Source organism: Aliidiomarina sanyensis, from assembly GCF_003987175.1.
GTDB classification, from domain to species: Bacteria; Pseudomonadota; Gammaproteobacteria; order Enterobacterales; family Alteromonadaceae; genus Aliidiomarina; species Aliidiomarina sanyensis.
In genome coordinates, this window is sequence record NZ_PIPM01000004.1 from 1 (window position 1) to 57,671 (window position 57,671).

52 protein-coding genes and 1 tRNA gene (1 of these 53 running past the window's edge) are annotated in these 57,671 nt (G+C 51.5%); 20 read left to right on the top strand and 33 right to left on the bottom strand.

Annotation, left to right across the window (positions count from 1 at the left end; translation table 11 throughout):
* Positions 1 to 161 precede the first annotated feature (161 nt).
* From CWE11_RS05250 to purD, 7 genes are all read left to right on the top strand, one after another.
* A complete protein-coding gene (locus tag CWE11_RS05250; RefSeq protein WP_198675601.1) occupies positions 162 to 1,199 on the top strand; it encodes a type II toxin-antitoxin system HipA family toxin in 1,038 nt (345 codons plus the stop codon).
* 402 nt (positions 1,200 to 1,601) lie between these two features.
* Entirely contained in the window at positions 1,602 to 2,585 is a 984-nt protein-coding gene (gene dusB, locus CWE11_RS05255; RefSeq protein WP_126776560.1) for a tRNA dihydrouridine synthase DusB, read from the top strand.
* Between the two features lie 10 nt (positions 2,586 to 2,595).
* Complete coding sequence (gene fis / locus CWE11_RS05260; RefSeq protein WP_126776561.1) at positions 2,596 to 2,892, top strand: DNA-binding transcriptional regulator Fis; 297 nt, start codon at positions 2,596 to 2,598, stop codon at positions 2,890 to 2,892.
* A gap of 237 nt (positions 2,893 to 3,129) precedes the next feature.
* Complete coding sequence (locus CWE11_RS05265; protein ID WP_126776562.1) at positions 3,130 to 3,930, top strand: DsbC family protein; 801 nt, start codon at positions 3,130 to 3,132, stop codon at positions 3,928 to 3,930.
* Between the two features lie 166 nt (positions 3,931 to 4,096).
* Positions 4,097 to 5,668 carry a bifunctional phosphoribosylaminoimidazolecarboxamide formyltransferase/IMP cyclohydrolase gene (purH, locus tag CWE11_RS05270; RefSeq protein WP_126776563.1) on the top strand — a complete coding sequence of 524 codons (1,572 nt, stop codon included), beginning with the start codon at positions 4,097 to 4,099 and terminating at the stop codon, positions 5,666 to 5,668.
* Positions 5,669 to 5,817: 149 nt separating this feature from the next.
* Complete coding sequence (locus CWE11_RS05275; protein WP_126776564.1) at positions 5,818 to 6,651, top strand: class I SAM-dependent methyltransferase; 834 nt, start codon at positions 5,818 to 5,820, stop codon at positions 6,649 to 6,651.
* A gap of 9 nt (positions 6,652 to 6,660) precedes the next feature.
* A complete protein-coding gene (gene purD, locus CWE11_RS05280; protein WP_126776565.1) occupies positions 6,661 to 7,944 on the top strand; it encodes a phosphoribosylamine--glycine ligase in 1,284 nt (427 codons plus the stop codon).
* A 54-nt stretch (positions 7,945 to 7,998) separates the two neighbouring features.
* On the opposite strand, the gene CWE11_RS05285 is transcribed toward purD, so the two are convergent.
* From CWE11_RS05285 to orn, 3 genes are all read right to left on the bottom strand, one after another.
* Positions 7,999 to 8,364, bottom strand: a complete 366-nt coding sequence (locus CWE11_RS05285) for a MaoP family protein (RefSeq protein WP_126776566.1) — start codon at positions 8,362 to 8,364, stop codon at positions 7,999 to 8,001.
* Between the two features lie 203 nt (positions 8,365 to 8,567).
* Positions 8,568 to 8,643 (bottom strand) — tRNA-Gly (locus tag CWE11_RS05290).
* Between the two features lie 75 nt (positions 8,644 to 8,718).
* Positions 8,719 to 9,291 carry an oligoribonuclease gene (gene orn, locus CWE11_RS05295; protein ID WP_126776567.1) on the bottom strand — a complete coding sequence of 191 codons (573 nt, stop codon included), beginning with the start codon at positions 9,289 to 9,291 and terminating at the stop codon, positions 8,719 to 8,721.
* 160 nt (positions 9,292 to 9,451) lie between these two features.
* Between orn and rsgA the strand changes: the two genes are divergently transcribed.
* From rsgA to CWE11_RS05310, 3 genes are all read left to right on the top strand, one after another.
* On the top strand, positions 9,452 to 10,465 hold the full coding sequence (gene rsgA, locus CWE11_RS05300) for a small ribosomal subunit biogenesis GTPase RsgA (protein ID WP_126776568.1): 1,014 nt from the start codon (positions 9,452 to 9,454) through the stop codon (positions 10,463 to 10,465).
* 74 nt (positions 10,466 to 10,539) lie between these two features.
* Complete coding sequence (gene asd / locus CWE11_RS05305) at positions 10,540 to 11,421, top strand: archaetidylserine decarboxylase (protein ID WP_241971735.1); 882 nt, start codon at positions 10,540 to 10,542, stop codon at positions 11,419 to 11,421.
* Between the two features lie 29 nt (positions 11,422 to 11,450).
* Complete coding sequence (locus CWE11_RS05310) at positions 11,451 to 12,170, top strand: glycerophosphodiester phosphodiesterase (protein WP_126776569.1); 720 nt, start codon at positions 11,451 to 11,453, stop codon at positions 12,168 to 12,170.
* 77 nt (positions 12,171 to 12,247) lie between these two features.
* Here CWE11_RS05310 and CWE11_RS05315 read toward each other — a convergent pair whose 3' ends face one another.
* From CWE11_RS05315 to nudC, 4 genes are all read right to left on the bottom strand, one after another.
* Positions 12,248 to 15,382 (bottom strand): efflux RND transporter permease subunit, encoded by a 3,135-nt coding sequence (locus CWE11_RS05315; RefSeq protein ID WP_126776570.1) that lies wholly within the window; start codon positions 15,380 to 15,382, stop codon positions 12,248 to 12,250.
* A gap of 11 nt (positions 15,383 to 15,393) precedes the next feature.
* Positions 15,394 to 16,449 (bottom strand): efflux RND transporter periplasmic adaptor subunit, encoded by a 1,056-nt coding sequence (locus tag CWE11_RS05320; RefSeq protein WP_126776571.1) that lies wholly within the window; start codon positions 16,447 to 16,449, stop codon positions 15,394 to 15,396.
* 119 nt (positions 16,450 to 16,568) lie between these two features.
* Positions 16,569 to 17,636: a uroporphyrinogen decarboxylase gene (gene hemE, locus CWE11_RS05325; protein WP_126776572.1), complete on the bottom strand. Its 1,068-nt coding sequence runs from the start codon at positions 17,634 to 17,636 to the stop codon at positions 16,569 to 16,571.
* 36 nt (positions 17,637 to 17,672) lie between these two features.
* On the bottom strand, positions 17,673 to 18,479 hold the full coding sequence (gene nudC, locus CWE11_RS05330) for an NAD(+) diphosphatase (protein ID WP_126776573.1): 807 nt from the start codon (positions 18,477 to 18,479) through the stop codon (positions 17,673 to 17,675).
* 133 nt (positions 18,480 to 18,612) lie between these two features.
* On the opposite strand from nudC, the gene rsd reads away from it, so the two are divergent.
* Positions 18,613 to 19,092, top strand: coding sequence for a sigma D regulator (gene rsd, locus CWE11_RS05335; protein WP_126776574.1), 480 nt, complete (start codon positions 18,613 to 18,615; stop codon positions 19,090 to 19,092).
* An 80-nt stretch (positions 19,093 to 19,172) separates the two neighbouring features.
* Here rsd and CWE11_RS05340 read toward each other — a convergent pair whose 3' ends face one another.
* Together CWE11_RS05340 and CWE11_RS05345 are read right to left on the bottom strand one after the other, a co-directional pair.
* Entirely contained in the window at positions 19,173 to 21,725 is a 2,553-nt protein-coding gene (locus CWE11_RS05340) for a penicillin acylase family protein (RefSeq protein ID WP_126776575.1), read from the bottom strand.
* A gap of 218 nt (positions 21,726 to 21,943) precedes the next feature.
* A complete protein-coding gene (locus CWE11_RS05345) occupies positions 21,944 to 22,939 on the bottom strand; it encodes an FKBP-type peptidyl-prolyl cis-trans isomerase (protein WP_241971736.1) in 996 nt (331 codons plus the stop codon).
* A 119-nt stretch (positions 22,940 to 23,058) separates the two neighbouring features.
* Here CWE11_RS05345 and CWE11_RS05350 point away from each other — a divergent pair, with 119 nt between their 5' ends.
* Positions 23,059 to 23,301: a SlyX family protein gene (locus tag CWE11_RS05350; RefSeq protein ID WP_126776576.1), complete on the top strand. Its 243-nt coding sequence runs from the start codon at positions 23,059 to 23,061 to the stop codon at positions 23,299 to 23,301.
* 26 nt (positions 23,302 to 23,327) lie between these two features.
* Positions 23,328 to 24,218, top strand: a complete 891-nt coding sequence (locus tag CWE11_RS05355) for a phosphoribulokinase (RefSeq protein ID WP_126776577.1) — start codon at positions 23,328 to 23,330, stop codon at positions 24,216 to 24,218.
* 11 nt (positions 24,219 to 24,229) lie between these two features.
* On the opposite strand, the gene CWE11_RS05360 is transcribed toward CWE11_RS05355, so the two are convergent.
* The 7 genes from CWE11_RS05360 to rpe form a co-directional block, all read right to left on the bottom strand.
* Entirely contained in the window at positions 24,230 to 24,640 is a 411-nt protein-coding gene (locus tag CWE11_RS05360) for an OsmC family protein (RefSeq protein ID WP_126776714.1), read from the bottom strand.
* A 20-nt stretch (positions 24,641 to 24,660) separates the two neighbouring features.
* The gene (gene astD / locus CWE11_RS05365; RefSeq protein WP_126776578.1) at positions 24,661 to 26,136 is read right to left on the bottom strand and encodes a succinylglutamate-semialdehyde dehydrogenase; all 1,476 of its coding nucleotides are present in this window, start codon (positions 26,134 to 26,136) and stop codon (positions 24,661 to 24,663) included.
* A 29-nt stretch (positions 26,137 to 26,165) separates the two neighbouring features.
* Entirely contained in the window at positions 26,166 to 27,179 is a 1,014-nt protein-coding gene (gene astA, locus CWE11_RS05370; RefSeq protein ID WP_126776579.1) for an arginine N-succinyltransferase, read from the bottom strand.
* A 9-nt stretch (positions 27,180 to 27,188) separates the two neighbouring features.
* Complete coding sequence (locus tag CWE11_RS05375) at positions 27,189 to 28,412, bottom strand: aspartate aminotransferase family protein (protein WP_126776580.1); 1,224 nt, start codon at positions 28,410 to 28,412, stop codon at positions 27,189 to 27,191.
* Between the two features lie 172 nt (positions 28,413 to 28,584).
* Positions 28,585 to 29,253 (bottom strand): anthranilate synthase component II, encoded by a 669-nt coding sequence (locus tag CWE11_RS05380; protein ID WP_126776581.1) that lies wholly within the window; start codon positions 29,251 to 29,253, stop codon positions 28,585 to 28,587.
* Positions 29,254 to 29,276: 23 nt separating this feature from the next.
* The gene (gene trpS, locus CWE11_RS05385) at positions 29,277 to 30,281 is read right to left on the bottom strand and encodes a tryptophan--tRNA ligase (RefSeq protein WP_126776582.1); all 1,005 of its coding nucleotides are present in this window, start codon (positions 30,279 to 30,281) and stop codon (positions 29,277 to 29,279) included.
* Positions 30,282 to 30,335: 54 nt separating this feature from the next.
* On the bottom strand, positions 30,336 to 31,016 hold the full coding sequence (gene rpe / locus CWE11_RS05390) for a ribulose-phosphate 3-epimerase (RefSeq protein WP_126776583.1): 681 nt from the start codon (positions 31,014 to 31,016) through the stop codon (positions 30,336 to 30,338).
* A 173-nt stretch (positions 31,017 to 31,189) separates the two neighbouring features.
* On the opposite strand from rpe, the gene CWE11_RS05395 reads away from it, so the two are divergent.
* Positions 31,190 to 31,462 carry a hypothetical protein gene (locus CWE11_RS05395; RefSeq protein WP_126776584.1) on the top strand — a complete coding sequence of 91 codons (273 nt, stop codon included), beginning with the start codon at positions 31,190 to 31,192 and terminating at the stop codon, positions 31,460 to 31,462.
* Between the two features lie 20 nt (positions 31,463 to 31,482).
* Positions 31,483 to 31,692, top strand: coding sequence for a DUF2970 domain-containing protein (locus tag CWE11_RS05400; protein ID WP_126776585.1), 210 nt, complete (start codon positions 31,483 to 31,485; stop codon positions 31,690 to 31,692).
* A gap of 58 nt (positions 31,693 to 31,750) precedes the next feature.
* Here CWE11_RS05400 and prlC read toward each other — a convergent pair whose 3' ends face one another.
* Positions 31,751 to 33,796 (bottom strand): oligopeptidase A, encoded by a 2,046-nt coding sequence (gene prlC / locus CWE11_RS05405; protein WP_126776586.1) that lies wholly within the window; start codon positions 33,794 to 33,796, stop codon positions 31,751 to 31,753.
* Between the two features lie 101 nt (positions 33,797 to 33,897).
* The gene (locus tag CWE11_RS05410; protein WP_126776587.1) at positions 33,898 to 36,006 is read right to left on the bottom strand and encodes a tetratricopeptide repeat-containing diguanylate cyclase; all 2,109 of its coding nucleotides are present in this window, start codon (positions 36,004 to 36,006) and stop codon (positions 33,898 to 33,900) included.
* A gap of 130 nt (positions 36,007 to 36,136) precedes the next feature.
* Between CWE11_RS05410 and CWE11_RS05415 the strand changes: the two genes are divergently transcribed.
* A complete protein-coding gene (locus CWE11_RS05415; protein WP_126776588.1) occupies positions 36,137 to 37,477 on the top strand; it encodes a mechanosensitive ion channel family protein in 1,341 nt (446 codons plus the stop codon).
* Here CWE11_RS05415 and CWE11_RS05420 read toward each other — a convergent pair.
* From CWE11_RS05420 to CWE11_RS05430, 3 genes are all read right to left on the bottom strand, one after another.
* Positions 37,474 to 38,898 carry an amidohydrolase family protein gene (locus CWE11_RS05420; protein WP_126776589.1) on the bottom strand — a complete coding sequence of 475 codons (1,425 nt, stop codon included), beginning with the start codon at positions 38,896 to 38,898 and terminating at the stop codon, positions 37,474 to 37,476. The genes CWE11_RS05415 and CWE11_RS05420 overlap by 4 nt on opposite strands.
* Positions 38,899 to 38,990: 92 nt before the next feature.
* Positions 38,991 to 41,138, bottom strand: coding sequence for a tetratricopeptide repeat-containing diguanylate cyclase (locus tag CWE11_RS05425; RefSeq protein ID WP_157981294.1), 2,148 nt, complete (start codon positions 41,136 to 41,138; stop codon positions 38,991 to 38,993).
* 194 nt (positions 41,139 to 41,332) lie between these two features.
* Positions 41,333 to 41,680, bottom strand: coding sequence for a YkgJ family cysteine cluster protein (locus CWE11_RS05430; protein WP_126776591.1), 348 nt, complete (start codon positions 41,678 to 41,680; stop codon positions 41,333 to 41,335).
* Between the two features lie 210 nt (positions 41,681 to 41,890).
* Between CWE11_RS05430 and CWE11_RS05435 the strand changes: the two genes are divergently transcribed.
* Complete coding sequence (locus CWE11_RS05435; RefSeq protein WP_126776592.1) at positions 41,891 to 42,625, top strand: YebC/PmpR family DNA-binding transcriptional regulator; 735 nt, start codon at positions 41,891 to 41,893, stop codon at positions 42,623 to 42,625.
* A 42-nt stretch (positions 42,626 to 42,667) separates the two neighbouring features.
* On the opposite strand, the gene CWE11_RS05440 is transcribed toward CWE11_RS05435, so the two are convergent.
* Together CWE11_RS05440 and gorA are read right to left on the bottom strand one after the other, a co-directional pair.
* Positions 42,668 to 43,324: a chloramphenicol acetyltransferase gene (locus CWE11_RS05440; RefSeq protein ID WP_126776593.1), complete on the bottom strand. Its 657-nt coding sequence runs from the start codon at positions 43,322 to 43,324 to the stop codon at positions 42,668 to 42,670.
* Positions 43,325 to 43,353: 29 nt separating this feature from the next.
* Entirely contained in the window at positions 43,354 to 44,709 is a 1,356-nt protein-coding gene (gorA, locus tag CWE11_RS05445) for a glutathione-disulfide reductase (protein ID WP_126776594.1), read from the bottom strand.
* A gap of 180 nt (positions 44,710 to 44,889) precedes the next feature.
* Here gorA and CWE11_RS05450 point away from each other — a divergent pair, with 180 nt between their 5' ends.
* Entirely contained in the window at positions 44,890 to 45,945 is a 1,056-nt protein-coding gene (locus CWE11_RS05450) for a hypothetical protein (RefSeq protein ID WP_126776595.1), read from the top strand.
* A gap of 96 nt (positions 45,946 to 46,041) precedes the next feature.
* On the opposite strand, the gene CWE11_RS05455 is transcribed toward CWE11_RS05450, so the two are convergent.
* From CWE11_RS05455 to CWE11_RS05470, 4 genes are all read right to left on the bottom strand, one after another.
* Positions 46,042 to 46,713: an MlaC/ttg2D family ABC transporter substrate-binding protein gene (locus CWE11_RS05455; RefSeq protein WP_126776596.1), complete on the bottom strand. Its 672-nt coding sequence runs from the start codon at positions 46,711 to 46,713 to the stop codon at positions 46,042 to 46,044.
* A gap of 83 nt (positions 46,714 to 46,796) precedes the next feature.
* Positions 46,797 to 48,008, bottom strand: coding sequence for a NupC/NupG family nucleoside CNT transporter (locus tag CWE11_RS05460; protein ID WP_126776597.1), 1,212 nt, complete (start codon positions 48,006 to 48,008; stop codon positions 46,797 to 46,799).
* A 23-nt stretch (positions 48,009 to 48,031) separates the two neighbouring features.
* On the bottom strand, positions 48,032 to 48,664 hold the full coding sequence (gene udk, locus CWE11_RS05465) for a uridine kinase (protein WP_126776598.1): 633 nt from the start codon (positions 48,662 to 48,664) through the stop codon (positions 48,032 to 48,034).
* 169 nt (positions 48,665 to 48,833) lie between these two features.
* Complete coding sequence (locus CWE11_RS05470; RefSeq protein WP_126776599.1) at positions 48,834 to 49,454, bottom strand: hypothetical protein; 621 nt, start codon at positions 49,452 to 49,454, stop codon at positions 48,834 to 48,836.
* A gap of 178 nt (positions 49,455 to 49,632) precedes the next feature.
* On the opposite strand from CWE11_RS05470, the gene pheA reads away from it, so the two are divergent.
* Together pheA and CWE11_RS05480 are read left to right on the top strand one after the other, a co-directional pair.
* Positions 49,633 to 50,796 carry a prephenate dehydratase gene (gene pheA, locus CWE11_RS05475; protein WP_126776600.1) on the top strand — a complete coding sequence of 388 codons (1,164 nt, stop codon included), beginning with the start codon at positions 49,633 to 49,635 and terminating at the stop codon, positions 50,794 to 50,796.
* Positions 50,797 to 50,816: 20 nt separating this feature from the next.
* Positions 50,817 to 52,607, top strand: a complete 1,791-nt coding sequence (locus tag CWE11_RS05480) for an ExeM/NucH family extracellular endonuclease (protein ID WP_126776601.1) — start codon at positions 50,817 to 50,819, stop codon at positions 52,605 to 52,607.
* Between the two features lie 65 nt (positions 52,608 to 52,672).
* Here the strand turns inward: CWE11_RS05480 and trhO are convergent, their stop codons facing one another.
* The 6 genes from trhO to CWE11_RS05510 all read right to left on the bottom strand — a co-directional run.
* A complete protein-coding gene (trhO, locus tag CWE11_RS05485) occupies positions 52,673 to 53,593 on the bottom strand; it encodes an oxygen-dependent tRNA uridine(34) hydroxylase TrhO (protein WP_126776602.1) in 921 nt (306 codons plus the stop codon).
* Between the two features lie 82 nt (positions 53,594 to 53,675).
* Complete coding sequence (locus tag CWE11_RS05490; RefSeq protein ID WP_126776603.1) at positions 53,676 to 55,010, bottom strand: MFS transporter; 1,335 nt, start codon at positions 55,008 to 55,010, stop codon at positions 53,676 to 53,678.
* The gene (locus CWE11_RS05495; protein WP_126776604.1) at positions 54,958 to 55,821 is read right to left on the bottom strand and encodes a phosphotransferase; all 864 of its coding nucleotides are present in this window, start codon (positions 55,819 to 55,821) and stop codon (positions 54,958 to 54,960) included. The genes CWE11_RS05490 and CWE11_RS05495 overlap by 53 nt, the downstream gene beginning before the upstream one ends.
* A 12-nt stretch (positions 55,822 to 55,833) precedes the next feature.
* The gene (gene pnuC / locus CWE11_RS05500) at positions 55,834 to 56,469 is read right to left on the bottom strand and encodes a nicotinamide riboside transporter PnuC (RefSeq protein WP_126776605.1); all 636 of its coding nucleotides are present in this window, start codon (positions 56,467 to 56,469) and stop codon (positions 55,834 to 55,836) included.
* A complete protein-coding gene (locus CWE11_RS05505; RefSeq protein ID WP_126776606.1) occupies positions 56,462 to 56,746 on the bottom strand; it encodes a YkoF family thiamine/hydroxymethylpyrimidine-binding protein in 285 nt (94 codons plus the stop codon). Before CWE11_RS05505 ends, pnuC begins: the two co-directional genes overlap by 8 nt.
* Positions 56,747 to 56,755: 9 nt before the next feature.
* Positions 56,756 to 57,671: the end of a TonB-dependent receptor gene (locus CWE11_RS05510; protein ID WP_126776607.1), read on the bottom strand. It continues 1,214 nt past the right edge of the window; only the last 916 of its 2,130 coding nucleotides appear in the window; the start codon falls outside the window, past its right edge; the stop codon is at positions 56,756 to 56,758.

Consider the following 57,671-nt stretch of genomic DNA (forward strand, 5'->3'; position numbering starts at 1 on the left):
TATCCTGTATATCGCAGGTCATTGTGGTTCCTCTTTCAATTTACTTTGGTCGGTAAATCAAAAGGATAAACTTTGACCTGCACCTTTTCCAGCTCAGGCGAAATTACAGAAAGAATGATGCACTAACCTCTGGAGTGCTGCCATTGCTTAACGGACTGAGCATGCCGGGCTGCATCAGAGACAGTTCTCCGGATGCTTGGGGTCGGCGCGTTATTATTAATCGAAAGTTGGGTCGAAAAAGTGACGGCATTGATACAGCTCAGCTTGATGAGCTAACGTATCTGTTAGAGTCGGGATCAGATCGTATTGGTGCATTAGATTTTCAGCTTTCGCCAACGGAGTATGTTCCGCGCTCAGCAACAAATGCGACAATGACAGAACTGCTGGAATCCGCTGAGCGGGTTGAGAAAGGAGTGCCGCTTACACCAGAGCTAGATCGCGCGCTTTTTCATGGGACCTCGATTGGTGGAGCCCGCCCTAAAGCCGTGATTGAGGATGGCGGAGCGAAATATATTGCGAAGTTTTCCACGAACACTGATCTCTATAACGTGGTCAAGGCGGAGTTCATTGCGATGCGTTTGGCAAAACTGGTTGGACTAAATGTTGCTTCCGTAAAGTTAACCAAGGCGGCTAATAAAGATGTATTACTAGTCGAACGCTTCGACCGCGTTATGTCGAAACAAGGCTGGACCCGCAAAGCTATGGTATCTGCACTGACGTTATTTGCACTGGATGATATGATGGCACGATATGCGAGCTATAAAACGCTAGCAGAGATTATTCGACACCGATTTACTGAACCCAAGAAAACGTTACGTGAACTGTTCTGCCGCCTCACATTCAATATACTTTGCGGCAATACAGATGACCACGCACGCAATCACGCAGCATTCTGGGATGGAGAATCGTTGTCAATCACTCCCGCTTACGATATCTGCCCTCAAGGGCGCACCGGAAACGAGGCGTCTCAGGCGATGCTGATTGTTGACAACAATAGAATGAGTCAGTTAGCGACGTGCTTAGAAGCCGCTCATAACTTTTTATTATCAAGGGAAGAAGCGAAGGAGATCTTTGACCACCAGATTCAGGTTATTACTGATCATTGGGACGCGGTTTGTGCTGAAGCTAAGCTGGGGGAAATTGATAAACGCTTACTTTGGAACCGGCAGTTTTTAAACCCTTATTCGATAGAGTTGTAAGCTTAAATGTCACCTAAACACCCTGTTTGAGCATTTCATTTTACTCAATAACGCGATGCGGTTAGAGCGAGAGCGTATTTCCGCGTGTGCCGTGGCAGCGATCTCAATATTCATTGAACATCGTTGTTCTCTCGTTTGAAACCACTCAACTCAGCCATTGCAAATAAGTATAAAATTTAACCAGCAGTTGGCCCGTTCCGCACCCAACGGGCATAGCATCGGCTCCCCGTGCCCTTAACCGCGAATAACATTCAGTTAACACACGCTCATCAAGGGGTTTCGTGCGGGCAATGTCAAGTGTAAAAATTGCAATTTTATGCGATTTTGGTCACTTTCTCGCCTTTCCTTTAGCACTCAAATTCCCTAAAATTCTCCTCCCTTTCGCTGAACAGAAAATAACCGATGCGGATAGGCTCTTATCAACTGACGAATAATGTGCTGTTAGCGCCAATGGCTGGAGTCACTGACTTGCCATTTCGTCGTTTGTGCGTGCAACTTGGCGCGGGCATGGCCGTCTCTGAAATGCTTTCGAGTAACCCGGAAGTATGGAATACAGAGAAGTCACGCGCCCGAATGGTGCACCACCAAGAGCCGGGAATTCGTTCGGTCCAAATTGCCGGGTCTGACCCGGAGTTGATGGCACGGGCTGCGCAACACAATGTAAGTGAAGGCGCCCAAATCATTGATATCAATATGGGGTGTCCAGCAAAGAAAGTGAATAAAAAGCTGGCTGGGTCGGCTTTGTTGCAAGACCCTGATCTAGTTGAGCGCATTCTGTATGCGGTTGTCGAAGCGGTCGATGTTCCAGTGACGTTAAAAATACGCACCGGATGGGACCCAGAACATCGCAATGGGGTACAGATTGCAAAAATTGCGGAACGTGCGGGCATTCAATCGCTCGCAGTTCACGGAAGAACCCGCAGTTGTATGTATAAAGGCCATGCCGAGTACGACACCATCAAGGCAATAAAGCAGGCAATATCCATTCCTGTGGTGGCTAACGGTGATGTCACAACGCCCGAGAAAGCACGTGATGTGCTTACCTACACGGGCGCTGACGCGGTTATGGTCGGGCGTGGAGCTCAAGGAAATCCCTGGATCTTCCGCGAGATCGTGCACTTTCTTGAAACCGGCGAAGCGCATGCAGCACCAACCGGTCAGGAAATCACCCACGTCATGCGCGAACACCTGCAGGCACTTCATGTTTTTTATGGTGCCCAACGCGGCTTGCGCATCGCCCGGAAACATATTGGTTGGTATCTGGAAGGCAACTTGGCATCGAAACCCGGTGCGATGGAATTCAAGCGGCAGTTTAATGCCCTTGAGTCAGCATCCGAACAACTTGAAGCCCTAGAAGAATATTTTGTTAACTTAGACGAGAGATAAGAGCGCTATTATGTTTGACCAAAACGGAAATCGTGAAGCAGTATCCACACCTTTGACAACTATTGGCCAGAATTCAAATCCGAAGCCATTGCGCAATTCGGTAAAGCAGGCGCTAAACAACTTCCTCAAGCAGTTAGATGGTCAAGATCCAGATGACTTATACGAGTTGGTTCTCTCTGAAGTTGAAGCTCCGTTACTTGAAGAAGTCATGACTTACACCCGTGGCAACCAAACACGTGCAGCGACTATGCTTGGCATTAACCGCGGGACCCTGCGGAAAAAGCTTAAAAAGTACGGTATGAATTAATTCGGTCTCGCCTGAGGCGAGGAGATTGCGATTAAGTGAATTCATTGAACCGCAAACATCCGAAAACTTTCCCTTTAAAACGCTGTCTATTAAGGCAGCGTTTTTTTATGTTTTTTCTCCTATGGAGCACCCACTTCACTCCTGACCCTGCAAGACGCCACATCGTTTTGCACGGTCCACGAACTTCGGGTAGAGTGAGCGCATCTGCATTTGGTTATTGAAAGGCTGTAAACCCCTATGAAGAAAGTGATTATCCCGCTAGTGGGCGCCGCTGTGCTCGCCACCTCGCTTTGGTTGACGCTTGGGCAACACACAGGCGCGGAAGCAACCACAGATGCTGACTACGAGCTGGTAAGCAAGATCCGCGAGAACAATCCGCGATTTGCCAACGCGTCGATCGTCGTCCACCGCAACCTTGCTGAGTTTGGCTTCGCTAATCTGTATGAAATCAACTTAGGCGGGCAAAATATGGTGGTGACCGAGGATGGCCGCTACGCATTTGTCGGTGATTTCTTTGATCTGTCCGACATTACCAATTTAAGCGCGGAGCATCGCACCGAGCGTATGGCGCAAGTAGCAGAGCAAGAGCTGCCAAATGTTACCGACGAAATGCGCATTACCTTTTCTGTCAATGACGGGGTTCAAGAAATTGGCAGCATCTATGTATTTACCGATCCAACCTGCACGTATTGCCGTCGCCTCCACCAAGAGCTCGATGAATACGCTGCCGCCGGTGTAACTGTGCATTACCTTCCGTATCCCCGCAGTGGCCTGCAACGGGGCCGTGATTTTACGCAGCTCTCTGCGATTTATTGTGCGGATGATCGCCATACCGCCATGGATGATTTCAAATTCGATCAGGCGGGCGATAAATATGCAGGCGTCGGCACGACGGCCGAATGCCATGAGATTATTGAGCGAGGCTATCGGCTCGGTCAGCGCGTTGGCGTGACCGGAACCCCATTCATTGTGCTATCGAGTGGTGGCGTGATCCCCGGATACAACCCGGCGCGTCAAATCATTCAGCGCATGCAATAAGCTATTCGTACAGCTCGCACATTGAAAAGCGGTGGTGAGGCGACAGGTAATGGTCGCGTCGCCACCGCTTTTTACGTATAATATGCAGCCGCATCCATCATGCGGCCCTCCTCGTCAGCGAGCCCGTGGTGTTTCCCTTCACGCTAGCAACTAACGAGTACGAATCATGAGCCAGATCCGCCCTGTTCGACGCGCGCTTTTGAGCGTTTCTGATAAAACCGGCATTGTAGATTTCGCCCAAGCACTGCACGCCCGTGGCGTCGAAATCCTGTCGACCGGTGGCACCGCCAAGCTCCTTGAGCAAGAAGGTATTCCAGTGATCGAAGTGTCCGCGCATACCGGACAACCGGAGATCATGGACGGCCGCGTGAAGACTCTGCATCCGAAAATCCACGGCGGTATTTTAGCGCGGCGCGATCAAGATCAAGCCACCATGGATGAGCACGGCATTGTGCCGATCGATCTGGTTGCCGTGAATTTGTACCCGTTTGCAGAAACCGTTAAAAAGCCTGGCTGTAGCTTGCAAGATGCCATCGAAAACATCGATATCGGTGGGCCAACCATGGTTCGTGCTGCTGCCAAAAATCATGCAGATGTTACCATTATCGTCAATGCGCACGATTACGATCGCGTCCTCGGTGAGCTCGCGCAATTCGATGGCGTGACCGATGCCACTCGCTTTGATCTGGCCATTCGCGCATTTGAGCATACGGCTGCGTATGATGGGATGATTGCGAACTACTTTGGTCAGCGCATTGAAAGCCACGAGCAACCCGAGCCGTTCCCACGAACTCTTAATTTCCAGCTGCATAAAAAACAAGATCTCCGGTACGGTGAGAATGCACACCAGCGTGCGGCATTTTATGTGGACCCAAGCCATCACGAAGCCTCGGTTGCCAGCTCAACGCAGCTGCAAGGAAAAGAGCTTTCCTTTAATAATATCGCGGATACCGATGCTGCTTTGGAGTGTGTAAAGTCCTTCACGCAGCCCGCCTGTGTCATCGTGAAACACGCAAATCCTTGTGGGGTCGCTGTCGATAAGACCCTGCTCGCGGCCTATGACCGCGCATTTAAAACCGACCCAACATCGGCATTTGGCGGCATCATTGCCTTTAACCGACCGCTCGATGAAGCGACCGCTCATGCCATCATTGATCGGCAGTTCGTGGAGGTGATCATTGCACCGGGGGTGACCAAAAAGGCCCAAACGATCATCGCAGCGAAAAAGAATGTTCGCTTGCTGGTTACCCACGATTTTTCAGCCCGCGTTGCTCAATTAGATTTCAAGCGAGTGCAAGGGGGGCTGCTGGTGCAGGATATTGACCATGGCTCCGTGCCGGATAACGACCTGAAGGTCGTTACAAAAGCACAGCCGACCGAAGCTCAACTGGCCGACCTGCGCTTTGCATGGACCGTCGCAAAATACGTGAAATCAAACGCGATTGTTTACGCGAAAGATGGCATGACGATTGGTGTTGGCGCCGGTCAGATGAGCCGAGTTTATAGTGCCAAAATCGCTGGCATCAAAGCCGCCGATGAAGGACTTGAAGTCATTGGTTCGGTGATGGCTTCCGATGCATTTTTCCCATTCCGGGATGGCATCGACGCCGCGGCAGCCGCAGGCATCAAAGCGATTATTCAGCCAGGTGGGTCGATTCGTGATGAAGAAATCATTGCAGCGGCCGATGAGCATGGTATTGCCATGGTCTTTACCGGCATGCGCCATTTCCGTCACTAATACGTCCGGACGAGCGAAACGTGCGTATTCATCATCGGGATCGGGTTGTGCGGTGGTTCATCGCCGACCCGATGTTATGTTGTCTATAATAATCGAGTCACGATGCTGCTTTGTCAGCATCGATTCACTTCAACAAGAAGGGACCTGATATGAAACACATCGCACCGATGACCGTCGCAGGGCTGATTGCTCTTACTTTCGGCACAACTGCAGAAGCCCATAATCATGGGGGCAATCAAGCGCTCAAAGAAGCAATTGCCGCTGAACACCGCACCCCTGCATTCGTAGACCGCGATCATTATCGCAATCCATATGAAACCCTGAATTTCTTTGACGTCCAACCAGACATGACCGTAGTCGAAATCTGGCCCGGCGCTGGTTGGTATACAGAGATTCTAGCACCCTATTTACACGAGAGCGGGACCTTGTACGCCGCGCACTTCCCAGCAGACCATGAGCGGGAAATGTACCGCAACTCACGGGCGCGCTTTGAAGAGAAGATGGCGAGCCATGACGTGTATGAAAACGTCATTGTGACGTCTTTCGCTCCGGGCGTTGCACACGATATTGCCCCAGAAGGAAGTGCAGACCGCGTGATTACGTTCCGCAACCTACATAACTGGTTTATGCAAGGGCAAGAGCAAGGGATTACTGACGCATTCGATGCGTTTTACGCTGCTCTAAAGCCGGGTGGTATTTTAGGCATTGTCGACCATCGGCTGCCTGAAGATCGCGATGACGATGCAATGCATGCCTCCGGCTACATGAAAGCGAGCTGGGCGCGAGCCTTTGCTGAAGCGGCAGGCTTTGAGTACGTCGGAAGCAGCGAAGTCAACGCGAATCCAAACGACACCGCAGACCACGAAGGTGGTGTATGGGCACTCCCCCCGACCCTCCGTCACGGAGATAACGACCGGGAACGCTATCAATCCATTGGGGAAAGCGATCGCTTTACCCTGAAATTCCGAAAACCTGAAGCATAGGAACAAGGCATGAAGGTACTGGTAATCGGCGGAGGCGGTCGTGAACACGCCTTGGCTTGGAAGGCGGCCCAATCAAGCCGCGTAGAGCATGTTTTCGTTGCACCGGGAAATGCAGGCACCGCAAACGAACCGCGCATTTCAAACGTGAATATTGCAGCAGATGATGTTCAGGGCCTCCTGGAATTTGCGCAACAAGAGCATATTGCGCTCACCATTGTAGGTCCAGAAGCCCCCCTAGTATTGGGCGTGGTGGATACGTTCCAAGCGCACGGTCTGGCTATCTTTGGACCCACCAAAGGTGCAGCGCAACTGGAAGGTTCAAAAGCCTTTTGTAAGGACTTTCTTGCGCGGCACAAGATCCCAACCGCTGCTTACCAGACATTTAGTGAAATTAAACCGGCCAAGGCTTATGTACGTGAGCAATCACTTCCGATTGTCATCAAGGCTGATGGACTTGCAGCTGGCAAAGGTGTGATTATTGCGGAATCCCTCGAGCAAGCGGACGCGGCAATTGATGATATGCTCGCAGGCAATAAATTTGGTGAAGCGGGTAGCCGGGTGGTGGTCGAAGAATTCTTGGTCGGTGAGGAAGCCAGCTTTATTGCCATGGTCGATGGCGACACCATTTTGCCATTTGCCTCGAGCCAAGACCACAAAGCGCGGGACGATGGTGATAAAGGTCCAAATACTGGTGGTATGGGTGCCTACTCTCCCGCCCCCGTCGTGACGCAAGCGGTCAACGACTGGGTGATGGAGCATGTGATGCGGCCGACAGTGGAAGGAATGAAAGCGGAAGGCAACACCTACGTCGGCTTTTTGTACGCTGGTTTGATGGTCGCGCCCGATGGAACGGCAAAGGTTCTGGAATACAACTGCCGATTTGGCGATCCAGAAACGCAACCCATCATGATGCGCTTGCAGTCTGACCTTGTGGAGTTATGCTTTGATGCGCTTGCCGCACGCCTCGGCGTGAATCCGATTGAGTTTGATCCACGTGCTGCTGTCGGTGTCGTTATGGCAGCAGGCGGCTATCCCGATGCCTATCGCAAAGGCGATGTGATCACTGGCATTCCAGCAGAAACAGAAAACAGCAAAACGTTCCATGCAGGAACCGCGATTAAAAACGGTGAGGTGGTCACAGCGGGTGGACGTGTGTTGTGTTGCACTGCGTTGGCAGATAGCGTGACGGCGGCCCAAACAGCAGCCTATGGGCTGGTTCATCAAATTAAATGGGACCAAGCCTACTTCCGAACGGACATTGCGCATCGCGCCATCAAGCGCGAGCAAAGCTAGACACCCGAGGAAGCAGTATCGGATACAAAAATGGCTCCCGAAGGAGCCATTTTTTTAATCCTCTACGACCAAATCGTCATCTGCGGTGGTCGAATCAAAATCGGAATCATCGACGACTTTCGAACGACCATACATACTGCCGACTTTCGGCCGATTGATGCGCGCTTGATACTTGACCCACGCTTTCTCGACCGCTGTTTCAGCTGCTTTTTCACCTTTCGCCACTGCTAACAAGGCCTTGTCTTCCGCCGTTTCAGGCGCAAATTCACCATTGAGCATCGCAGTGATCAAGCAACCATAGTGCAACAGGGCATCGCTCTCGCGGATTGAGAAATCGCCAGAACGGGCAAAACCATAAGGATAATTCCGGAAATCATTGTACGGTTTCCGAAGCAGGGTATCACGAGTTACAGTCGCCATATCAAATCCACCATTCAGACAACTTTGCTAAACGACAGTGGAACTGCCGCGTTCACGTGACGATATAGAGGCATTAAAAAACTTTGTCAATCTTTTTTGGAAAAAATCGACAGTCTGCGGGTAAGAAGCTCTGCGGGTGGACCTTCTGTGCTCATGAGGCGCAAAAAGCAAAAAAGCAGCCCGAAGGCTGCTTTTTCTGAATTTGGAGCGGGAAACGAGACTCGAACTCGCGACCCCAACCTTGGCAAGGTTGTGCTCTACCAACTGAGCTATTCCCGCATTTTAATGGCACCGCTAACTCGCGAGTGCGGAGCGCATTTTACTGAATTCAGGAGGCATTGCAACCCCCTTCTTTTAAGATTTTTTCTGTTCGTCGAAAAAATGTTCACGGTAATATTTCAATTCTTCGATCGACTCGATGATATCGGCGAGCGCCTCGTGTTTATTATGCTTATTAAAACCCGGCAGAATATCCGGTTTCCAGCGTTTTGCGAGCTCTTTTACCGTGCTGACATCCAGGTTTCGATAATGAAAGAAGGCTTCCAAATTTGGCATATAGCGCGCCAGAAAACGGCGATCTTGGCAGATACTATTTCCGCACATCGGTGATTTCCCCGGCTGCACATGCTGCTGAAGGAATTGTATGGTGAGTGCTTCGGCTTCAGCTTCACGCAATGTGCTGTCTTTCACCCGTTGTACGAGGCCCGATCCCGTATGCGTCCGAGTGTTCCACTCATCCATGCTCTCAATCCGCGCATCGCTCTGATGCACGGCCACAACGGGGCCTTCTGCAATGATATTTAACTGGTCATCCGTCACAATGGTCGCGATTTCAATAATCACATCGTCTTCGGGGCTGAGTCCCGTCATTTCTAAGTCAATCCAAATCAGACGGTCTGGGGCCGGCGCCGCAACTTCATCGGTCATACTGTTCTCCTTCCATAATGGTCATCATGCTACCACGAAAATCCGCCAAGCGGAGTCAAAAAAGACGGAGAGATTTCCACCATGGGTACCGAGTTTCAGTAACTGCCTAGAGAATAATTTGCTACCATAGTGAAAGTATTTTTCAGTGACAGGATTTGCCTTGGCAAAACGTTCAAAACTCACCAAAGGTCAGCTTCGTCGCGTGCGAGCAAACCAAGAGAAGCGCCTCGCAAAGCGTCAAATGCATGAAGAAGCCGAATGGCAAGACGATGAGCTTGGTCAACTCGAGTACGGGCGCGTTGTCAGTCGCTTTGGACAACATGCGGATGTTCTAAGCGAAAGTGGTGACATCTTGCGGTGCAACATTCGTCGGACAATAGAGACCCTCGTCACCGGTGACCGTGTTGCATGGCGTCGGGCTTCTGCAACGGAGCAAGGCCTCCAAGGGGTGATTGAGGCGGCGGAAGCGCGAGAATCGGTCCTGTGCCGTCCGGACCAATATGATGGCATCAAACCGATCGCCGCCAACGTCGACCAAATCTTTATCGTTTCGTCCCCACAACCCGCGTTTTCTGATCAAATCATTGATCGCTATCTCGTGGCCTGTGAGGATGCCGGAATCGACGCGATCATTGTGATGAATAAAACCGACCTGATTCACCCTGATGAGGCTGAAGCGATTGACGCGCGACTCGCCGTTTATTCCGCTATTGGCTATCGCGTCCTGCGTGTAAGTGCGCACACGGGAGAGGGCATTGCGGAACTTCGCGATGCTTTTCCGAATCATATCTCGGTGTTGGTAGGTCAATCCGGCGTTGGTAAGTCCTCACTCATTAAGGCCACCCTGCCGGAAATTGACCTTGCCATCGGTGCCATCTCCGACGGCTCGGGCCTGGGTCAACATACAACCACGGTGGCGCGCTGGTACGGCCTAGCGCAAGGCGGCGCGTTGATTGATTCACCAGGAATCCGCGAGTTTGGGTTGTGGCACATTGCTCCGGAACGTGTCGCTTATTGCTTTAAAGACTTTCGTTCTTATCTCGGAACCTGTAAATTCCGCGATTGTAAGCATGGAAGCGACCCTGGCTGCGCAATTCAAGCCGCCGTCACCGCTGGAGCGCTCGATGCAAAACGAGTTGAGAACTATCACCGAATTGTCAAAGAACAGCATTAGCATAGGCGCAGATTGCGACTGTGCACGAAGTATCACCGCGCCGTAACCGGTGCGAACGAAGATGAGGAAATCACGTGTCAGCTGTTGATCGTTTTAAAATTATCGCGCAGTACATCATGCCAAAACATCTCCTTTCCCGGGCGATGGGGAAATTTGCCAGCGCGCGCGCCGGATGGCTGACGCGGGCTTTTACCCGCTGGTTCGTTAATAAATACAACGTCGATATGAGTGAAGCGGTGCAAGAGGACTTGCAGGCGTACCCCACATTTAATGAATTCTTCACCCGTCCGCTCAAACCGGAAGCCCGCCCCTTACTGGCCGAGGCCGGCCAACTGGCCCATCCGGTTGACGGTACAGTCAGTCAGTTAGGTCCGATTCATGGAGACAGTATTGTTCAAGCCAAGAATCACAACTATTCCATGCGTGCGCTGCTTGGAGGCGATAGCGCACTTGCCGCAGAATTTGAGCACGGCGACTTTGCCACGATCTACTTGGCACCCCGGGACTATCATCGCATTCACATGCCGCTTGCCGGTACCTTGCGGCAAATGATTTATGTTCCCGGTGACTTGTTCTCAGTGAATCCCCTCACCGCCGAAAATGTCCCGAATCTTTTCGCGCGTAATGAGCGCGTGGTCGCTGTCTTTGATAGTGAGCACGGTCCGTTTGCCATGGTTCTGGTTGGAGCCACCATTGTCGCGAGCATCGAAACCGTCTGGGCCGGTACCGTCACACCGCCTACCGGCCCGCGGATCCATACGTGGGATTATCCAGCGGAGGGCCTCAATGCGATCACCTTGGACAAGGGAGAGGAAATGGGCCGCTTCAAGTTAGGCTCGACCGTGGTGCTCGTTTTCCCAAAAGACTCAATGTCGTTTGATGAATCGCTTCAGCCAGGTACCGTGACGCGCATGGGCACCATTCTTGGCACCGTAAAGGACAGCAAAGACACCTAGCAACACCGAAACGTGACGAAGGAGGTTCTATGCACGTCATTGCACATCGTGGCGCAAGCTTTGAAGCGCCTGAAAACACCCTCGTCGCTTTCGAACGAGCTATTGATGCGCATGCAGACGGCATTGAACTGGATGTCATGGAAGTCGATGGCGAGATCTTTGTCTTTCATGACCGTTACCTGCGCCGTCTTGCCGCCCATCCGGGGCGGTTTCAAGATCTTACGCAAGAGCAAATTCGCGCCTTACGGGTGTTCAGCCAACACCCCGTTCCCACTCTCGACGAAACCCTCGCGTTTATTGCGGGTCGCTGTTGGGTCAATATCGAACTGAAGTCCGCGGTAGACCTAACACGCTTATTGAGCACCATCGAACATGCCATACAAGCGCATGGCTTCGAAAACGAGCAATTCCTCATCTCTGCGTTTAATCATCACTGGCTGCGCGATATCAAACGTGCACGTCCCGAAACGCGAATTGGCGCGCTCAGTGCAAGCTGTATGCTTGACTATGCAACCTTTGCGGAAATCCTCGGTGCTTACTCCGTGCATATTGACGTGGATTTTGTAACCCCCGAGCTGGTGGCCGATGCTCATCGACGGGGTTTATTGCTGTATGTTTACACGGTAGATGAACCGGAAGACATTCTGATGCTTCAGGAATGGGGCGTGGATGGAATTTTTACGAATCATCCGCGCCACTCGCGCAATGTGCTTGACGGGCTCACCCGTACATCGCCCTTTTTGGTGTAGCAGGACCCGCACAACTCACCCAGCATAAAAAAGCCCGGAAATAATAATCCGGGCTTTTCTCTCTACGCTTTGGCGAACTAAACTTTCTCAGCTTCCTCGCGAAGTGCCACTTCACCCCGACGATCTGGATAATCTGCTTCCATTTGCTGCAGTTCACGCTCCAACTGACGCGGTGAACGGGTATTCTTCGCAAGACCCATGTATAGCGCAGGTACCAGGAAAATCGTCATAAATGCAGAGAATGCAACGCCTGCAAAGATGACCGTACCGATTACCATTCGGCTCTCCGCACCCGGTCCGCTCGCGAGAACCAATGGAAGCGCACTCATCAGCGTGGTAAACGCGGTCATGATAATAGGGCGTAAGCGCAAACGTGACGCACGCGCCAGCGCATCTTCAAATTTCATTCCTGCATCGCGCAGCTGGTTGGCAAACTCAACAATGAGGATACCGTTCTTCGCAGCCAAACCAATCAGCATCACAATTCCAATTTGTGAGTAAATATTGATTGTCATGCCCGTCGCCCAGAGCCCAAATAGGGCCCCGAACACCGCGAGCGGAACGGTCAATATAATCACGAATGGATGCACAAAACTTTCGAACTGTGCTGCAAGAACCAGGAACGTGATTGCCAATGCCAACGCAAAGATGAAGATAATCGTATTCCCCCCCTCTTGGTACAGCAGTGATTGACCCTTGTAATCAATCATCACGTCATCGGGTAAATGCTCCGCCACAATGTTCTCAAGATAGTTCAAGGCCTCACCCAACGAGTAACCGTCGGCCAAGTTGGCCGTGATGGTGATGGCACGCATCCGGTTATAACGATTCAACTGAGACGCCGTTGCGCCCTCTTGAACCGTGACCAAATTCGACATGGGGATAAGCTGACCGGTTCGCTGTGAACGCACATAGATATTGTCAACAGATTGCGGAGAACGGAAATCTTCACGCTCACCCTCAAGGATCACGTTATATTCCTCACCGCGGTCTTGGTAGCGTGTCACACGGCGCTGCCCAAGCATACTCTCAAGGGTACGCCCAATATCACCGACTGAAACGCCCAAGTCAGCTGCACGCTCTTGGTCGATTTGGATCAAGAGCTGCGGCACCGTCTCGTTGTAGTCACTATCGAGCTGGATCAGGCCCGGATTCTCCGAAGCTTTTTCAATCACGATGTCCCGATAGCGCGCCAAGTCCTCAAAGGTATTGCCTTGCAGAACGAATTCTACTGGACGAGAGCCACCGCCGCCGCTGATACCGCTGCGCATGTTAGCAAACGCAATGACATCAGGAACTTCGTTGAGCTTCACGCGAATTTCGTTCATTAAATCGAATGAACTCCAATCCCGCTCGCTAAACGGAATGGTTCCAACAATCGCGATCCCTGCACTGTTCCCCCAGCCTGGAGTCCGAATAATCAAACGATCCACCTTGCCTTGATCGATATACGGCAACAAGATTTCTTCAATTTTCCGCATGTTACGCGAGTTCGACTCGGGGCTTGCACCCTCCGCTGCGCGCACCATCACAAAGAAGTTACCGCGGTCTTCCGGCGGAACAAACTCCTGACCGACCCGATCAAACATCAGGTATGCAGAGGCTGCGGCGAGCACCACCACTGCAAAGGCCATGGCTGGGAAGCTAATGGTTCGGCGAACCACCTTTTCATAGCCTTCTTCAAGACGCTTAAAGCCATTGTCTAAGAATTTGCCTAACCCCCGGTTGCGCTCTTTTTTCTTCAGTATCTTCGAGCACAACATCGGGGAGAGCGTCAGCGCCGTAATACTCGAGAAGGCGACTGCCGCTGCAAGTGCAATGGCGAACTCGGTAAAGAGCATCCCAATGTTTCCATCGAGGAATATCAGCGGCACGAACACCGCAATCAACACCATGGTGGTCGCAACCACTGCAAAACCAACCTCTCGTGCTCCGCGGTACGCTGCCAACAAGGGCGGATCACCCTGCTCAACCCGACGATAGATGTTTTCCAACACAACAATCGAATCATCCACCACCAAACCAATCGCTAAAACCAAGGCTAAGAGGGTCAAGAGGTTGATCGAGAAGCCCATCGCGTACAACACGATGTAGGACGACATGAGCGCGACGGGAACCGTGATCGCTGGAATCAGGGTGACGCGGATATTTCCCAGGAATAAATAAATCACAATGACGACCATCGCCATCGCGATAAACAGTGTGTTGTAGACCTCTTGGATTGAATCACGGATGAAGATCGACGAGTCGTAGGATGGCACCAGAATCATACTGGCTGGGAGGGTGGCGCGCAGACGCTCAATCTCTCGCTCGACGTTATCAACAACTTCGAGGGTGTTGGCGTCTGATTGACGCACGATCCCCAAACCGATCATGTTGATCCCGTTACCACGGAACTCCGAACGATCGTCTTCTGCTTCCAGTGAGACCCGGGCCACTTCCCCTAAGCGAACTAAGAATCCATCAGAACCGGATGCGATCGTCAAATTCGCAAAATCTTGCGGTGTAAGGAAGCTGCGCGCGACACGTACAGTAAACTCCCGATCGCGTGATTCGATGGTTCCCGCTGGAAGTTCGACGTTTTCAGCGCGCAGACGGTTCTCAATGTCTGTGACCGTGATACCACGTGCAGCCATCGCATTCCGATCCAACCAGAGCTTCATCGCATAGCGACGCTCACCCCCAATCTGAACCCGCGCAACCCCATCGACAACCGATAATCGGTCAACAATGTAGCGACTCGCATAATCGGTGAGCTCGAGGGTGGTCATATTCTCACTGCGGAGGTTATACCAGACCACCGTATCTTCGTCGGCATTCGCCTTCGTCACCTCGGGCGGCATTACCTGCTCAGGTAAATTTCGCAATACCCGTTGAACCCGTTCTCGGACATCGTTCGCTGCATCGTCGATGTTTCGGCTTTGTTCAAACTCAATCGTAATCCGTGAGTTGCCATCGCGGCTGCGCGACGTGATGGTTTTAATACCATCAATTCCACTAATACGTTCTTCAATGACTTGTGTAATTTGAGTTTCAACAATCTCGGCGTTGGCACCCGGATAGTTGGTGTTAATCGAAACCACCGGCGGATCAATATTGGGATACTCACGCAGGGGCAGTGACGTAAAGGCCACAACCCCGAAGATAATCAAAAGAATATTAATAACCGTCGCAAAGACCGGACGCTTAACGGAGGTATCTGACAAAAACATGCGCGTTCCCCTTAGCGTTCAGTCACGGTCACGGGTAATCCGTCGCGGACTCGAATGGTCCCCTCAACGATCACCATGTCGCCTTCTTGAATCCCATCCCGAATTTCAACCCAACCTGGTTGACGACGCCCGACTTCAACTTGGGTGCGCACTGCGCGCCCCTCGTCATTGACAATAAAGACATACTGTTCAGTACGGATTGGAATCACCGCACTCTCAGGGACCATCAGAGTGTGATCAACGCGACGTTCCAATTGAATGCGCAAGAGCATACCTGCTCGCAGCTCACGGTTCTCATTATCAATCGCCGCTCGAATCGAAATCGAGCGGGTGACTGGGTCGACGCGCGAGCCTAGGCTAACAATCTCGCCGATGAACTCTCGGCCAGGATAGGCGGCTGAAAGTGCAATGACACGCTGGCCCGGGCGCAAGCTCGTCAAATGCAATTCAGGGACACTGAAATCAACAAAAATGGGCGTAATGGTATCCAGAGTTGTAATCACGTCACCGGGGCGGACCAATTGGCCGGGGCTCACTTTGCGCAAACCGACTTTTCCGCTGAATGGCGCATGAATGGTCATCTCTTCAAGCCGTGAACGCGCAACTTCAAGCTCCGCGGAGGTTTGTTCGACCCGTACTTCTTGTTCTTCGATCATGCTCCGTGATGCGGCGTTTTCTTGCGCCAGCTCACGCAGACGATTCAACTGACGGCGATTCTCTGCCAAACGGAATTCAAGCTCTTGCACTCGCGCGCGCTCTTCGCGGTCCGACAATTGCACCATCAATTGACCTTCTTCCACATCGTCGCCATCAGAGAAATAAATCTCGCGGACGGTTTGGGAGACTCGCGCCATGATATCGACCGATTCTCGGGCTTGCGCTGTACCAAGGCCTTCGATGGTGTCACGGAATTCCATAACCCGTGCAGGTGCGCCAACCACAGTCACAGCCCCCGGGCCTCGCTGAGCAGAAATATCTTCCCCTTCAGCAAAGTAGAGGTACCCGACAACTACAGCAAGAATGACTGCAACAACACTTAAGGGTGTGAAATATGAACGTTTCGACATAATGAATCCCGGCGTCCCTTTCTAACTTTTGGAATACTCAATACGGGCATTGTAACGCAAAGGTGCCACGAGTCTCGGCACCTTCAACGCTTATATATCGGGATTGGTCGCAAAAACGATCACTTGTGAAAGGCAGAACTCAGTTCGGTAACCGCTTGAATAAAGGCTTCCGCGTGCGCTGGGTCGACTTCGGGATGGATCCCATGACCTAAGTTAAACACGTGTCCCGTGCCCGATCCAAAGCTTTCCAGAATAGTCTGAACTTCCTCGCGAATCCGCTCAGGGCTTGCATACAGAACACTTGGATCCATATTCCCTTGCAAGGCAACCTGATCACCGACACGCCGACGCGCATCGCCGATATTCGTGGTCCAATCAACGCCCAGTGCATCGCAACCCGTTGCCGCCATCAATTCGAGCCACTGGCCACCATTCTTCGTGAACAATGTGACAGGAACTTTACGGCCTTCATTTTCGCGTGTTAGTCCATCCACGATTTGCGCCATGTAGCGTAAGCTAAACTCTTGGTAGTCCCGCGGCGACAAAACACCACCCCAGGTGTCAAAAATCATCACCGATTGCGCTCCATTGGCGATTTGCGCATTCAAATAGCTGGTGACTGACTGCGCCAACTTATCCAGCAACTGATGCATGACTTTCGGCTCCCGGTAGAGCATGGATTTCACCACCGAGAAGTTCTTGGTACTCCCGCCTTCTACCATGTAGGTTGCGAGTGTCCACGGGCTTCCCGAAAACCCAATCAGAGGTACTTCACCTTTGAGTTCCCGGCGAATGGTGCTGACCGCACGCATGACATATCCGAGTTCATCTTCTGGGTCTGGGATACCGAGCTTCTCGACAGCTTTCGCGTCTCGAATAGGCCGTTCGAAACGTGGTCCTTCGCCTTGCTCAAAGTAGAGGCCCAATCCCATTGCATCGGGAATAGTGAGGATATCGGAGAACAAGATTGCGGCATCGAGCGGATAACGGCGTAATGGTTGTAGCGTCACCTCACAGGCCAGCTCTGCATTGCGGCACAGGCTCATGAAATCGCCCGCTTGTCCACGAACCTGCCGATACTCTGGTAAATAACGGCCCGCCTGACGCATCATCCAGATCGGTGTACGATCCACCGGTTGTTTCGCCAACGCACGTAAATACCGGTCGTTCTTCAATTCATAGCTCATAAATTCTGTATCCTCACAAATGACGGCGGGATTCTATCAAGAACTTCCCAGAACTTCAGCTTTTACCGTCGCAATGAGCCGTGCAGCAATGGTGCCTGGGGGTGGCGTTTGGGGTAAAGCTTCAATATCAAACCATCCTCCTTCTAGCAGCTCATCTTCATCAAAATTCAGATCGCCGGCCTCCCAGCGGGCCGTAAACCCGGCCATCAGAGAATGAGGAAAGGGCCAAGGCTGGCTGAAGCGGTAACGTAAATCCGTCACCTGAATACCCGCTTCCTCAAAAACCTCACGGTGAAGTGCCTGTTCGAGCGACTCGCCACTTTCCACAAACCCGGCGAGGACCGAAAAAAGCCCCTCGGGATGACGGCTACCCCGCGCCAATAGAATCTCTCGACCTCGGTAGATCGCAACGATAATGCAAGGAGAGATGCGCGGATAACTGACGAATTCGCAAGCTGGACAGCTAACTGCAAGCTCGTGCTGAACCTCTTCCGTGCGATGACCACAGCGGCCGCAAAATTGATGTGTCAGAAGAAAATGTTGTACTTGGCACGCGCGACCCGCCAAGGCAAAGGCTTCGCTGTCTTTGCTGAGTAATAATTGGCGCAATGGCGTCCACAGATAGCCGGCAGGCTCTCGCTCATCTTCCGGCCATAGCATGACGTACGCCGGCCCCTCAGCAAGCTCTCCAATCCGTGCTGTGTAGGCCGTCATGGCTTGTGGGAAATCATCAATGCGAGCGACCGGAAGATTTCCTTGAGGGTCTGTGAGCAGCTTGTTTTCCCGCACGATAAACCAGTGGACCTGGACATCAGCTGCAGGGGTTTCGGCGGGACGAATCATAGAAGCCTCATCTTCGTAGTTCAATCGTTAAAGAAACGCAAGGGAGTTCGAAATAAAGTTGCTTTTACCCACACTCACAACGTAGAGTGAACAAAACAACCGGTCACGCAGGACGCTTGCAAGGAGTACTATTATGTTACGCCGGAACAAAGAAGCCAAACAGCAATGGGCAGGATTGAATACGGCACTCGATCGCTGGCTTGATGAACGGCAAGACCTTCTCGTTCGTTACTTTAAACTCGCTGGACTTCCCCCGTACGATGAACACCCAGAACAACTCCCGTCAGCAGAAGATATTCGAGGTTTTTGCGAGGTACTGGTTGATTACATATCCGCCGGTCACTTTGAACTGTACGATCACATTTTGGCAGAAGCTCAAGCCCACAATCAACGTACCGATGCGCTGGCCAAGCAGCTGTATCCGTTAATCGCCATCACTACGGAAGCGGCGCTGCGGTTCAATGATGAATACGCAGAAGCCTGTGATGAAGACTCGTTACCGCACTTTACCCGCGATCTTTCTACACTTGGGGAAGCACTGCAAAACCGTTTGGAATATGAAGATCAGTTGATCGCACTGCTCGCGGAGCACGAAGTACTCCCGCAAGCTTAAACAGCTTGTAGGTTCTGACCGACAAGACGGTCAAAAAAAACGCTGCACTTGGTGCAGCGTTTTTCGTTCTATCTTCTTGCTTAATCGTCCGTCGCACCGACCGTGCGTGTTGAAATGGCATTCGCTGCAATATCATCGGCTGTAAACCATAGCGGACGCAATTGTGGCATATCCGAATACAATTCCGTTTGATCGAGGAAATGTGGCGAGCGCACATCACTTGATTGTGAATAGGTCAGCAAGCCACGGGCTTCAGGACCTTCCTCCGTGAAGCGCATCACAAACATCCAACTGGAACCGCTGGTAATGTGATACCCCTGTTCGGACAACTGTGTTTGCGACAGCGATGGATACCGATGACGCGGCAGCAAGGTGCCATCTTCTGCTCCTTGTGAACGGAACACATTGAAACCACCTTCAATATTATTTGCTCCGGACCACGGCAGCCGTTCACCGCTTGGCTGGCCGTTCGGCAGGCTGCGTTCAACAAATTGAACTTCGCCCAATGAAGCAGTCACGGGATGAATACTTTGCTCAATTTTATCTACAGCCTCAGCAAGCATCCGCAATACCTCCGCACTATTGCCAAGTCCACTTGGAGTTTCCAACGGACGGCGGAAGTCATAAGGAATGGCCCATTGTGGATTACGGCTGAACCGTTCGGCAAATTCCCGCAAGACAAAAGCACCGATGCTGTTTTGGTCCATTCGACCATCCCACAGTGCCAGCGCGCCACAGGCTTGTGCAATGTTCACAGTGCGGCTGCCAATATCGACCGGTGTGTCGCCGCGAGCAGTACAAACCGCTACCAGATCCGCATGCAGCTCTTCTCCAAGGAACGCCCGATTGCTCAAAAGTGCCTCTTCCATTTCCGTTAGCGTGACGTCGCTAAGTTCCATCAGCTTTTTTTGCCCCATTCGTGAACGCAAGGTTTGCTGATTGTTGTAGGGACCAAACAAGTAATAATCTGGATTGCTGGTGCTCACGATAGGTGCATCTGGGTTGGTCAGCCAAAACGAATCATTTGAGTTTTGTACAAAGTCGGTCCGCCGCAATTGCGGTGCACGTTCAAACGGAACACGCCCTTGTGGACGGAACATGGTGCGATGACCAGGTACTAGAGTAAACGGGGCTTGTCCACGGACCGCCAGAAGCACCAGATTCGTCCGCAACTCCTGAAGAGCCTCAGGCAGCAAATCAGGCACCGAGGACCCGTCCGTAAAGAACACGTCACCATTTTTATCGGCAGCCATGATATTGTTGAAAATCAAGCCCGTGTAATGTTCAAACGAGCGCTCCACCGCGTCTATGTCCGATGCGACATTCAGCGCCAACCAGTGGTCGAGGATATCGAAATTCGGCAAATTGGCATCAAACAACGCAAATGCCGATCGCGTCCCAGCCAAATCGCCACCCCACTCAAAGTTACCGGGAATAGAGAGCATGGGGCCAAATGAGCTCGAGTAGAACGTTCGCTCCAAAGTGATGGTGCTGGTCGGCCCGGTAGCGACTTCAATTTGAATAGTTTGTTCTTGAATGGCTTGAGGTTCGCCATCCACTAAATAGGTCATGCCCGAATCATCGTTTGGATCCAGGTGCAATTGATACACCACAAACCGTTCCGCAGTTGAGAAGGTATGCGTCCACGCCACGTTTTCGTTAAAACCTATATTCACAACGCCCGGCATCCCTGTCAGCGAGCCGCCTACAACTTTCATTTCACCCGGAATCTCGATTCCGAACTGCCAAAAACGTTGATTGCCTACATGCGGGAAGTGCGGGTTAGCAAGGACCATACCCATGCCATTCTCGGTCATATCCCGGCCAAGTGCCCAACCGTTAGAGCCCAGTTCCTCAGGATTTGGGTGCGGCACATCCATCGCTGTTAGGTCGAGGTCAATGGAGAAGGTCCCCTCGCCTTCCATGCCTCCCACCGGAGTCGGATTGAAACTGGTTCCCGGAGGTGTCGCGATGAACAGAGGCTGCAAGAAATTCGCGGCCCCGGGGAGCAGTGCTACGCCCAGGGCATAGGTGAGCATGTCGACCGGCTCTATCGGCTGCACCCATGGCATACCAGCACATGGCGGGGCAATATTTTCGACGCCGGTCGTCTCTAGGTAATAGTTATAGCCCGCAGCATATCCCTGCAGAAGTGCCTGACTCTCTTCGCTTAGATTGCTAATATTCTCTTCGGCGAGCGCTCGAATCCCGAGGGCTTTGTAGGTGAAGTCATTGATCACGTTTCCACTATCACCCGACCCCGGTACTGCATCAGGACCAAAAAAGCGCGCCCGACGCGAATTAAACCGGACAAATTGATCCGCTAAAATACAGATATTGTCTTCCGCAAAAGCAACCGCGGTGCCAAACGCAATCCCTTCCAAGCTATCGCTCGTAATATACGGAACGCCAAAGTCAGTTCGCGTGATGGATGCACTAACTTCTCCGGGAGCAAAGGTCGTCACGCCAAACGGATCAGGACCTGGGGGCGGCGGTGGAGGGGTCACAACCGGAGGTTCTTGGATATCAGGGCTGGATGAGGAGCCAAAACACCCAGTGAGCACAAGGGTACATGCGGTGGCTAGGACGCTTAATCGGAGTATACGAGATAGACTCGGCTGCGGAGAACGCATCGTTATTATCCTTATTCTTAGGGGAAACATGCAGACCGTACCGCCTACCTCGGTCATTTTTTTCTGTGTTCGAATGAACATCGTGAGATTCAGTATTTAACACCGCCCGAAAAAGGTCAAACCAGTTAAAAGGACGCTGGTCCAGTTTGGTGCACACTGAAGCGCAAAAAAAAGCCCTCCGAAGAGGGCTTTCCTTAAGCGAAGCTTCCCAAATTCCTTTAATCTACGCGTGCTGGAATCACATCAATCAGCTCGACCTCAAAAATCAGCACTGAGTAAGGCTCAATCAACGGGCCGCGCTGTGAGTCGCCGTAGGCCAGCTCTTGTGGGATGACAAAGCGATACTTCGCGCCAACTTGCATCAGTTGGAGCCCTTCAGTCCAGCCGGGAATCACGCGGTTCACCGGAAACCGAATCGTTTCGCCACGCTCGTACGAACTATCGAATTCCTCACCGGTTACCAAGGTTCCTGCGTAATGCACTTCTACGATATCTGTCGGACCTGGTGCAGGACCATCGCCTTCACGCAAGACTTCAAACTGCAGTCCTGAAGGCGTCACCATCACACCTTCACGCTCGATATTTTCTTCTAAATAGGCCAGACCACGAGCATGGTTTTCGGATAACACTTGCTCCGTCTCCGGTACCGACTCCGTCAGAATTCTCCGGATTTCTTCCCATTGTTCGGTAATACCGTCATCATCCATCCGGCTTTCGTCATTCAGCGCGTCCCAAAAGCCAATCGCCACAATGCGACCGTTCAGGCCTTTGTCATAGTCTTGCAGCATGTTGTCGATCAACAGAATCTGCATACCTAAATACGCGCCCAACATGTACAGTTGAGAGGTCATTTCATCGTCATCAAATGTCATTTCTTTGATGGCTGGTAAGTCCGCCATCGCTGCAGCGTCATCCAAACCGCGAACCATCAACTCAAGCTCGAGCATCTGAGTTTGCAGGCGCGGCTCACGATTCATCATGTCCACAAAACCAACATGCAGCAGCTCATTTTTCTCTTGGCCCGCAACATCAGGATATTCATCCGTGAGCATCTCGATCACTTGGGTCACTTCACGCAACGCAGCAGCACCAACCGCATAAGAGCGGGCATCCTGCTCTTTGCGTAAATCCACACGATCTGGGCTTTGACCACCGCAAGCCGCAAGAATAACAGCGCTCAACAAAACGATGAGGGCTTTGGACATTAACTTCATGGAGTTCTCCGTTTTCATGTCATTATATGGGCGCGCTTCCATTGTTCGGGGCGACACCAGATGAGAAGACGCCTATCATATACGGAAATCAGCACAAATGACCAACGGATTCAAAAAGCATGAGTAAAAATTCACCAAATGTGGCCGCGCCGGATGCTGCTCTGATTGAACGAATCGATCGGCTCGAGACCCAATTGGCGTTTCAAGAAGATACGATCGCAGAGCTCAACGAGTTGCTGACACAACAAAATCAAGAGCTTGCCAAGTTACACAAGCATTTCTTTTTGGTGCTTGAGCGTGTACAACAATTAAACGATTCGCAAAAAGAAGCACCGGTCGATGAGAGACCGCCGCATTATTAATTCGCCCGACGACAAGGAGCTCTCGTATGTCAGATCGCCACCCCATTATTGCTGTGACCGGTTCATCAGGGTCGGGAACGACAACAACCAGTCAGGCGGTTCGACATATTTTTCGCAGTCTGCGTGTGGATGCCGCCTTTGTTGAAGGCGATAGTTTTCATCGTTATACCCGCCCGGAGATGGATGTTGCGATTCGCAAGGCCCAAGAAAAAGGCAAGCACATCAGCTACTTCGGCCCCGAAGCTAATGATTTCAAGGCCCTTGAAGCACTATTTAAAACCTACGGCGAAACCGGCAACGGACGGCATCGACGCTATCTGCACAGCTTTGATGATGCGGTGCCTTACAATCAAATGCCCGGGACCTTCACCCCATGGGAGCCACTGGCGTCAGATACCGATCTGCTGTTTTACGAAGGGCTGCATGGTGCAGTTGCCGGCGATGACTATGATGTCGCGCGCCACGTGGATTTGATGATTGGCATGGTGCCTATCGTCAACTTGGAGTGGATTCAAAAGATTATTCGTGACACATCAGAACGCGGCCATTCGCGCGAGAGCGTCGCACAAAGTATTGTACGGAGTATGGATGACTACATTCATCATATCGTGCCGCAGTTCTCTCGGACCCACATTAATTTCCAGCGCGTCCCAACCGTCGATACCTCGAACCCTTTTAGTGCCAAAGACATTCCATCCATGGATGAGAGTTTTGTTGTGATTCGCTTTCGGGGGATCCCAAACCCTGATTTCCCCTACTATTTGCAGATGATTGATGGATCCTTCATGTCGCGGATCAATACGCTCGTGGTGCCCGGCGGCAAAATGGGGCTGGCGATGGAGTTGATCTTAACCCCTCTCATTGAACGCCTGATGGATCGTAAGCAACGGGCGATTATTCAAGCACAAGACGCATAAAAAAGCCGGGGTTACCCGGCTTCGTTCACAATCTCAAAACTGTGCGTCACATTCACACTCTTGCTCAACATAATCGAGACCGAGCAATACTTATCCGCACTCAGTTTAACCGCCCGTTCAACGTGCGATGGAGCTATATCGCGCCCATACACCACGAACTTCAAGTGAATGTCCGTGAACACGGCGGGGGTTGCATCCGCCCGTTGGCCGTCGACCAGTACCTCGACGGTCCGAACTGATTGCTTCGCCTTTTGCAAGATACTCACGACGTCCACAGATGAGCAACTCGCGGCCGCCATCAAGACCATTTCCATGGGGCTAGGGGCGTCTTTTGCACCATCCCCATCGAGGACCACGCTGTGTCCGCTTCCTGATGTAGCGACAAACTTTAGCCCATCTATCCACTGGACCTTTGCTGACATTGGCTTAGCCATGAGCACTCCTAGAATTTTAATCCTGGGTTCAAGGTTGCCGGCATCTCACTGTGTTCGGCTTCCACGGAAGCAACCGGATACGCACAGTAGTCTGCCGCATAATAAGCGCTTGGGCGGTGATTCCCACTCTCCCCAATCCCGCCAAACGGTGCCGCGCTGCTCGCGCCGGTGATCGGCTTGTTCCAGTTCACGATGCCTGCACGGATGCGATGGAAGAAGTAATCCCAATCACTCCGCTCATCACTGAGTAAACCTGCAGACAAGCCAAAGCGTGTATTATTCGCCTCAGCAATGGCCGCATCGAAGTCCGTGAAGCGGTAAACTTTGAGCAGGGGTCCGAAATGCTCTTCGTCCGGCATGTCACGAACGTCTGACACATCCAAAATACCCGGTGTAACAAATCCTTTCTTTGGATCCGGTTGCTCCATGGTCACGAGCGCTTTCGCCCCTAGACCTATGAGCTGCTCCTGCGCAGCCACCATCCCAGCAGCAGCTTTGGCCGAGATCATTGCACCCATAAAGGGTTGTGGATCTGCATCGTAATGGCCGACCTCAATGTTTTTGGTGACCTCAATCAGGCGTGCGAGAATCGCATCGCCTTTGGCACCCGTTTCAATGAACAAACGGCGTGAACAGGTGCAGCGTTGACCGGATGTGATAAATGCTGACTGCACAATATTGTGGACCGTCGCATCCACATCCTGGGCATTTTTCACGATCAACGGATTATTCCCACCCATCTCAAGGGCTAGAATCTTGTCGGGCCGACCGCCAAATTGTTCATGCAAGAACTTCCCAGTAGTCGACGAACCCGTGAAAAACAAACCGTCCATCTCGGGGTGTGCCACTAACGCCTTACCAGTATCCACCAAGCCTTGTACAAGATTAAGGACGCCCGCAGGGAGGCCTGCCTTTTCCCATAGTTCAACGGTGAACTGGGCTACCCACGGAGTGAGCTCACTCGGTTTGAAAACGACCACATTGCCCGCCAGCAACGCAGGAACGATATGGCCGTTCGGCAAATGCCCTGGAAAGTTATACGGTCCGAACACCGCGACCACGCCATGAGGTTTATGACGAATAAAGGCTTTCGCGCCAGGCATCTCATTTTCAACCAAACCTGTGCGTTCATGATAGGCCTTTTCAGAGATGCCCACTTTACCAATCATGGCACCGACTTCAGTGCGCGTTTCCCACAACGGCTTGCCGGTCTCTCGCGCCATCACAAGCGCCATGCCTTCTTTATTCTCTTCAAGCAATGAAGCAAAGCGTTTCACTCGGCTGAGACGATCTTCAAATGCCATCGCCGCCCAGGCTGGAAATGCGGCGCGAGCTGCGCGCATCGCCGCGTCAACTTGTTGGGCGCTAGCCGCTTGGCCACGCCACACAACGGTATCTTTTGCAGGATCAACGGACGTAAACTCTGCGCCCTCACCGGATTGCCAGACGCCATTGATAAAATGAGTCCGTAGTTGCTCTGCCATTTATCTTCTCCTCAATTCATTGTCTGGTGCTACAGCACGGCTAAACGCACGAGATCACCATTTGTGACCTGCAAGCCCTGCGCGACCTTCTCGGTCAGAATAACGTCGTCACCCGCGTAACTCACGTCGGCCTGACAGGCGCGAAAATCCTGTAAACGGGTATTGCAAATCAAGACATTTTCAGCCACGGAAGGGCGTCCAATTTGCACGGTCATCAGCCGGCTGTTGCGAACCGTACGCAGTTGTTTGACTTCCGCTTCAACCGTCGGGCCTGCATCAAAAATGTCGATGTAACCACGAAAACGGAATCCCTCCGACTTTAACAGCTTCAACGCGGGTAACGTGTTTTGGTGGACTTGCCCAATCACTTCTTGCGCACTTTTATCGAGCAAGTTTACATAGATGGGGAATTTTGGCATTAATTCGGCAATAAAGGTCTTCTCGCCAATGCCCGTGAGATAATCGGCACTCGGGAAATCCATCGTGAAAAAATGCTTTTCTAGCCACGCCCAGAAAGGTGAGCGCCCATCGGTATCAGAAACACCACGCATTTCCGCAATCACAGTATCAGCAAATCGTTGGCGGAATTGCGCCATGAATAACAGTCGAAACTTACTCAACACACGCCCATTGCGGCCTTTGCGAAACGGTTCGCGCAAGAATAAGGTGCACAACTCGCTCACGCCCGTGTAATCATTACACAGCGTGAGTGTTTGCAATGCATTGTACACATTATGCTGCGGTGAGTGATGGACCACCTTCCCTAAGTGATAGTGATAGAACGCAGACGTGAGACCAACCGCGGCTTCGATTGCACTGACACCGACCACTGTTCCGGTTTCGGTGTCTTCCATCACAAAAAGGTACCCTTCCTCACCGGGCTGCTTGACGTCTGTTTTCGCAAACGCGTGCTCCGCGCGCGCAATGCGTTTTTTCAACAGCGCCTCGTCGACGGGCAAGGACGTAAACCCGTGCCCTGACTCGACCGCACACGCGTACAATGATTCGTAATCACGTGCCTCAATAGGCCGTACAATCAGCATGGAATTTCCTTACCCGTGCGCCGCGATGACGCGCTCAATCGCTTTTTCGAGACGCGCCATACCCTGTTGGATATCTGTATCGCTGATGATCAAGCTCGGCGTAAAGCGCAGCACATCCGCACCCGCAATCAAGATCATCAAGCCTTCTTCAGCCGCAGCATTTAAGAAGTCGCGTGCTTTGCCTTTGTATTTGTCATTCAAGGCCGCACCAAGCAACAAGCCACGGCCGCGCACTTCCGAAAATACATGGTGCTTTTCATTGATTGCGTTCAATGCTTCACGGAACCATTGCTCACGTTGCTTTACTCCCTCAAGAACTTCAGGGGTGTTCACGACATCCATCACCGCCTCGGCCACCGCACATGCTAATGGGTTGCCTCCGTAGGTGCTACCGTGTGTACCTGGCTTCAGATGGTCGGCAATGGCTGCTGTGGTCAACATGGCACCAATTGGGAAACCACCCCCGAGTGCTTTCGCTGAGGTGAGAATGTCTGGAGTCACCCCCGTTTGCTCATACGCATAGAGAGTTCCGGTGCGGCCAAACCCTGTTTGAACTTCATCAAAGATGAGCAAGGCGTTGTGCTTATCACACAAATCACGAACTCCCTTCAAGAAGGCTTCCTCGCCCGGGACGACACCGCCCTCGCCCTGCAACGGCTCAATCATAACCGCACAGGTCTGCTCGCTCATGACCGCAGCCAAGCTCTCCAAGTTGTTAAATTCAACGTGATGAACACCGCCGGGTTTCGGACCAAACCCATCTGAATAGGCTGGCTGTCCACCCACAGTCACGGTAAAGAACGTTCGGCCATGGAATCCTTTATGGAACGCAATAATCTGGTGCTTGTGTTCGCCATGTACATCAAGCGCCCAACGGCGGGCGAGCTTCAATGCCGCCTCGTTGGCTTCTGCACCTGAGTTGGCGTAGTACACTTTATCCGCAAACGTCGCATCAACGAGCTTTTGCGCGAGACGAAGTGCCGGCTCGTTGGTTAATACGTTGCTCAAGTGCCAGAGCTTTTTGCTTTGCTCACTCAGCGCATGAACCATCGCTGGATGACAATGGCCCAGACAGCTCACAGCAATGCCACCGGCAAAATCAATGTACTCTCGACCTTCTTGATCCCAGACCCGAGTGCCTTCCCCCCGCACCGGAATAAACTGGGCTGGGTTGTAGTTGGGCACCATCACGTCATCAAAAACCTGGCGGGTCACTGATTTCACTGCTGACATATTTCACGCTCTCCTGTTGTTTTGGTCGGTGCTTGCCGATGAATGCATTTGTACAGACAAGTCCCAAAGTATCCGTATTATGACATGAAGGAAGACAAATGTCTTACTCACTAAAATGCTGATAAATATGAATTTTTTGAAGGTATTTTAGAATTGCAAAATGCTCGCATAACTATGCAGAAGGGAGCTGTTCTCGCTGCGAATTTATGCGCTTCGAATCGCTATTTTTGTGCCAAAATTGGTCAACAACACCACAAAAGTTTTCAAGGATTTCATGACCATAGCGGCTTAAAACCGACTCTGGATGAAACTGAACACCATAGATCGGCAAGGTTTTGTGCGAAAGCGCCATAATTTCTCCCCAAACGCGAGGCTCTTTGGGATCTCCGAGCGCTTCGCTCACCCAGGCATTCACCTCTAAACAGGCGGGCATCGTGCTCGGCTCGAGCACTAACGAATGATAGCGAACAACTTCAAAGCAAGAGGGCAAACGCTCAAACAATGCGCTGTCATCATGCGCAATCCACGAACGCTTGCCATGCATCACTTGAGCCGCCCGGACGACCTGCCCACCAAACACCTGGCCGATGGCCTGGTGCCCCAAGCACACACCGAGAATAGGGATTTGTGTTGCAAAATGAGCGATCGCGGCAAGCGAAACACCTGCTTCATTTGGCGTGCAAGGACCAGGTGAGATAACGAGAGCTTCTGGCTGAAGGGATGCCATTTCATCAACCGTTAGTTCATCATTGCGCACCACACGCACATCTTGCCCGAGCTCTCGAAAGTACCGGGCAAGATTGTGGGTAAAGGAATCGTAGTTATCAATGAAGAGTATCATTGCGGCGTCAACGTCACGCGTTCCTACTTCGGTAGCACGAAACCGACCGCGTCATAAACCTTCCGCAACGTCGCTTGTGCTTCACTTCGTGCTTTTTCTGCACCTTGCGCCATCACTGCATCTAACGTGGCTTGGTCTTGACGTAATGCATGGTATTTGGCTTGGATCGGCTCGAGGAGCGCAACGACGGCGTCTGCGACATCTCCTTTCAGGTGCCCATACATCTTGCCTTCGTACTCATTGACTAAGCTGTCAACATCGCGCCCGGTGGCACCACTTAACAGCGTCAGTAAGTTGGCGACGCCCGGCTTCTGTTCTTGGTCAAAGGTAACGCGGGGTGGATCATCCGAGTCCGTCACGGCACTTTTAATTTTCTTGGCAATCTTCTTAGGCTCTTCCAATAACCCAATGTAGTTTTTCGGGTTGTCATCGGATTTCGACATTTTCTTGGTTGGGTCCTGCAAGCTCATAATCCGCGCACCATGTTGCGGAATAAACGGCTCAGGAATGACAAACACGTCCCCATAGATATTGTTAAAGCGCGTGGCGACATCTCGCGCCAACTCAAGGTGTTGTTTTTGATCGTTACCGACCGGTACTTCGTTGGCGTTATACAGCAGAATATCAGCCGCCATTAGAACGGGATACGTGAATAGTCCCGCGTTCATGTTCGATTCTTGCTTCTGAGATTTATCTTTAAATTGCGTCATGCGATTCAGTTCGCCCATTTGCGTATAGCAATTGAGAATCCACGCTAGTTCGGCGTGCTGAGGTACATGGGATTGCAAAAAGAGCGTGCTTTTATTTGGGTCCAAACCGCAGGCCATATAGAGCGCAAGGCCATCGAGTGTGGCACTGCGCAATGCCGCAGGATCTTGCCGCACGGTAATGGCGTGCAAATCGACCAGCATGAAATGACAGTCATGGGATTCTTGCATACCAACCCACTGCCGCAATGCGCCCATGTAGTTTCCAATGGTCAATTGTCCCGAGGGCTGGCAGCCACTTAATACAACAGGTTTGGTCATGTGCAATTTCCTAGGTTTATGATGATGCCATCTTCAATTCAAAACAGGGTAAGCTCAGATGGAGCGCTTCGCGGCCGCTAACTCGGCGCGCATCTCTGTAATCACTTTCTTATAATCGGGTTGGTTAAAAATTGCGGAGCCTGCCACAAACATGTCCGCACCGGCTTCAGCGATTGCACGGATGTTATCGGTTTTCACGCCACCGTCGACTTCCAAAATAATATCTCGCCCACTGGCATCGATACGCTGACGAACTTCACGCAACTTATCCAACGTAGAAGGAATAAACGATTGTCCGCCAAAACCTGGATTCACTGACATCAACAAAATCATATCAATCTTGTCCATGACATAATCCAGATAATGCAAGGGCGTTGCAGGGTTAAACACCAAACCGGCTTTACAACCGTGGTCTCGAATCAGTTGCAGCGTGCGATCAGTATGGATGGAGGCCTCAGGATGGAAAGTAATCATCGAAGCTCCCGCTTTCGCAAATTCGGGCACAATGGAATCCACCGGTTGGACCATCAAGTGTACATCAATTGGTGCGGTGACCCCGTAATCACGCAAGGCTTTGCAAACCATCGGGCCAATGGTCAGGTTGGGGACGAAGTGATTATCCATAACATCAAAATGGACCACATCAGCGCCAGCGGTCAGAACTGCATCGACTTCTTCACCCAAACGCGCAAAGTCTGCAGACAGAATTGATGGAGCAATTAGAAAGTCGCGCATGACCCCCTCCCTTAAATAAATTTGCGTTATTCTACCAATACCTTGCGCACCAAGCACCCTAAAAACAAAACTGGTCTGGGAATCGCCCTAATGCTAAAGTGACACCCTGTTGTAACACCCTATTTTCATGCCTGTTCTAGGCATTGGGTTTTGTCGGTTGGGGATCTTCTCGTATGCTTAAAATCGTTTCTGCCCTTGGATGTATGGTGATTCTTGGACTTGCATTGACGCATTTCGCGCAAGTACCGGACAGCGCAGAGGGCTGTGAGCACGATATGCATTCGACGCCCGCATCGATGACAAATGGCTCATGCCAAAAAACCGTAAATTGGCGCGCGTGGGCGAGTGGGAAAAGCCGATCAACCCAGTTTCACTTTCTTGATTTACTCGAGTTGACACTCGGTCAGCGTGATCGCCAACCGCAACGCCCACCAACAACGCACTGAAAACGCTTGAGGTTTACACGATGACCGATTCAGAACAAAAACCAGGATTGTTCGCTGTTGTAATGAGCGTGCTCGCCGCGATGTTTGGCGTGCAAACGGAAGCAAATCGCAAACGTGACTTCTCGCAAGGACACCCCCTTGCTTACATTATCGTCTTTATCCTCATTCTCGTGCTTTTTGTGCTGTCGGTCGCCGCACTCGTCCGGCTCGTTATGCACCTCACAAGCTAAGGGCCGAATGCCTAAAGCACTCGGCCATGTCGTTCGGTATCCTTTGACCCATCAAACCCTAGGCAGCAATTCCTGAGTGTCGGAGCAGCGCACTGATGTCCGGTTGACGGCCTCGGAAGTCGGTAAATAAAACCATCGCATCCTGACTGCCGCCTTTCTCAAGAATCTTCTGCAGAAAATCTTGTCCGGTTTGTGGATTAAAGATTCCCTCTTCCTCAAACCGTGCATAGGCGTCCGCCGAGAGGACTTCCGCCCATTTGTAGCTGTAGTAACCCGCCGCATATCCGCCAGCAAAAATATGTCCGAAACTGTGTTGGAATCGGTTGTAGTGTGGGGGCTGGAAAACGGCAACTTGTTGGCGCACTTCATCAAGGATTGCCTGCACACGTGCCCCGGATTCTGCTGAGAACTCCTGATGAATACGCATATCAAACAGCGAGAATTCAAGCTGACGGACCATTTGCATTGCTGCTTGAAAATTCCGTGCAGCGAGCATTTTATCGAGTAACTCGTTTGGCAAGGGCTCTCCGGTTTCAAAATGTCCGGAGATAAACGCCAGCGCCTCGGGCTCCCAACACCAATTCTCGAGGAACTGACTCGGTAACTCGACCGCGTCCCACTCGACCCCATTAATTCCAGAAACGCCTGCCACATCAATCTGGGTGAGCATATGGTGTAAGCCATGACCGAATTCGTGAAATAACGTAATCACTTCATCATGGGTAAATAGCGCCGGCTTATCACCAACGGGCTTGTTAAAGTTACACGTTAAATAGGCTAACGGCTTCTGAAGCTGCCCATCCGGCAAGCGTCGACGCACAGCACAATCGGCCATCCATGCACCACCCCGCTTCTTCGCTCGCGCATACAAATCAAGGTAGAACCCAGCTCGCAACTCATTCTGGGCATCGTAAATTTCGAAATAGCGCACATGGGGGTGCCAGGTGTCCGCTTCCGCTTCTTGAATTCGGATAGAAAAGAGCTTCTCCGCTACTTTGAATAACCCAGAAACCACCCGGTCCTCCGGGAAGTATGGGCGTAATTGCTCATCGGAGATCGCATACGAAGATTGCTTCAACTTCTCAGCATAATAGGCCACGTCCCAAGCTTCGAGGTTATCCACTCCATGTTCTTTTTGGGCGAAGTCCGCAATTTCGGCAAACTCGCGTTTTGCTTGGGGTAAGGAACGCGCGGCAAGGTCCTCCAAAAAGCCCATCACTTGCTGAGGACTGTCTGCCATTTTGGTGGCCAAGGACACCTCCGCATAATTCTGAAATCCGAGCAACTGGGCCAGTTCATGCCGCAATGCAAGGGTTTCATCGATGATGGCAGAGTTATCGAACTTTCCTGCATCGGGGCCTTGGTCCGAGGCGCGGGTGATATAGGCATACTGCATTTCGCGACGCAGTTCACGGTCGTCCGCATACATCATAACCGGCAAATAGCTTGGAATATCAAGGGTAAATACCCAGCCAGAAAGTTCACGTTCCTCAGCTGCCTCGCGGGCACTTGCGACGGCACTCTCCGGCAGGCCACTCAAGCGCGCCTTATCAGTCACATGACAGAACCAACTTTGCGTCGCATCAAGCAGTTGGTTGCTGAATTGAGAGCCAAGTTGCGACAAACGGCTTTGAATCTCGCCATAGCGTTTCTTCTGCTCGGGGGGCAAGTTCACGCCAGACAGTTCAAAATCACGGAGAGTGTCCGTGATAACCCGTTGCTGCGGACCACTCAACGCTGCAAAATCAGGTGAGTCGGCAATTTTTCTGTAGGCGTTATACAATCCCTCGTGTTGTCCAACCCAGGTCCCATATTCGGACAATAGCTCAAGGCATGCATCATGGGCTTCACGCAAATCGTCCTGGCTAACGACGGAGTTCATGTGGGAAATGGGCGACCAGATCCGCGTCAGGCGATCGTCTGCTTGCTCAAGGGGGGCGACAACCGTTTCCCACGTTGGCTCACTCACCTGCACAACCGCCTCGATCGTCGTACGGCATTCTTGAATGGCTTTTTCGACTGCAGGTTTAACGTGCTCAGCGCGAATCGAGCGAAACGGAGGATGATAAAAAGGCGTCAAGAGCGGATTGTTCTGAGTCTGCATAGCAATTCAACCTACTTCTTTTTCATGGAGTGAGCGTCAGTACATGACCAACATTACGTATGAAAGTGAGGTGGGGGTTCAGTCCGCTAATATCAAGGGATTTAGTTGACTTTAGGACCGTGTAAAACGGTGTACTCAACCATGTCTTCCTCAATAGCTTTAGCCAAGTCTGTCTCCAACAAAGGCTGGACTTGCTCAAAAGGAACTTTGAGACCCATAATGCCATAGGCTTGGTTCCGCCCGTGTACTTTACCGATATACAAAGCCATATCCGCAATCTGCAACGCCCGCTCCCAATTCACCTCTTCCTCCGGGACACCGGCAAACGGGAGCGTCACAAATCCAGCCGTTGCCGTCACCGGAATTGCACGGCCCTCAAAGTGCACTGGCTGCTCAGCAATTGCGTCGAGAATGCGCGAGACAATACTCGGTAGCACCTTTGAATCGCTATTACGCAGAACAATAAGAAACTCTTCACCACCCCACCGAACAACGAGATCTGAAGATCGTGCAAGTCCCTGTAAGCGCTGACTCAGCTCTTTAAGCACTTCATCACCGGCTGCGTGCCCAAAATTATCATTGATGCGTTTAAAGAAATCGATATCGAGCAAAATAAGCGCGTCTGGATGTTCTCCGAGCTTAACTCGACGGTCGGCCTTTTCAGCGGGGTTACGCTTTTGCATTTGTTCTTGCAGGGCACGGCGATTGAGTAAATGCGTTAGCGGATCGCGCATGGAGTGGAACTCTAGCTGCTTGTTGACCACCTTCAAGCGCAAATTAGCACGACGAGCCATCCGGTAGAGCATGATCATAATAATCAAACCGAAGACTACCACCACACCGAATAATATAAAGATCTGACGTTGCAATGCCGCATTCTCAATCACGCGTTCTTGGAGTGCATTGCGCTGTTCCAGCAACTCGATTTGTTGCGCTTGCTCCCGGGCTTCGAAGCGCACCTGCATTTCAGAGATACTTTTCTCGCGTTCCGCTTGGAAAACTTCCTCGCGTAACCGACGTTGTTCCAACAACGCTTGAGCTTGCTCTTGGTACATTCCAGCATGTTCATACAGCGTTGCGGTATGCTCCAATAGCTCTGCATACTCAGCCGCCGAATAACGCGCTTGAAGGCGTGTGGCGTAAAATTCAACTTCCGCTATACCCGCCTCAATATCCCCTTGCATCACTTGAATGTAACCTAGGTTGTAACGCAACAGATCCGCCGTCTCCTCATCCCCCACCTCTTTAGCTAGCGCTAAGGCCTCCGTTAATTCAGTGTGCGCTTCCTCATAACGCTCCAAATGGATGTAAGCGCTGCCGATATTATTGCGACTCACCAAAACGATCCCGATCTCGCCAGCTTGTTCGGCTAAATCAATCGCTTGGCGATGCACCTCAATGGCATCCTCATGCTGGTCCATTTGCGAGAACAAATAACCGCGGGCCAACAGCAATGACGCTGCTAAGCCTAGATAATCATTCTCAAGGGCTTCGCGTAACGCCCGTTCAGATACCTCAAGCGCTGCGGGATAATTACGCAAATCCGAGTAAATAAACGTGATTTGCTGTTGCAAGCTAATTCGGCGGGTTGCGGTGCGCTCGTTGTTTGTGTGGGAGAGCGCTTCTTGCGCTGCCAACGCGTGACTCAGAGCCCGCTCATACTGACTATTCGAGCGAAAAAGACCGGTAACCACCACATTTCCATAGTACCGCACACGATGGTCGACAGCGTCCTCAAGATATTCACTTAATTGTTCCGCCACCACCAGTGCTCTGGCCGTTTCGCCCTGCCACGTGAGCAAAGCGACTTTATTCGCTAGAACTTCGACCCAGACGTCCGGATACGCATGGCGTTCCGCATACTCCATGAGGTCCTGAATGACCTGGATCGCCCCTTCAACGTCTCCGTCCTGAGCAATCGAGACTGCTTGGGTCGTCCAAGCGCGCACATAAGTTGTCGGCGCATTGGCGGTTTCAACCGCGCTCAAAATCGCATCGAGTTCAGCGCGGGCCGCTTCGCGATCACGCATGTTTAGATACGCATCAATCCGTTGCTCGAGCGCTGCATCAGTCCATGGAGAAGGAAACGGTTGACTGGAAACTGTCCCACTCGAAAAACATGCCAGAACGATAGCTAGCATCCAGACTGGGTGGGGGATGGCATTAAAAAACCGGTGGTTCTTGGGGACCGATGTCGCATGGCGGCTCATGGGCAGCTCTCGTTATCATTGTTTTGTAACATTTATCAAAAAACGGTCGAAAATACTACGCATTGCATCACAAAATATAAACAATCGGTGTAGACTGATAGATGAAAAATTCAGAGGGAGCCCTGCATAAATGGAATCACATGAAATTGAACAATCCATTTGGCAATTTCTTGAAAGCGCGATCTTGACCACCGAGAACATACCGCAGGCCATTGTCATTGTGCTTGCCTTAGCCAGTGCTCTAACCACTCGTCGTTTACTGACCAAGACGCTGGGGCAGCGGGGCGAAGCAAGTTCTGGTATCCGTCGGATTGCGATTCGGTCCGCAGATCGATTGCTCTGGCCTATCAGTATGCTCGTGATTGTTGGCTTGGGACTTTTAGTGCTCAACGCCTTCGATATGAATTCCGCAGCGTTGAATGTGCTCCTCCCTCTCCTGCTGTCCTTTGCCGCGGTCCGGCTGATTGTCTATTTCTTGCGTAAAGGGATCCGAGGCGGCCCGCTGTTAAAAGCATCGGAAAATATAATTGCGGGTGTTATCTGGCTTATTTTGGGACTGCACTTGGTTGGGTTACTGCCCGACACCCTGGCTGCCCTCGATTCGATTGGTGCCAATATCGGCAACTTCCGACTGTCTTTGCTCTCGGGCTTGCAAATCGCCGTGCTGATTGTCGTCGCACTGACGTTGAGCGGTTGGGTGACGCACTTTATAGAGAAGCGTTTATCCACCTCCAACGTCATTACGCCAACAACCCGTGTTGGGCTGGTGAAGTTCATTAAGTTCGGCTTAATCACCATTGCGATTCTTATCGTGCTTGGCAGCGTGGGCTTTGATTTATCGACTCTTGCTGTCTTTGGTGGTGCACTCGGGGTTGGTTTAGGTTTTGGTTTGCAGCGGATTGCGGCGAACTTTATCAGTGGTTTTATTCTGATTTTGGACCGTTCAGTGAAACCCGGAGACGTCATTTCGGTCGGTGAAACCGTCGGTCGCGTGCAGGAGCTGAAGTCTCGCTACATCGTCCTTCATGACCGAGATGGCGTGGATACGCTCATTCCGAATGAAAATTTGATCACTTCAGAAGTCATTAATTGGAGTTACGCGGATCGGATTGTCCGTTTACGGATCCCTGTCGATGTCAGCTATAGCACTAATCTCGATGAAGCCGTGAAGATCGTCAAAGGATGCGCGGATGCATCTCCACGGGTTCTTTCAAGTCCCGAACCACAAGCTTGGGTTACCGATTTTGGCGACAATGGCATTACCATTCAACTGCGTGTATGGATTGCAGACCCCGAGAACGGCTTCGAAAATGTACGCTCGCCCATTCGTCTTGCCATCTGGCGTGCATTCAAAGAGCACAACATTACCATTCCGTTCCCGCAGCGCGATCTTCATCTTCAATCGATGTCTGATGAGATGCTTACAACGCTGAGTAAACTGAATGCTGGTTCCGCCAAGAAAGACGACTAGTTGGCACGACGACGCGCCTCATCGGCAAAAAATGGTTGGGCTGAATCCGGAAATGCGGCTGGATTCGCCTGACCATTTTCTTTGTAAATGACCCCCTCTTTCATGACAAAATCAACACGCTGAAGCAAGTTGATGTAACGCAAGACATCGCCACGCACCGCAATGATGTCGGCAACTTTTCCCTCACTCACGGTTCCAAAGCGGTCACTTACGCCCATCATGACGGCGGGCCAATAGGTCGCAGCACGAATGGTTTCGTATGGGTCCCAGTCCATTTCATCAACCCAAAACGCCATCTCATTCCACGTAGCGCTGCAATGAAATTTCATCGGGATACCTGAGTCCGTGCCCACCAACAAAGTCACACCGGATTCCTTGAGCTGTGCAAGCTTATTTTTTAACGTGACGCGCCGCAGCGGCATCAGCTGGGTGTAGCTGAGCTGTCCCGGGTGCGCGAGAGACGCGCGAATATCAGCCACCGTGTCGTCCGCTAAGCCAAAGTGCCAACAAGGATCATCCAGTACCGTTGGATTCCGTACCACATTTTCGTAATTCCACAGCACTTCTACCGTGGGGGTCCAAAACAGAAGCCCCGAAAATATCCCGGTGGCCGTGCGCTCTTTCAATGCCTCTAAAACGTCGGCAGGATATCCTGGAGCAGTCGTAAGACCCGTATGCTCAAAGTTATCGACACCGAGTTCAAGCCCGACGCGTATCTCATTGGGCCGGTGGGCATGAGCCACGACGACCATGCCATGGGCGTGAGCCCGTTCCACAATGGCCTTCGCGACCGCGAATTCCATCTCGTCATGTTCAATCAATTTGATAATGTCCATTCCGGCCGCGTGAAGACGGTCAACTTTCTCATGCGCTTCCTCAACGGAGCGCACTGCCCAACGATAGGCGGCCTGCCAATCATCAACGTCATGTTGTAAAAAGGGACCCGAGGTGTACAAATGAGGGCCCGCAACCTCACCTGCTTGAATGGCGCGTTTGATGTGAATGGATGCTTCAAGCGGTGCGCCCAAATCCCGTGCACTCGTCACACCAGCAAGGAGAAGCTGCATTGCGGCCGCCGGCATGATTTCAGACTCGAAGCGATCGGCATAGGCCGACTGCCAGTGCACATAATCAGAATGCCCAACCAACTGGAGATGCGCATGACTTTCCCACAGACCGGGCAGCACATCATGCCCCCACATGGGGACCGTGCGGTATCCCTCAGGGACGCTCAACGAGTCGACCGTGCCAATTTGTTGAATGATGCCATCCTCTATCAGGATTACGCTGCGTAGGAGCGGTTCACCAACATAACCGTCTAACAAACGACCACCGACCAGAGCGAGTCGCTCCGCGGATGCCGGAAAGATAGGGCTAAGCCCGAAGATCATGATGAGTGCGAAAACTGAGAACTTAGGCATGTGGCGGTCTCCAAGTTAAATCAATTTCAGCATGGAGTGAAACCACGGATGACGCAAGCACAGGCCGGCAAAAGTCGCTCGAACGTGTATTTTTAGCGCTTAACGGGCGGGCCGTACAATATGTCGAGACTGATCTGATCAGCATTTAGGGCGTGCTCGAGATCGGCCAAGATTGCTTCACGGACTTCTGGATACGGACGTGAGAATTGTTGGAGGACACGGGCCTGATTCCGGCCGTGCAACTTCCCGAGGTAAAGCATGGCATCCGTCATACGCAACGCATCTTCGAGCTGTTGCGTCTCGGTGAGTGTGCCTTCAGCGCCGGGAAGCGGAAGTCGAACTGCGCCAATCGTAGTTGAAACGACAATATCCTGATCGTGATACACCACGGGGCGGGTAGCAAGTAAGCTCAAGAGCTTTTGCACGTACCAGGCAAGGTCGAGGTGCCGAGCGTCTGGGATATAGATAAGAAACTCTTCTCCGCCCCAGCGGATAATCTGTTCATCATGCTGACTTGCACCGCGCAGGCGATTCGCAATGGCAATTAGTACTTGATCACCCGCTTCATGTCCGAGGGTATCATTGATCTGCTTAAAGTAATCGATATCAAGCAGCACCATCGCTGAGTCCCGAGTAGGCTTGCCATTGGACCCCGTTCGCTGATCCAAAATTACGCGCATCGCGCGCCGGTTTAGAAGACCGGTCAACGGGTCTCGCAATGTTTGTTCATGCAAATCTTGATTGGTCCGATTCAACCGCTTATTCGCTCGCCGGGCAGCACGATAGGCAAAAAACAGCATCATGCAGGCAAGAATAACACTCAATGCAAACAAAAAGGTGATTCGACGCTGCAAGCTGGCGTTGGCAATTTCTTGATCTTGGAGTTGATTCTGCTGCTGCAAAAAAGCAATTTGTTGGGCGCTTTCCTGCGCTTCAAAGCGCGCTTGGAGTTCCGACAACATCTGATCCCGCTCACTGCGAAAAATTCGTTGCCGAAGATGAAGTAGTTCCTCAAGCACATCGGCACGCTCTTTTTGACGGTCCGCCAGACTGTACGCATCGGCAAGATACGAGAGCATTTCAGCATAATCCCGCTGCATATTAGCGCTTCGCATGTAATCGACAATCGCCAACATTCGCTCGATTCCTGCCTCATAATCCCCGTTGCGGACGTCGATATTGGCCAGATTAAAATCAACAAACTGCAGTTCTCGGATCATCCCTTCGGATACAGCAATTGTGCGTGCTTCGAGCAAAACTGTCGCTGCAGACCGGTAATCACCGAGAGAGATTAAAACGGAACCAATGTTGTTTCGTGCCACAACCTGGCGGTGCACATCATTGTTCTCAATCGCCCAATACAGCGATTTTTCGTATGTTGCGATACTCTGACGCGGATCATCGGGATTGAGACTTCCTTGCACATATCCTTTAAGCAAGTAAAGCTCCGGCAGGCGGTGATGAACCCCTTCACGCATTGCCTCCGCTATCGTACTTTCGACCAATTCGAACGCAGGCTCATAGTGCTCCAGTTCTGCTTGCAGTCGTGCAATATGCAGATTTAAGAATTGCCGACGCCGCACCGTCTGTAACCCTGCACCCAGTGAAATGGCTTGTTGTGCACTTAAATAGTGTTCCAGGGCCTCTTCAAATTGTTGGCTCTCTTGCAGTACACGACCCGCTGTGTTGTGCACGAAAAATTGCACGCGTTGCTCTGAGGTTGCCTCTAAATAGGGTTGCAAAAGAACAATCGCCGCCACGGCGCGGTCGCGTTTTCCAGCGGCTTGGAGCGCCTCGATTTTTCCGCCATAGGCCTCTGCGATGGCGTCGGCAAACCCCACTGCCTTCGCTTTCGAGATTAATTCCTGACTGAGCGCGAGCGCTTCAGAATAATCTCGCTCCGCATGAACGAGTTCAAGAACCCGGTAGGTCCATGCACGTACAAATGTTCCGATCGGCATGTATACGTCTGTGTCTGCTAGAAATTGAGCAAAACGCTCTCGATCGACCGGGTACATTCCAGTACCAAGCATCGCATCTAACACGGTTTCAAGCTCAGGGTCGTAGTGGATGCGTAAAGCAGAACCCTCGGAATCCGTTCTCGCCGCATGCGCATGGGTGATAGCAAAATCGACTACGAGTAGGACAAGCGCTAGCCATATGCTCCGCCATAGCAAACCGCAAGGACGTTTCTGTGTTCCTTGTGAAGCTCTCGGGTGAGGGTTATGAAGGTGACGCATTCGGCTCCTTGGATGCATCGTCCTGGGCAGCGGCAAATTAGGGAGCATGGAAGCTAACGTGGATCTGGTCTGACAACAAGGGGGAAACCCTCAGTATGCGACCAAGTGTATAGAAATGAGGATAAATAAAAATCAACTCGGCACGCACTTAAAGTCACTGTAAGCGGCGTGCCCGGTTGTTTCTTGCGTTCTGCTTAAGCGACCTCTTGGACTGGAATCAGCGGTCCCAATCCCCAGCGTGCCCGTGCTTGATCACATCGTGGATTACTGCCATCGACATTGGCATCAAACTCACGACAGGGTGTCGGCCGGTTCGCGTAAATCGAACAACCGACCGCCGCCCCAATTTCACCTTGTAACGCAGTACAGCGCGGCGCCGAATTATTTGTTCCTTGCATACACCGGTAGAAGGAGTTGACCTGCTCGGTCAATTGATGCGGTACGAATCCTTGGGGTGCATCGTCGCCCTCTGCCCAATAGAAAGATACACGAAAACTTGCACAGCATGCACCACAGGTGACACACGGATTAAATGAACTCATGGATAATAACTCAACACTCAACTATGACCCGGGCGGGCCAATACGGAACTCCCAAAGAACCACATTGAACATCAAGCAGTCACCAGAAGGTGACGTTGAAGTGCGCAGATTATATCCGAAAATTTCAAAGAAAAAATAGGAATCTGTGTGCGGCAAAGGTAGAATTTATCCTCGTTTTTTGGTCTACCGAATACACATGGAAATGTCGCTATGGGTCGCGCTTATCAAAACCGCAAAGAATCAATTGCAAAAACAGCTGCTGTAAAAAGTAAAATTTACAGCAAATATGGTCGCCAGATTTATGTGGTCGCCAAGCAGGGTGGCACCGATCCCGCAGCGAACTTATCGTTGCGCTCACTCATTGATAACGCACGCAAAGATCAAGTTCCGGCACACGTCATTCAGAACGCCATCGACAAAGCCAGCGGCGTCGGTGGCGAAGACTACGCAATTGCTCGGTACGAGGGGTTTGGCCCAGGAAACTGCATGGTGTTGGTTGAGTGCTTGACCGACAATCCAAATCGCACCATCGGAGAAGTACGAAACTGCTTTACGAAGAGCAAATGCAAACTTGGTGCGCCCGGTTCGGTTGCGCACATGTTCGATCACTGTGCGATCTTCAGCTTCGCAGGAGACGATGAAGATGCTGTACTCGAAGCACTGATGGAAGCCGATGTGGACGTCACCGACGTGGAGTCAGAAGACGGTATCATCACCGTGTTTGCACCGCACACCGAATACGCAAAAACACAAAGCGCACTGACCGCTGCGTTTGGTGACGACCTTGAGTTTGACGTGCAAGAGATCCAATTCCTGCCCCAGACCACGCAAGAAATCGCAGAAGACGACATGCCGATGATGAACCGTTTGCTGGACATGTTAGAGGATTGTGATGATGTCCAACGCGTGTTCCACAATGCTATTTTCCCAGAGTCCGACGCGTAATTACGCCCATGACTCAGAAAAAAGCGCCGCAGGGCGCTTTTTTTATTCTGTATCTCCATACACGGAGCGATTCAGCGCTGCTTCCACCCGTTGGTAGAAAAGCCCCGCGTGGTACCCATCGGCCAATGCATGATGAGCGTGGAATGAAATCGGAAGAAACCACTTTTCACCCTGCTTATACAGCTTACCCACCGAGATTTTTGGACAGGAGTCCTGGCCTTTGAATGGACGCGCATGAGAAAGACTCGTGAACTTCACCCAGGGAATCGCAGAAAAGTGCACCACATTATCTTGCCCATTTGAGGGCAGGAGCGAGCGGCTCTGTTGAACACGTTGAATTTCAGTCTGTGCCTGCTGGACAAATGTATCAAACGACGCAGAGAAAGGGATATAGGAGAATCCAAATGTGTGATCTGACCGCAATACGGTCGCGCTCACATCAATTCGGTGATAACGCACAACCTGTTCGCCCTCAATCCGCAGGCGGAGTGCATCGATGGAGTTCACCACCTCCATAATCGCATGCAAGTACCGCAGGTAGAATGATTGCTGGCGTTGCTTTGCGTCGCGATACAGACCCGTGCACTCCACATTCACCGACAAGCCAAAAAAGGGCTCTGCAAACTCCCTGAAGAACGCAAAGTGTTCTTTGCGCTCCCAACGGTTAATATCAATGATGTCCTTGCTCGGTTTACCCATGATCGCGAACCTCAATGCTCTTGAGCGTATTAACGCATCGTCACGAACTCTTCCGCACTGGTAGGATGCAGTGCAACCGTTGCGTCAAAGTCCGCTTTGGTGGCTCCCATTTTGATCGCGACAGCAAATCCTTGCAAGATTTCATCCATCCCTTCACCAATGCCATGCAAGCCGACGACTTTTTCATCCTCACCCACGCACACAAGTTTGAAGTTACTGAGTTCGCGATAGGGTGTAATCGCGTTATACATGGCCGCGAAACCTGATTTGTACACCTTCACCTGCTCCTCGCCATACGTTTCAACCGCCTCAACCTCGGTGAGACCGAGCGTGCCAATCGGTGGATGACTAAAGACAATGGTGGGGATTAAGCGGTAATCCATATGTGCGTCGGGCATATCTGAATTAAACAAACGTTCTGCCAGGAGTCGACCCGCTTTGATGGCCACAGGCGTCAGCTGTGCTTCACCTGTGATATCACCGACCGCATAAATCCCCTCGACATTGGTATTTTGATATTTATCGGTCCGAATGTACCCCTGTTCATCCGTGTGGACACCTGCATGTTCCAATCCAATCTTATCGGTAGCCGGTTCGCGGCCAATGGCCCAAATCAAAGCATCCACGTCGGAAATCGTCTCATCGTTCATGGTGGTAATGGTCAACTGCCCGTTCGATTCCTTCTCAACTTTCTTTACTTCAGAGAATGGGTGTAGCTGAGGGCCATGCCGCTCCATTAAGCCAGTTAACGTATCGATAATGTCTCGGTCAAAGTTTCTAAGTGGCCGATCTTGACGGACCAGCAGGTGGGTGTCGGTACCCAGCGCATGCAGCACCCCTGCAATCTCCACCGCAATATAGCCCGCACCGACCACTACCGCTTTCTTGGGCTGTGACTCGAGCGCGAAAAAGCCATCCGAATCGATACCATGTTCAGCACCCGGAATGTTCGGGATCTGGGGGCGTCCACCGACCGCAATGGTGATGTGATCTGCGGTGATACGCTCACCATTCACTTCTACTGCGTTTGGACCCACAAAGCGGGCAAAGCCCTCAATAAAATCAACGCCATTACCTTGAAATCCGCGATGATATGCACCGTGAATTCGTTCAATGTAGGCTTCTCGATTACGCACTAAGGTGCCCCAATCAAATCCCTTTTTATCCAGTGAAAACCCATAGGCTTCGCTGTATTTAATAGCTTCGGCAATATGCGCGCCATACCACATCACTTTTTTCGGTACACAGCCGACATTTACGCAGGTCCCGCCGACCGCTTTTGCCTCAATCACGGCGGCCTTTGCGCCCCGGATGGCGGCTCGGTTAGCCGATGCAATTCCACCACTTCCGGCGCCAATGCTCAGGTAATCGTAATGTCTGCTCATAGATACTGCTTCTCCATCTTTCGTTCGTGCATCGCGGGTAACGCGCGCCTTAATACTCCGAGGCGGAAGTATATCACGCTCGTCCCTACCATGCGTTTACACAAAATTAGATTGGGTTTATCTAGACCTTTTATGACCTTTGTTGCAAGCTGATGTAACGGACCTATCGAACGATGACTTATGCACCGGATTGCCTTGCCAACACGGATTTACTCGCCTTTCGAACGCTACGCACGTGTGGTGGCGCTCGTTCTTGCAAGCTTTCTTATGTTCGGAAGTTGCCTCGTCATGGCGCAGGACGAGGAGCCTAAGGAGCAAACAGAGGTCGTCGAGCCGAAAACGGAATCCCGCGCAACGGAAGTCAATTTAGAGTGGCTCGACTCCTTTCAAGATGGGGTGGAGGATACGGTCGATGCAACCGCACGCTGGTTTGATCAATTTTTTGGCGACGAGCGTTCGTTTGATGACACGGAGGGATCCCGTGGTCGCATATCACTTCGTCCCGAGTGGAGTCAGTATGATGGTTTCCGAGTCCGGTCTAGTTTACGTGCTCAATTCACCTTGCCCAACACGGAAGAACGCCTTTCAGCAATCATCGGGCGAGTTGATTTTGATGATTTTGTGACCGGTGAAGATTCACAGCAGCGAAGCTCGGTTATCCGGAGTGAAACCGGTGATGAAGAATGGATCATTGGCTTAGGCTTCGATCCGCGACGCGGGGAGACCAGTCGATTCTCTGTATCTGCAGGAATTCGTGGCGGGCTCCGCGCCGACCTGTATGTTCAAGGTCGTTACCTGTACCAATACCGCATCAGTGACTCGAAACAGATCCGCAGCCGGAGCAGCCTGTTTTGGCGCGATAGTGATGGCTTCGGTCTCAATCAGCGCTTAGACATTGAGCATAGTCCCAATCCTGAGTGGCTTAATCGGTTAAGTATGGATGCAACGCGAGCTGAGCGCGTTCAAGGCTACCGTTGGCGCTCCAGTATTGCTAGCTACCATGTGTATGAGCCAGAGAAAGCGATGGCCGTCGAGTTTTTTTGGCGCGGAGAAACAAAGCAGCTCGTCCCGCTGCGCGACTATGGCTTTCGCTTAATTCATCGGCGCGGTTGGTTGCGGGAATGGCTGTTCTTAGAAACCTACGCAGGGCTGCATTGGCCACGACGAGAACTGGACGAACCGCGTCGAGGGCGTTACATGATAGGGCTTGAGATTGAAATGTGGTTCGGCGACTAACCTGCTATTTCTAAGCAAGCCACAATAAAAAAGCCCAGTGCAACGAGTCTTTTAAACACGTTACCAACTGGGCTTATGCAGATATTGTCTCGCGTCTTAACCGGTGAAGTCTGAAACGTCCAAGTCTTCATCTAAACGAATTTCGACATTCGCTCGGTCACGCAGCAATTGAATCGTGCCTTCAATCCCATTCTGGCGCAGTGAAGATTGCATCTCCGCTTGTTGGGTATTCAACATCGAAACACCTTCCGCGACAAGATCAAAAGCCATCCAAGGAGCATTTGGGTTACGCCGTTGAAGATGAAAGTCCAAGCGAATCGGTGGGCGTCCACCCTCTTCAATCAGCTGAGCACGCACCACGACGCGACGCTGACCTTCATAATCACCACCCCGCCCAAAACGAAGTTGATGTTTCGTTTCATCGTATTGAGTAAACACGCGCGCATAAGTTGTGATCAAATACTCACGAAACACCTCAACAAACTCTTGCTGTTGATCTTCATTCAGCCGTTGCCAGTTCCGCGCGAGTACCGAGCGGGCAGCAAACTGATAATCGGAATAGGGAAGAAGTTCTTCCTCCATGATGGTTCGAAGGTAACGTGGATTACTCTCAATCTGCGAACGCTCCTGAGCGATGCGCGTCGTCATCCGTTCCGCGATTTGCTCGAGCATACGAAATGGATTTTCGCTGTCAATTTCATCCGCATTCACGGTGAGCGAGCTCAACATCAATGCAAGTGCACTTATCCACAAGGTAACTACTTTCATCTACCTGTCCTCATTTCCATTGCTGAGATTACAAGCCTTTACGTCAGACCTACAAAAACAGAATTAGTTACGGCGATTTTGAGCTACGACGCAAGCGCGAAGAAGAAACCAGCAATACATGCGCTCATCAGGTTCGCTAGCGTTGCTGCCAACAAAGCCCGCATACCCATGGTTGCAATGTCTTTGCGCCGACTTGGTGCCATTCCACCCAGGCCTCCAAGCAGGATCGCAATTGACGAAAAATTTGCAAATCCGCAGAGCATAAAGGTGATGATGACCTGACTTTGCATACTCATTTCATCTTTCACTTGAGCAAAGTCTAAATATGCGACGAACTCATTAATGACAAGTTTCTGCCCAATAAAGCTTCCGGCTTGCTGCGCTTCAGCCCAGGGAATCCCCATGATGAATGCGAGCGGTTGGAAGATAAAACCAAAAATCAGCTGCATGGTTAGATCTTCACGGCCAAAGAACCCACCAACGTATCCAAGAACCCCATTCACCAAGGCAATCAATGCAACGAATGCGAGGAGCATGGCGCCCACATTAAGGGCAAGCTGCATACCGCTTGATGCGCCTGAAGCAGCGGCATCAATCACATTCGCACGACGCTCTTCTTTCGGGACTTCTTTAATATTGTTGTTCGGCTCTTCTGTTTCTGGAACCAAAATTTTGGCCATCAACAGGGCGCCTGGTGCCGCCATAAAACATGCAGCAATCAGATAGCGCAGCTCAATACCGAGTCCGGCGTAGCCCGCCAGAACTGAACCCGCGATCGAGCTCAACCCGCCCACCATTACGGCAAAGAGCTCCGAACGGGTCATATTGGGGATAAATGGCCGAACTACCAGTGGGGCTTCTGTCTGTCCTACAAAGATATTGGCTGCTGCCGACATCGATTCTGGACGACTGGTGCCTAACAGCTTTTGCAGTGCACCACCAATCAGGTTGATGACCCGAGTCATAATGCCGATATGATACAAAACGGAAATCAGGGACGAGAAGAAAACAATGACACTTAGCACGTGAATGGCAAAAATAAATCCTTGGGAGTAGTCCCCAAGATCACCAAATAAGAAGGTGATACCAGCGCCCGCGTAGCCAATAACGGCAGCCACACCAAAGGCAATTCCACCGAGCAAGTCTTGTCCGAGCGGGACGTACAGAACAAAAGCACCTAAACCTGCTTGAATGGCGAACGCGGTTCCAACCGTGCGCCAGCGAATGGAGGTTCGATTTGTAGAAAATGCAAAAGCGACGGCCAAGAGGACGGCCATGCCGATCAGGCTTATCATTGTGGTTCCCTTAACTCGTACCGTTACTCCGCCAGGAGCTGACGAATCTTTGTTTTAATTATATCGATCGCAATTTCGTTTTGACCACCACGGGTCACAACCAGATCAGCGTACTGCTTCGACGGAAAAATAAACTCGAAGAAAGCCGGACGGACATAGTTTTCATATTGCTCAGTAATCGAACTCAATGAACGACCACGCCGCTCGATATCTCGATTAATCCGCCGCAGGAGACATATATCCAGTGGCGTATCCATAAAGACCGAAATATCAAACTGCTTTCTCAGCTGAGGATCACACAACAGCAAGATTCCCTCAACCAATATTACCCGCGCCGGTGTGACCGTAATGGTCTCCTTCACCCGCGTATGTTCTTTATAACTGTACTGTGGCATCTCGACCGAATGGCCGTCACGCAATTGCTGTAAATGAGCCGCAAGTAACTCATGTTCAAACGCACTGGGATGGTCGTAGTTGGTCAACACGCGCTGATCGAGCGACAAGTGACTTTGATCCCGGTAGTAAGCATCTTCGGACAAAACGGAGATCCGCTCGCCACCTAGCTCGGCCACCAGCTCTTGGTAAACGGTTGATGCAAATAAACTTTTACCTGAGGCAGATGGCCCCGCGATAGCAATGATGGTCGTTTTGCTCACTGAAAAAACCCGCGTTGCGTTGAAATAACAGAGATTATTAGGTCCGCATTATCCCGAATTAGGCGCCATTTATAAATATTAAATTCGTAAAACACGCTGCTTACTTCGTCAAAACCACACTATCTGGTGGTTTTTCTCGAAAAAAGGCAGCCACTGGCTGCCTTATCCATCAATCGTCTTCGTAACCCCAGGGTGCGGGTGGCGCAGCGATCGGTTGGCTTAAATCAAAATCCAACCGCCACGTCCAATCACCATCCGCCATGGTACCGTAGGTGTAACGCTCTCCCGGTACGATTTCAATTCGCCAGCCAAGCACCTCACCTTGCTCTCCTTGACGCGCCGTGTAGATAAACATTTGCCGGTCTGGGCTGCCGGCATCAACCGTAAACCCACCGTATCCACTATCTTCCTCAGGCTCACCGCTTGGTTCACGATGATCATGGTAAAGCTCTAGACGATCCGGATGCAGGGTATAGATCCACGTCCGTGACCGATCCCAATCGCCTTCTTGTGGCTTCTCAATATGAAATGGCGCCCAAATTCGGTTCTCAGAGCACGCACGGAAGTGCACAATCAACGCCTCATCGCCTTCCAGCAGATCCCGCCCTGGACGCTCAACAATACGTTCGCCCGCATAAGCTTGGCCACACAAAGTAGCTAATTGATTAAAGAATTGAACATGCGGGGGGTACTGTTCGACCACAACCTCCGAAGCCGGATCCGATGGGTTTCCGCAGGCGGTTAACACCCCGACGGTTGCGCCAACCAACGCAATTGTTTTCCATTTCATAGCATGCCTCTTTTTTTTAATTATTGATTCTTATCGTGCTCACACCCTAGGTTCACTATAACGGATCATATAGGAATAGAAAATTGTCAAAAAATAAGCGATAGTGTGCGGTCTGCTCAGTTTGCCATCAGCACCTAGCATTTTTTTGTTCCCAGATTTGATGTACAAGGTTTGATCCATGGAATTACTCGAACTCAGAAAACGCATTGAAGCGATTGATGCGCGTATTTTGCAATGTCTCGCGGAACGCCGTGATATTGCCCTTGCGGTCGCGCAAGCAAAAGCCAACCAAACCAGTGGCGTGCGCGATACCGAACGTGAGGCCGCGTTACTTTTGCAGCTCATGGATCAAGGCGCAGAAATGGGGCTCGATGCAGGTTATTTGACTCGCTTATATCATATCATCATTGAAGATTCGGTATTGATGCAACAAGCCTGGATGCAGGACAGTGACAACACGGGTACGTTGACCATCGCGCATTTGGGCACCGCGGGAAGCTATTCACATCTTGCCGCGCAAGGCTACGCAAGTCGTCGTAAATGCCAGTTACAAGGGCTCTCATGCGAGACCTTCCAGGATGTATTAAAGGCAGTTGAAGATGGTCGTTCTGTGCTTGGGATTTTACCTATTGAGAACTCAACTTCAGGTTCGATCAATGAAGTCTATGACCTATTACGACACACCCATCTACATATTGTGGCGGAGACTTATCTCTCTGTAGAACATCAGATACTGGTGCGGGAAGGCCAAGAGACCGTACCGGTCAAAACTATTTATGGCCACCCTCAAGCCATCGCCCAATGTGCCCGCTATCTAAGTCACCTGGACGGCGTCAATGTGGTGGCGTGCCCCTCATCTGCACATGCGATGGAAAAGGTCGCAAACAGCGATGAGCCGGGCGTCGCAGCATTAGGGTCACAAAGCGGCGGAGCCCTTTTCCGGTTGATTGCCATAGCCAATAACCTTGCGGATCAACCGGAAAATCAAACCCGCTTTATTTTAGTGCAGCGTCACAGTGCACATGTTCCGCAACAACTGCCTGCACGCACGAGTTTGATTATGGCCACACATAATCAACCCGGTGCGTTGGCTGATGCGTTGATTATTTTACGACAGCACGATCTCAACCTCATCAAGCTTGAGTCGCGCCCCATGCCAGGGAATCCTTGGGAAGAACTGTTCTATATCGACATTCTGGTCCACGAGCAAAGCCCGCAATGGCAAGCGGCACTGAAAGAACTAAAAACCATGACACGCTTTATCAAAGTCCTTGGCTGTTATGCAGACGAACGTGTCAAAGCAACCCATGTGATTCATCCGGAGCGTGCTCCCGGAAATTAATATAAGAGGCGAACAAGTCCATGCATTGGAATAGTCGAATTCTGGCCGGCTGGCCTATTTTGCTTGTCAGTCTTTTGCTGAGCGGCTGCTCCGCGGAGCAGCCTAACCGTTCCGCAGAGTTAGCGGCCGCGTGTGGCAATGCGGCCACCTCGCTTGCTGAAGTCGGCAGTTATGTAGGTCAAGAAGTCGACCTTGAAGCCGTCATTTCAGGTAATTTTATGGGTGCTGAGCGTCTCTCCGGCGCATTTGCGCAGGATTCGAGTGGTGCTGTTTTTTTGCGCCAGAATCGAGTTTTCCAGGACGCTGAAGTAGGACAAAGGGTGCGCGTACGGGGGGAAGTTGCAGAGTACAGAGGACACTATAAAGTCACTGATATTCGCGCCGTGGCGATTTGTGGTTTCCAGCCAGAAATTCAAACCCGCTCGATCGCATTTCCGCTCACGGCCGATACATCGTTCCAAGATATCCTCTTTCAACGCGTCCAAATTGAGGAACCACTGACCGTAATCGGCAATTATCAACTGGCCCGTTTCGGTACCTTAGATGTGGCCTCAGAGCGATTATGGATTCCCACACAAGTGGTCGCGCCCGGTGCTGAGGCGGCGGCTTTAGCCGCACAAAACGAGGCACGTCGCTTTGTACTCGACGATGGCTCCGATGTTGAATACCCTCGTCATGTGCGTTATCCGTACCCAGGACTTCATATCGATAACCCAGTTCGGGCAGGCGACACGGTGCAAAACCTTGAAGGATTCTTCATGGTTCAGGGGCAAAACTATCACTTTCATCCGGTTCGTGAACCCGAGTTTCAGGTCACAAATCGGCGTCCGGCTCCCCCACGTATGAGTGGTGGGGATGTAAGTATCGTGGCATTTAACGTCCTGAACTACTTTAATGGAGACGGCCAAGGAGGCGGTTTCCCCACGCCACGGGGTGCAGCCACGCCAGAAGAATTTGAACGTCAGCGAATCCGTACAATCAACACGATCATAGCGCTCGATGCCGACATTTATGCTCTGATGGAAATGGAGAACGATGGATTCGATGAGCGCAGTGCCCTTGCGGACTTAACCCGCGGGCTCAATAGCCTCACCACGGAAGGCAGCTATGACTTTATCCGCGCCGATGCGACACAAATTGGGACCGATGCGATCACCCAAGCAATTATTTATCGAAGCGATCGGGTGACGCCTCTCGGTGACCCCGCTTGGACAACACGGGGAGCTTTTTCATGGGGAAGTCGTCCGCCCCTCGCGCAAAACTTCCGCATCAACTCCTCGGGTAAATCGATCGCCGTGGTTGCCAATCACTTCAAATCAAAAGGCGGTTGTCCCCGCGAACGAGACGATCCCAACGCCAATCAAGGGGATGGACAAGCCTGTTGGAACCTCTTACGCACCGGCGCCGCGATTGAACTGATGAATTGGTTGGCAAGCAACCCACTGAATATTCGTCATCAGAACTACGTGCTGCTGGGAGACTTTAATGCGTACGCACAAGAAGATCCGCTGCGTGTTTTGGCCGAAGGGGGCTTCCCCAATTTGGCGACCACCTTGGCCCCAGACGGCTATTCATACGTATTCCGCGGAGAGAAAGGGAGTCTTGATCACGCGCTCGTCCACCACAGTGTATTGAACGCAGTGACTGGCTTTACGCATTGGCATGTAAACGCAGACGAGCCCATTGCGTTTGAGTATCCGATCGGCCAGAAAACTCCACAACAGCAACGGGATTGGTATTCTCCCGCACCTTATCGGGCCTCCGATCACGATCCAATTATCTTGATGATCGATTCGCGGGGTTTGAACTAAACACCGGCGCACAAAAAAAGCCCGGCATTATCGCCGGGCTTGCTGTCTTTCTGTCAGTCCGACCGTTAACCTTCAATCCGACCGTCGCGGATATGCTTTTCGCCCCGCTGTTTTGCAAGTTGAATTTGCTTTTCTCGCTCAGCAAAACGCTGTTTTTGGTCAGGGGTCGTTTTGTCATAACAATGAGGGCAACTCACCCCCTTTTCATAATGCACTGACGCTTTTTCTTCGTCCGTAATGGGCATCCGGCACGCGTAGCACTGATCATAAGAACCTTGCTCAAGGCCGTGCTTCACAGTGACCCGTTGATCAAACACAAAACACTCACCTTCCCAGGTACTCTCTTCCGCTGGGACCTCTTCCAGATACTTCAGAATACCACCTTGCAGGTGATATACCTCATCAAAGCCGAGCTCCTTGAGATACGCGGTGGATTTTTCGCAGCGGATTCCACCGGTACAGAACATCGCGACTTTCTTGTGTTTAGTTTTATCTAAATGCTGTTGTACATATTCGGGGAAATCGCGAAAGCTTTCCGTCTTCGGATTCACGGCACCCGCAAAGGTACCGACCGCGTATTCGTAGTCGTTGCGCGTATCAATCACTAACACATCGGGATTGGTAATGAGTGCATTCCAATCTTTTGGCTTTACGTAGGTCCCCACCACATTTTTGGGGTCGACCCAATCGATGCCCATGGTGACGATCTCTTTTTTCAACTTCACTTTGGTGCGATAAAACGCTTGAGATTCACTCAGTGATTCTTTGTGTTCGAGATCAGACAAACGCGGATCGTTACGCAGCCAACCGAGGACGGCGTCAATGCCATCCCGAGTTCCGCAAATAGTTCCATTGATCCCTTCTCGCGCGAGTAGGAGTGTTCCTTTCACTTGGTGGGCCGCCATCACGTCATAGAGTGGCTGGCGAATTGCTTCAAAGTCGTTAAGCTCCACGAACTTGTAGAGCGCGGCACAAATATACTGCATGGTTAAAACCCTTCTCTTAGCTGGCTGAATCGTAAGTCCAGTGCCAGAACGGGCGCGATTATACCCAATGAAGGGCGGTTCGTCACTCCACCGCACGCAACCGCAGAGCGAGAGTCCCTGCAACCACTCCCACGACGGTGAGGAGTGTCAGCACAGCATGGGTGCCAAGCCATTGATCGAGAATTCCGAGTAACATACCGAGAAGGAGCAATGCACCAATCACTGTATTGCTGACCGCTGTGAGTTGTGCGCGATTTTCTTGAGTTGCCATATCAACCAAGTAGGTTTTTCGTCCAATCCGCGCCCCTTGATGCGCCACTGCGGCCAAGAAAATCAGCGCCCCCCCGACCCCAATCAATCCAAGCAATGCATCCTCGATCATCGCGATGATTAGCGTAATGGCCATGACTCCAGACGCCATAAACGCGGCTGCGGCCATCACGTGATGGCTCGCCGTATCAGACCAACGCCCCCAAAACCGCCCGGCCAACATGCCCGCGGCGCCACTCGCCAGCATCAAGCTCCCCAGTCCGGTGAAGGCCCCATCGCTCTGCTGTTGAATCAAGACCACGATATAGGGAATCGAGAACGCCGAGGAAACCAACAAGGCCCGCACACCGACAAAAAAGCCAAAATCCCGATCCGTCCACAACAATCGCATCGACTTCACAGCTTCCGTAATAGCATTACCTCCTCCGGAAGTGGCGCCCGGAACTTCTGGAACAGCAGCAAAGGTCCAAGCCGCCGCAAGCCAAAGTAAGGCTGCGCCGCCGAGAAGGAATACGAACATTCCCGTTGTTCCATCGACTTGCGGTGCGAAAATAATCAGAAGCGCCGTTGCTAGCGTCATAAATCCTGCAGAAGTGGCTGCCAGGCCGGTCAGCCGCCCGCGGCGAGACTTGGAGATGGTTTTTCCTGTGACGTCTTTCAACGCCACGGAACAAATACCCCGCGAAAGACTAAATACAATCAGCCACACGATGACCCACCACCCAAATGTGAGTGGCGTGAACCATCCCTCGTCGTGGATAAAGAACAATCCACTCACCATCGCCAATAAGGCGAGAGCTTGGCCTATTGAGCCCCAAACCCAAAACCACTTCCGAACAGGTCGCTCGCGCATGCGTTGTGCGATAAAAAGCTGCGGCAAGAGTGAGAGCGACTCGCGCAAAGGAACCAGAAGACTAATAAAAAAGGCTGGTGCCCCGGTTGCTGAGAGCATCCACGGCAATACCAGTCGAGCGCTGACGAGGGAGTCACCTAACTTGGTGAGCGTCAGTGCCCATAAATGCAGTAAAAAAGCTTTCGGTTGTTCGTTGCAGGCTTCATCGGGAATATCCTTACAAACCCGCGCGTCTTCATCTTCAGCGAGATACTGATAGAGTTTCTCGGGAAGTTCTTGCGTGTGCTTGGGCATCCTCTCCCTCCTCCGCTTGTTTCAACGCTTCATGTTCAGCGATTGCCTCTTGCAGATGAAACCAAATACGGTTCACGAGGGCAACCAGTCGCAACCAATCCCGCACGCTTTCACGGTCAATAGAGCGACCGCTATGCTCTTGATAACTAGCCAGCAATTCACTGATTTCGTCATCATACAAATCATTGACGACAATGGTCGACGCCAAGTCAAAACCAGGATGTCCATAGCCTGCATATTCCCAATCAATCACTCGGGGCTCGTTTCCCAGAAAAACATGCTCGGCATTTAGATCATGATGGCAAAACACGTGCGGTTCTTCGTCCCAGCGACGAAAGAGATCTGCGTAGCTATCGCAATCACTTTGCGCCTCGCGACCGCGACGTGGATGGAGCTTGGTTAGCGCATCACAATAGTGTTGTACACGGGCACGCAAAGACCAGCGCGGCCCTGAAGGCTCAGCTTGATGTATGGTAGCCAGTGTTTGGCCCAGAAGTTGGGCACGTCGATGGGGATCAAATTCATCGGCAATGGTCGCTGCATTCATCCACTCAAAGACACAGATACCATCCGCTACACTTGACCAAACAACCTGAGGCGCGAGACTGAGCGTTGCCAACTCACGATCCAAGCGGACAGTTTCTCCCGGCGCACGACCGAACATTTCATCGTGGCCGTACCGCTTTACAAAGTAGGTCTGGGCACCGTTATCAATGCACCATGTTGCGTTCGCAAGATCACGCCCCACAGACGTTGTTTTCCACGTGCCATGCTCGGGTAAATGAGCTAAGCATCCAGTGGGGAATTGCATACACACAACCTCTTAACGTGCGGGCGAAACCCTCATCCCTGCAGAATCGACGCGCTTGCGTTGGTTCTGACGGTAATCCTGCCGCCAACGAATATATCCGACTGTGGACATGATGACATAAATTGCGAAAAGAATCGCGGTTGCTTGGAAACCTTGCAGAGTAAACAACCAGACATACAAGCTGTTAATGACGATCCAATACAACCAGTTCTCCAATACTTTACGCGCAACGAGGTACGTTGTGAACAAGCTAAATAAAGTAGTGACCGTATCTAATTCTGGGAAAACGGCATCGGTTCGCAACCGCAAATAAATTGAAATAAAAATGCTGGTCACGAGGAGCAGAAAAACCCACACCACATGGAAGCCTAATGGACGTGTCGTGATAGGAATGGGTTGATGTTTATTCCCAAATCGCCAGACCCAGAATCCGTAAAAAGCAATCGCAACATAATAGGCTTGCAGCCATGCTTCCATGTATAGATTGCCTTGAAAGAACAGCCACGAGAACAGACTGGCGCTGCAAACCGCCGCCGGCCAACACCATAAACTTTGTCGAATGGCCAAAACGATGTAGGCGATCGCAAATGCGACCGCCGTTAGCTCGAGCCCTGAAGACAACTCAAGGAGGTTGATCAGCCTATCCATGCTGCTCCACACCTTTGGCCCGCAGATCCTCAGGGGTCAGGTCTCGATTAATAAACTTACAGACCAAAACCTGAGGTGGAACCTGTTGATATACGCGCTCTAACTCAATGGTTAATGCCTCCATGACCGACCGATAAGCACCAAACACTTGCGTGCTCATGGTATTGGTCTGTACCTGCAATCCCTCGTAAGTGGCCAGACGATCCACAAAGTCTTGGATCACGGTCCGATACTCATCGGCTAGCGGATACAAACTAATTTCTGCAGAAAATTTCATGACAACTCCCTAGAAGCGATAGCGTGCCGTGAAACCAACGCGACGAGGCTCGCCCCACTGAACATAAGTCCGCGGTGCATACTCAATGCGCGGGTCGTTGCCAAAGAAGAATCCGCGCGTGGTGTAATCACGGTCAAACAGATTGCGGGCCCAAAGACTGAACTCCCAGTCTTGCCACGTGTAGTTCAAATGACCATGCACCAGCGCGTAGCTCGACGACTGCTGATTATGCGTGTTTGAGTAATAGAAACCGGTCCGTCCATCCATTTCCAAGCGAAGGGTCAGGCCTTCTGCGATCCGATATTCACCACCCAAATGCGCTTGATGACGTGGTGCATGGGCTTGACGACGTCCGCGCAAATTCGTGCCATCACGTAAGAGTAGATCATTAAACTCGGTTTCAAGGTAGCCGTATGATGCAAACAACCGAAGGTCGTCACGTGGCACATAATCAATGCTCGCTTCAATACCTTGGTTCGTCCCATCCGACGCATTATCCATGTAAGTTACGAAGACACCGTTGCGCTCAACGTATGCGTTGACCTGCATGTCGTCACGCCAACTGTAAAATGCATTCACTTGCAGACTTAAGCTGTGCTCCGGCAAAAACGCTTTATAACCGACCTCGACACTCGTCAGATATTCAGGCGCAAAAGTAGCTTGAGCTTCCAAAAATTCGCGGTGGTCTTCAAGGTTCCGATCTTCCACTCGACCGAGCGCCTCACCGTTCACGCCACCCGCCTTAAACCCGCGTGTCGCAGTAGCGTAGAGCTGTTGCATTGGGGCAAGCGCATACTCCAAGCTGACGCGTCCGCCCCAGGCAGAGTCTGATGGTTCAGCGACAATTCCGCGGCTATCCGCATAGTCGTTATCATACCGCTCCCAGCGCACACCGTAAGTGAGGCGAAGACGTTCGCTCAACATT

Bases quoted from the DNA above. Each gene is read 5' to 3' on its own strand.
- CWE11_RS05250 (WP_198675601.1), top strand. From the start codon at position 162: ATGCCGGGCTGCATCAGAGACAGTTCTCCGGATGCTTGGGGTCGGCGC.
- dusB (WP_126776560.1), top strand. From the start codon at position 1,602: ATGCGGATAGGCTCTTATCAACTGACGAATAATGTGCTGTTAGCGCCA.
- fis (WP_126776561.1), top strand. From the start codon at position 2,596: ATGTTTGACCAAAACGGAAATCGTGAAGCAGTATCCACACCTTTGACA.
- CWE11_RS05265 (WP_126776562.1), top strand. From the start codon at position 3,130: ATGAAGAAAGTGATTATCCCGCTAGTGGGCGCCGCTGTGCTCGCCACC.
- purH (WP_126776563.1), top strand. From the start codon at position 4,097: ATGAGCCAGATCCGCCCTGTTCGACGCGCGCTTTTGAGCGTTTCTGAT.
- CWE11_RS05275 (WP_126776564.1), top strand. From the start codon at position 5,818: ATGAAACACATCGCACCGATGACCGTCGCAGGGCTGATTGCTCTTACT.
- purD (WP_126776565.1), top strand. From the start codon at position 6,661: ATGAAGGTACTGGTAATCGGCGGAGGCGGTCGTGAACACGCCTTGGCT.
- CWE11_RS05285 (WP_126776566.1), bottom strand. From the start codon at position 8,364: ATGGCGACTGTAACTCGTGATACCCTGCTTCGGAAACCGTACAATGAT.
- orn (WP_126776567.1), bottom strand. From the start codon at position 9,291: ATGACCGATGAAGTTGCGGCGCCGGCCCCAGACCGTCTGATTTGGATT.
- CWE11_RS05310 (WP_126776569.1), top strand. From the start codon at position 11,451: ATGCACGTCATTGCACATCGTGGCGCAAGCTTTGAAGCGCCTGAAAAC.
- CWE11_RS05315 (WP_126776570.1), bottom strand. From the start codon at position 15,382: ATGTTTTTGTCAGATACCTCCGTTAAGCGTCCGGTCTTTGCGACGGTT.
- CWE11_RS05320 (WP_126776571.1), bottom strand. From the start codon at position 16,449: ATGTCGAAACGTTCATATTTCACACCCTTAAGTGTTGTTGCAGTCATT.
- hemE (WP_126776572.1), bottom strand. From the start codon at position 17,636: ATGAGCTATGAATTGAAGAACGACCGGTATTTACGTGCGTTGGCGAAA.
- nudC (WP_126776573.1), bottom strand. From the start codon at position 18,479: ATGATTCGTCCCGCCGAAACCCCTGCAGCTGATGTCCAGGTCCACTGG.
- rsd (WP_126776574.1), top strand. From the start codon at position 18,613: ATGTTACGCCGGAACAAAGAAGCCAAACAGCAATGGGCAGGATTGAAT.
- CWE11_RS05340 (WP_126776575.1), bottom strand. From the start codon at position 21,725: ATGCGTTCTCCGCAGCCGAGTCTATCTCGTATACTCCGATTAAGCGTC.
- CWE11_RS05345 (WP_241971736.1), bottom strand. From the start codon at position 22,939: ATGAAGTTAATGTCCAAAGCCCTCATCGTTTTGTTGAGCGCTGTTATT.
- CWE11_RS05350 (WP_126776576.1), top strand. From the start codon at position 23,059: ATGAGTAAAAATTCACCAAATGTGGCCGCGCCGGATGCTGCTCTGATT.
- CWE11_RS05355 (WP_126776577.1), top strand. From the start codon at position 23,328: ATGTCAGATCGCCACCCCATTATTGCTGTGACCGGTTCATCAGGGTCG.
- CWE11_RS05360 (WP_126776714.1), bottom strand. From the start codon at position 24,640: ATGTCAGCAAAGGTCCAGTGGATAGATGGGCTAAAGTTTGTCGCTACA.
- astD (WP_126776578.1), bottom strand. From the start codon at position 26,136: ATGGCAGAGCAACTACGGACTCATTTTATCAATGGCGTCTGGCAATCC.
- astA (WP_126776579.1), bottom strand. From the start codon at position 27,179: ATGCTGATTGTACGGCCTATTGAGGCACGTGATTACGAATCATTGTAC.
- CWE11_RS05375 (WP_126776580.1), bottom strand. From the start codon at position 28,412: ATGTCAGCAGTGAAATCAGTGACCCGCCAGGTTTTTGATGACGTGATG.
- CWE11_RS05380 (WP_126776581.1), bottom strand. From the start codon at position 29,253: ATGATACTCTTCATTGATAACTACGATTCCTTTACCCACAATCTTGCC.
- trpS (WP_126776582.1), bottom strand. From the start codon at position 30,281: ATGACCAAACCTGTTGTATTAAGTGGCTGCCAGCCCTCGGGACAATTG.
- rpe (WP_126776583.1), bottom strand. From the start codon at position 31,016: ATGCGCGACTTTCTAATTGCTCCATCAATTCTGTCTGCAGACTTTGCG.
- CWE11_RS05395 (WP_126776584.1), top strand. From the start codon at position 31,190: ATGCTTAAAATCGTTTCTGCCCTTGGATGTATGGTGATTCTTGGACTT.
- CWE11_RS05400 (WP_126776585.1), top strand. From the start codon at position 31,483: ATGACCGATTCAGAACAAAAACCAGGATTGTTCGCTGTTGTAATGAGC.
- prlC (WP_126776586.1), bottom strand. From the start codon at position 33,796: ATGCAGACTCAGAACAATCCGCTCTTGACGCCTTTTTATCATCCTCCG.
- CWE11_RS05410 (WP_126776587.1), bottom strand. From the start codon at position 36,006: ATGAGCCGCCATGCGACATCGGTCCCCAAGAACCACCGGTTTTTTAAT.
- CWE11_RS05415 (WP_126776588.1), top strand. From the start codon at position 36,137: ATGGAATCACATGAAATTGAACAATCCATTTGGCAATTTCTTGAAAGC.
- CWE11_RS05420 (WP_126776589.1), bottom strand. From the start codon at position 38,898: ATGCCTAAGTTCTCAGTTTTCGCACTCATCATGATCTTCGGGCTTAGC.
- CWE11_RS05425 (WP_157981294.1), bottom strand. From the start codon at position 41,138: ATGCGTCACCTTCATAACCCTCACCCGAGAGCTTCACAAGGAACACAG.
- CWE11_RS05430 (WP_126776591.1), bottom strand. From the start codon at position 41,680: ATGAGTTCATTTAATCCGTGTGTCACCTGTGGTGCATGCTGTGCAAGT.
- CWE11_RS05435 (WP_126776592.1), top strand. From the start codon at position 41,891: ATGGGTCGCGCTTATCAAAACCGCAAAGAATCAATTGCAAAAACAGCT.
- CWE11_RS05440 (WP_126776593.1), bottom strand. From the start codon at position 43,324: ATGGGTAAACCGAGCAAGGACATCATTGATATTAACCGTTGGGAGCGC.
- gorA (WP_126776594.1), bottom strand. From the start codon at position 44,709: ATGAGCAGACATTACGATTACCTGAGCATTGGCGCCGGAAGTGGTGGA.
- CWE11_RS05450 (WP_126776595.1), top strand. From the start codon at position 44,890: ATGCACCGGATTGCCTTGCCAACACGGATTTACTCGCCTTTCGAACGC.
- CWE11_RS05455 (WP_126776596.1), bottom strand. From the start codon at position 46,713: ATGAAAGTAGTTACCTTGTGGATAAGTGCACTTGCATTGATGTTGAGC.
- CWE11_RS05460 (WP_126776597.1), bottom strand. From the start codon at position 48,008: ATGATAAGCCTGATCGGCATGGCCGTCCTCTTGGCCGTCGCTTTTGCA.
- CWE11_RS05470 (WP_126776599.1), bottom strand. From the start codon at position 49,454: ATGAAATGGAAAACAATTGCGTTGGTTGGCGCAACCGTCGGGGTGTTA.
- pheA (WP_126776600.1), top strand. From the start codon at position 49,633: ATGGAATTACTCGAACTCAGAAAACGCATTGAAGCGATTGATGCGCGT.
- CWE11_RS05480 (WP_126776601.1), top strand. From the start codon at position 50,817: ATGCATTGGAATAGTCGAATTCTGGCCGGCTGGCCTATTTTGCTTGTC.
- trhO (WP_126776602.1), bottom strand. From the start codon at position 53,593: ATGCAGTATATTTGTGCCGCGCTCTACAAGTTCGTGGAGCTTAACGAC.
- CWE11_RS05490 (WP_126776603.1), bottom strand. From the start codon at position 55,010: ATGCCCAAGCACACGCAAGAACTTCCCGAGAAACTCTATCAGTATCTC.
- CWE11_RS05495 (WP_126776604.1), bottom strand. From the start codon at position 55,821: ATGCAATTCCCCACTGGATGCTTAGCTCATTTACCCGAGCATGGCACG.
- pnuC (WP_126776605.1), bottom strand. From the start codon at position 56,469: ATGGATAGGCTGATCAACCTCCTTGAGTTGTCTTCAGGGCTCGAGCTA.
- CWE11_RS05505 (WP_126776606.1), bottom strand. From the start codon at position 56,746: ATGAAATTTTCTGCAGAAATTAGTTTGTATCCGCTAGCCGATGAGTAT.